At 71.5% G+C, this 56,724-nt stretch carries 51 protein-coding genes and 1 tRNA gene (1 of these 52 running past the window's edge); 23 read left to right on the top strand and 29 right to left on the bottom strand.

Features of this window, described 5'->3' with window-relative positions:
• Positions 1–186: 186 nt before the first annotated feature.
• The 3 genes from ACH4E8_RS11305 to ACH4E8_RS11315 form a co-directional block, all read right to left on the bottom strand.
• Complete coding sequence (locus tag ACH4E8_RS11305; protein WP_398446694.1) at positions 187–1,041, bottom strand: DUF4429 domain-containing protein; 855 nt, start codon at positions 1,039–1,041, stop codon at positions 187–189.
• Between the two features lie 75 nt (positions 1,042–1,116).
• Positions 1,117–2,262, bottom strand: a complete 1,146-nt coding sequence (locus ACH4E8_RS11310; protein ID WP_398447287.1) for an alpha/beta hydrolase — start codon at positions 2,260–2,262, stop codon at positions 1,117–1,119.
• A gap of 436 nt (positions 2,263–2,698) precedes the next feature.
• The gene (locus ACH4E8_RS11315) at positions 2,699–3,358 is read right to left on the bottom strand and encodes a TetR family transcriptional regulator (RefSeq protein ID WP_398446696.1); all 660 of its coding nucleotides are present in this window, start codon (positions 3,356–3,358) and stop codon (positions 2,699–2,701) included.
• 215 nt (positions 3,359–3,573) lie between these two features.
• Here ACH4E8_RS11315 and ACH4E8_RS11320 point away from each other — a divergent pair, with 215 nt between their 5' ends.
• Positions 3,574–5,187 (top strand): MFS transporter, encoded by a 1,614-nt coding sequence (locus tag ACH4E8_RS11320; protein ID WP_398446697.1) that lies wholly within the window; start codon positions 3,574–3,576, stop codon positions 5,185–5,187.
• Positions 5,188–5,293: 106 nt separating this feature from the next.
• On the opposite strand, the gene aceE is transcribed toward ACH4E8_RS11320, so the two are convergent.
• On the bottom strand, positions 5,294–8,041 hold the full coding sequence (gene aceE, locus ACH4E8_RS11325) for a pyruvate dehydrogenase (acetyl-transferring), homodimeric type (RefSeq protein WP_398446698.1): 2,748 nt from the start codon (positions 8,039–8,041) through the stop codon (positions 5,294–5,296).
• 647 nt (positions 8,042–8,688) lie between these two features.
• Here aceE and ACH4E8_RS11330 point away from each other — a divergent pair.
• The 6 genes from ACH4E8_RS11330 (at position 8,689) to ACH4E8_RS11355 (ending at position 13,380) form a co-directional block, all read left to right on the top strand.
• The gene (locus tag ACH4E8_RS11330) at positions 8,689–9,111 is read left to right on the top strand and encodes a DUF3052 domain-containing protein (protein ID WP_398446699.1); all 423 of its coding nucleotides are present in this window, start codon (positions 8,689–8,691) and stop codon (positions 9,109–9,111) included.
• 229 nt (positions 9,112–9,340) lie between these two features.
• The gene (locus tag ACH4E8_RS11335; RefSeq protein ID WP_398446700.1) at positions 9,341–9,805 is read left to right on the top strand and encodes a peroxiredoxin; all 465 of its coding nucleotides are present in this window, start codon (positions 9,341–9,343) and stop codon (positions 9,803–9,805) included.
• 139 nt (positions 9,806–9,944) lie between these two features.
• Entirely contained in the window at positions 9,945–10,520 is a 576-nt protein-coding gene (locus tag ACH4E8_RS11340) for a TerD family protein (protein ID WP_398446701.1), read from the top strand.
• A gap of 146 nt (positions 10,521–10,666) precedes the next feature.
• Positions 10,667–11,242: a TerD family protein gene (locus tag ACH4E8_RS11345; RefSeq protein WP_398446702.1), complete on the top strand. Its 576-nt coding sequence runs from the start codon at positions 10,667–10,669 to the stop codon at positions 11,240–11,242.
• Between the two features lie 105 nt (positions 11,243–11,347).
• The gene (locus ACH4E8_RS11350) at positions 11,348–12,481 is read left to right on the top strand and encodes a DUF475 domain-containing protein (protein ID WP_398446703.1); all 1,134 of its coding nucleotides are present in this window, start codon (positions 11,348–11,350) and stop codon (positions 12,479–12,481) included.
• 161 nt (positions 12,482–12,642) lie between these two features.
• Positions 12,643–13,380 carry a Tellurium resistance gene (locus ACH4E8_RS11355; protein ID WP_398446704.1) on the top strand — a complete coding sequence of 246 codons (738 nt, stop codon included), beginning with the start codon at positions 12,643–12,645 and terminating at the stop codon, positions 13,378–13,380.
• Positions 13,381–13,424: 44 nt separating this feature from the next.
• On the opposite strand, the gene ACH4E8_RS11360 is transcribed toward ACH4E8_RS11355, so the two are convergent.
• Positions 13,425–14,225 carry a TerD family protein gene (locus ACH4E8_RS11360; RefSeq protein WP_398446706.1) on the bottom strand — a complete coding sequence of 267 codons (801 nt, stop codon included), beginning with the start codon at positions 14,223–14,225 and terminating at the stop codon, positions 13,425–13,427.
• A 200-nt stretch (positions 14,226–14,425) separates the two neighbouring features.
• On the opposite strand from ACH4E8_RS11360, the gene ACH4E8_RS11365 reads away from it, so the two are divergent.
• From ACH4E8_RS11365 to ACH4E8_RS11375, 3 genes are all read left to right on the top strand, one after another.
• Positions 14,426–15,601 carry an HpcH/HpaI aldolase/citrate lyase family protein gene (locus ACH4E8_RS11365; RefSeq protein ID WP_398446708.1) on the top strand — a complete coding sequence of 392 codons (1,176 nt, stop codon included), beginning with the start codon at positions 14,426–14,428 and terminating at the stop codon, positions 15,599–15,601.
• A gap of 149 nt (positions 15,602–15,750) precedes the next feature.
• On the top strand, positions 15,751–18,231 hold the full coding sequence (locus tag ACH4E8_RS11370) for a phosphoribosyltransferase (protein WP_398447288.1): 2,481 nt from the start codon (positions 15,751–15,753) through the stop codon (positions 18,229–18,231).
• Positions 18,228–19,052 carry an HAD family hydrolase gene (locus ACH4E8_RS11375; RefSeq protein ID WP_398446709.1) on the top strand — a complete coding sequence of 275 codons (825 nt, stop codon included), beginning with the start codon at positions 18,228–18,230 and terminating at the stop codon, positions 19,050–19,052. The genes ACH4E8_RS11370 and ACH4E8_RS11375 overlap by 4 nt, the downstream gene beginning before the upstream one ends.
• Before the next feature lie 10 nt (positions 19,053–19,062).
• On the opposite strand, the gene ACH4E8_RS11380 is transcribed toward ACH4E8_RS11375, so the two are convergent.
• The 3 genes from ACH4E8_RS11380 to ACH4E8_RS11390 form a co-directional block, all read right to left on the bottom strand.
• The gene (locus ACH4E8_RS11380) at positions 19,063–19,632 is read right to left on the bottom strand and encodes a TetR/AcrR family transcriptional regulator (protein WP_398446711.1); all 570 of its coding nucleotides are present in this window, start codon (positions 19,630–19,632) and stop codon (positions 19,063–19,065) included.
• An 81-nt stretch (positions 19,633–19,713) separates the two neighbouring features.
• Positions 19,714–20,976, bottom strand: a complete 1,263-nt coding sequence (locus ACH4E8_RS11385) for an MFS transporter (RefSeq protein WP_398446713.1) — start codon at positions 20,974–20,976, stop codon at positions 19,714–19,716.
• A 182-nt stretch (positions 20,977–21,158) separates the two neighbouring features.
• Entirely contained in the window at positions 21,159–21,806 is a 648-nt protein-coding gene (locus ACH4E8_RS11390) for a DedA family protein (protein ID WP_398447289.1), read from the bottom strand.
• 118 nt (positions 21,807–21,924) lie between these two features.
• On the opposite strand from ACH4E8_RS11390, the gene ACH4E8_RS11395 reads away from it, so the two are divergent.
• Together ACH4E8_RS11395 and ACH4E8_RS11400 are read left to right on the top strand one after the other, a co-directional pair.
• Positions 21,925–23,271 carry a sensor histidine kinase gene (locus tag ACH4E8_RS11395; protein ID WP_398446715.1) on the top strand — a complete coding sequence of 449 codons (1,347 nt, stop codon included), beginning with the start codon at positions 21,925–21,927 and terminating at the stop codon, positions 23,269–23,271.
• Complete coding sequence (locus ACH4E8_RS11400; RefSeq protein WP_398446717.1) at positions 23,262–23,909, top strand: response regulator; 648 nt, start codon at positions 23,262–23,264, stop codon at positions 23,907–23,909. The genes ACH4E8_RS11395 and ACH4E8_RS11400 overlap by 10 nt, the downstream gene beginning before the upstream one ends.
• Before the next feature lie 27 nt (positions 23,910–23,936).
• Here ACH4E8_RS11400 and ACH4E8_RS11405 read toward each other — a convergent pair whose 3' ends face one another.
• The 4 genes from ACH4E8_RS11405 to ACH4E8_RS11420 form a co-directional block, all read right to left on the bottom strand.
• Complete coding sequence (locus tag ACH4E8_RS11405) at positions 23,937–24,161, bottom strand: zinc ribbon domain-containing protein (protein WP_398446719.1); 225 nt, start codon at positions 24,159–24,161, stop codon at positions 23,937–23,939.
• A 10-nt stretch (positions 24,162–24,171) separates the two neighbouring features.
• Complete coding sequence (locus ACH4E8_RS11410; protein WP_398446721.1) at positions 24,172–24,789, bottom strand: DUF4383 domain-containing protein; 618 nt, start codon at positions 24,787–24,789, stop codon at positions 24,172–24,174.
• 124 nt (positions 24,790–24,913) lie between these two features.
• Positions 24,914–26,284: a hypothetical protein gene (locus ACH4E8_RS11415; RefSeq protein ID WP_398446722.1), complete on the bottom strand. Its 1,371-nt coding sequence runs from the start codon at positions 26,282–26,284 to the stop codon at positions 24,914–24,916.
• Between the two features lie 111 nt (positions 26,285–26,395).
• Positions 26,396–27,196, bottom strand: coding sequence for a DUF4097 family beta strand repeat-containing protein (locus ACH4E8_RS11420; protein ID WP_398446724.1), 801 nt, complete (start codon positions 27,194–27,196; stop codon positions 26,396–26,398).
• Between the two features lie 216 nt (positions 27,197–27,412).
• Between ACH4E8_RS11420 and ACH4E8_RS11425 the strand changes: the two genes are divergently transcribed.
• Positions 27,413–27,487: transfer RNA gene (locus ACH4E8_RS11425), tRNA-Val, on the top strand.
• A gap of 69 nt (positions 27,488–27,556) precedes the next feature.
• Here the strand turns inward: ACH4E8_RS11425 and ACH4E8_RS11430 are convergent.
• The 4 genes from ACH4E8_RS11430 to ACH4E8_RS11445 all read right to left on the bottom strand — a co-directional run bounded on the left by ACH4E8_RS11430 (position 27,557) and on the right by ACH4E8_RS11445 (position 30,912).
• Complete coding sequence (locus ACH4E8_RS11430) at positions 27,557–28,687, bottom strand: hypothetical protein (RefSeq protein WP_398446726.1); 1,131 nt, start codon at positions 28,685–28,687, stop codon at positions 27,557–27,559.
• On the bottom strand, positions 28,684–29,283 hold the full coding sequence (locus tag ACH4E8_RS11435; protein ID WP_398446728.1) for a hypothetical protein: 600 nt from the start codon (positions 29,281–29,283) through the stop codon (positions 28,684–28,686). The genes ACH4E8_RS11430 and ACH4E8_RS11435 overlap by 4 nt, the downstream gene beginning before the upstream one ends.
• Before the next feature lie 82 nt (positions 29,284–29,365).
• Positions 29,366–30,580 carry a putative T7SS-secreted protein gene (locus ACH4E8_RS11440; RefSeq protein WP_398446730.1) on the bottom strand — a complete coding sequence of 405 codons (1,215 nt, stop codon included), beginning with the start codon at positions 30,578–30,580 and terminating at the stop codon, positions 29,366–29,368.
• Positions 30,581–30,591: 11 nt separating this feature from the next.
• On the bottom strand, positions 30,592–30,912 hold the full coding sequence (locus ACH4E8_RS11445; protein WP_398446732.1) for a hypothetical protein: 321 nt from the start codon (positions 30,910–30,912) through the stop codon (positions 30,592–30,594).
• A 917-nt stretch (positions 30,913–31,829) separates the two neighbouring features.
• Between ACH4E8_RS11445 and ACH4E8_RS11450 the strand changes: the two genes are divergently transcribed.
• Together ACH4E8_RS11450 and ACH4E8_RS11455 are read left to right on the top strand one after the other, a co-directional pair.
• Positions 31,830–32,285 carry a protein-tyrosine phosphatase family protein gene (locus ACH4E8_RS11450; RefSeq protein ID WP_398446734.1) on the top strand — a complete coding sequence of 152 codons (456 nt, stop codon included), beginning with the start codon at positions 31,830–31,832 and terminating at the stop codon, positions 32,283–32,285.
• 63 nt (positions 32,286–32,348) lie between these two features.
• Entirely contained in the window at positions 32,349–32,588 is a 240-nt protein-coding gene (locus ACH4E8_RS11455) for a DUF2277 domain-containing protein (RefSeq protein WP_398446736.1), read from the top strand.
• A gap of 109 nt (positions 32,589–32,697) precedes the next feature.
• Here the strand turns inward: ACH4E8_RS11455 and ACH4E8_RS11460 are convergent, their stop codons facing one another.
• From ACH4E8_RS11460 to ACH4E8_RS11475, 4 genes are all read right to left on the bottom strand, one after another.
• Complete coding sequence (locus ACH4E8_RS11460) at positions 32,698–33,354, bottom strand: DedA family protein (protein ID WP_398446738.1); 657 nt, start codon at positions 33,352–33,354, stop codon at positions 32,698–32,700.
• A 440-nt stretch (positions 33,355–33,794) separates the two neighbouring features.
• Positions 33,795–34,271, bottom strand: a complete 477-nt coding sequence (locus ACH4E8_RS11465; protein WP_398447291.1) for a DoxX family protein — start codon at positions 34,269–34,271, stop codon at positions 33,795–33,797.
• A gap of 320 nt (positions 34,272–34,591) precedes the next feature.
• Positions 34,592–36,307, bottom strand: a complete 1,716-nt coding sequence (locus ACH4E8_RS11470; protein ID WP_398446740.1) for an alkaline phosphatase D family protein — start codon at positions 36,305–36,307, stop codon at positions 34,592–34,594.
• Between the two features lie 145 nt (positions 36,308–36,452).
• Positions 36,453–37,157: an HNH endonuclease family protein gene (locus ACH4E8_RS11475; protein WP_398446742.1), complete on the bottom strand. Its 705-nt coding sequence runs from the start codon at positions 37,155–37,157 to the stop codon at positions 36,453–36,455.
• Positions 37,158–37,437: 280 nt separating this feature from the next.
• Between ACH4E8_RS11475 and ACH4E8_RS11480 the strand changes: the two genes are divergently transcribed.
• Entirely contained in the window at positions 37,438–38,172 is a 735-nt protein-coding gene (locus ACH4E8_RS11480; protein ID WP_398446744.1) for an ABC transporter permease, read from the top strand.
• Positions 38,173–38,612: 440 nt separating this feature from the next.
• Positions 38,613–39,197 carry a TMEM165/GDT1 family protein gene (locus ACH4E8_RS11485; protein WP_398446746.1) on the top strand — a complete coding sequence of 195 codons (585 nt, stop codon included), beginning with the start codon at positions 38,613–38,615 and terminating at the stop codon, positions 39,195–39,197.
• Between the two features lie 134 nt (positions 39,198–39,331).
• On the opposite strand, the gene ACH4E8_RS11490 is transcribed toward ACH4E8_RS11485, so the two are convergent.
• Complete coding sequence (locus ACH4E8_RS11490; RefSeq protein WP_398446748.1) at positions 39,332–39,991, bottom strand: HAD-IA family hydrolase; 660 nt, start codon at positions 39,989–39,991, stop codon at positions 39,332–39,334.
• A gap of 267 nt (positions 39,992–40,258) precedes the next feature.
• Here ACH4E8_RS11490 and ACH4E8_RS11495 point away from each other — a divergent pair, with 267 nt between their 5' ends.
• The gene (locus tag ACH4E8_RS11495; protein WP_398446750.1) at positions 40,259–42,409 is read left to right on the top strand and encodes a DHA2 family efflux MFS transporter permease subunit; all 2,151 of its coding nucleotides are present in this window, start codon (positions 40,259–40,261) and stop codon (positions 42,407–42,409) included.
• A gap of 89 nt (positions 42,410–42,498) precedes the next feature.
• Here the strand turns inward: ACH4E8_RS11495 and ACH4E8_RS11500 are convergent, their stop codons facing one another.
• Positions 42,499–42,855, bottom strand: a complete 357-nt coding sequence (locus ACH4E8_RS11500; protein ID WP_398446751.1) for an antibiotic biosynthesis monooxygenase family protein — start codon at positions 42,853–42,855, stop codon at positions 42,499–42,501.
• 154 nt (positions 42,856–43,009) lie between these two features.
• On the opposite strand from ACH4E8_RS11500, the gene ACH4E8_RS11505 reads away from it, so the two are divergent.
• The gene (locus ACH4E8_RS11505) at positions 43,010–43,414 is read left to right on the top strand and encodes a DUF3291 domain-containing protein (protein ID WP_398446753.1); all 405 of its coding nucleotides are present in this window, start codon (positions 43,010–43,012) and stop codon (positions 43,412–43,414) included.
• 34 nt (positions 43,415–43,448) lie between these two features.
• On the opposite strand, the gene ACH4E8_RS11510 is transcribed toward ACH4E8_RS11505, so the two are convergent.
• Positions 43,449–44,156 carry an O-methyltransferase gene (locus ACH4E8_RS11510; protein WP_398446755.1) on the bottom strand — a complete coding sequence of 236 codons (708 nt, stop codon included), beginning with the start codon at positions 44,154–44,156 and terminating at the stop codon, positions 43,449–43,451.
• A gap of 299 nt (positions 44,157–44,455) precedes the next feature.
• Between ACH4E8_RS11510 and ACH4E8_RS11515 the strand changes: the two genes are divergently transcribed.
• Entirely contained in the window at positions 44,456–46,639 is a 2,184-nt protein-coding gene (locus ACH4E8_RS11515) for a bifunctional glycosyltransferase 87/phosphatase PAP2 family protein (protein ID WP_398446757.1), read from the top strand.
• A gap of 377 nt (positions 46,640–47,016) precedes the next feature.
• Positions 47,017–47,868, top strand: coding sequence for an IS5 family transposase (locus ACH4E8_RS11520; protein ID WP_398447293.1), 852 nt, complete (start codon positions 47,017–47,019; stop codon positions 47,866–47,868).
• 194 nt (positions 47,869–48,062) lie between these two features.
• Here the strand turns inward: ACH4E8_RS11520 and ACH4E8_RS11525 are convergent, their stop codons facing one another.
• Positions 48,063–49,307 carry a cytochrome P450 gene (locus ACH4E8_RS11525; RefSeq protein ID WP_398446759.1) on the bottom strand — a complete coding sequence of 415 codons (1,245 nt, stop codon included), beginning with the start codon at positions 49,305–49,307 and terminating at the stop codon, positions 48,063–48,065.
• 238 nt (positions 49,308–49,545) lie between these two features.
• Here ACH4E8_RS11525 and ACH4E8_RS11530 point away from each other — a divergent pair, with 238 nt between their 5' ends.
• The gene (locus ACH4E8_RS11530; protein WP_398446762.1) at positions 49,546–50,715 is read left to right on the top strand and encodes a steroid 3-ketoacyl-CoA thiolase; all 1,170 of its coding nucleotides are present in this window, start codon (positions 49,546–49,548) and stop codon (positions 50,713–50,715) included.
• 150 nt (positions 50,716–50,865) lie between these two features.
• The gene (locus ACH4E8_RS11535; protein WP_398446764.1) at positions 50,866–51,840 is read left to right on the top strand and encodes a hypothetical protein; all 975 of its coding nucleotides are present in this window, start codon (positions 50,866–50,868) and stop codon (positions 51,838–51,840) included.
• 83 nt (positions 51,841–51,923) lie between these two features.
• On the opposite strand, the gene ACH4E8_RS11540 is transcribed toward ACH4E8_RS11535, so the two are convergent.
• The 5 genes in view from ACH4E8_RS11540 to ACH4E8_RS11560 are tightly spaced (each overlapping or abutting the next) and all read right to left on the bottom strand, a layout consistent with a single transcriptional unit that may run on beyond the window.
• Positions 51,924–52,778, bottom strand: coding sequence for an ECF transporter S component (locus ACH4E8_RS11540; RefSeq protein ID WP_398446765.1), 855 nt, complete (start codon positions 52,776–52,778; stop codon positions 51,924–51,926).
• Positions 52,775–54,370, bottom strand: a complete 1,596-nt coding sequence (locus ACH4E8_RS11545; protein WP_398446767.1) for an ABC transporter ATP-binding protein — start codon at positions 54,368–54,370, stop codon at positions 52,775–52,777. Before ACH4E8_RS11545 ends, ACH4E8_RS11540 begins: the two co-directional genes overlap by 4 nt.
• Positions 54,367–55,572, bottom strand: coding sequence for a CbiQ family ECF transporter T component (locus ACH4E8_RS11550; RefSeq protein ID WP_398446769.1), 1,206 nt, complete (start codon positions 55,570–55,572; stop codon positions 54,367–54,369). Before ACH4E8_RS11550 ends, ACH4E8_RS11545 begins: the two co-directional genes overlap by 4 nt.
• Entirely contained in the window at positions 55,572–56,261 is a 690-nt protein-coding gene (locus ACH4E8_RS11555; RefSeq protein ID WP_398446771.1) for an SCO2322 family protein, read from the bottom strand. The genes ACH4E8_RS11550 and ACH4E8_RS11555 overlap by 1 nt, the downstream gene beginning before the upstream one ends.
• Positions 56,258–56,724, bottom strand: partial view of a prenyltransferase/squalene oxidase repeat-containing protein gene (locus ACH4E8_RS11560; RefSeq protein ID WP_398446773.1) — the end only. Its footprint extends 784 nt past the window's final position; the window shows 467 of its 1,251 coding nt (coding positions 785–1,251); its start codon lies off the right edge, out of view; it ends in the stop codon at positions 56,258–56,260. Before ACH4E8_RS11560 ends, ACH4E8_RS11555 begins: the two co-directional genes overlap by 4 nt.

Raw genomic sequence — 56,724 nt, forward strand, 5'->3', positions numbered from 1 at the left:
CGACTCCGGCTCGCACGGATGCCGACGTATCACGTACGAGCTGAAACCCGGCTGCCGACGTGTTGCGCACGCACCGAGCACGCTTCGCCCCCGCCCGGATGCCGCCCCGTCGCCCACGGCCCGCCCCGTCACCTACCGCCTGCACCGTCGCCCACCGCCCGCACCGCGAAGACGGTGCCGGCGCGCTCACAGCTCCGCCAGCAGCTCCGTCTTCTTGGACGTGAACTCCTCGTCCGTCACCAGCCCCGCGTCCCGCAGCTCCCCCAGGTGGCGTATGCGCTCCGCGATGTCGGCGGGATCGCGCCGGCCGGCGGCCGGGGCGACCGGGACGGGTCCGGACCGCCGCACCGACTCCAGGACCGCGGCCGCGAACGGCAGGGACTCGTGCACCGTGCCGTTGCGGAAGCCGAAGACCACCGCGGCCGGATCCTTGTCCACCCGGTCCGGCGGGCTCGGCACCGCGGCCCGGCGCAGCAGCCGCAGATAGCCCTCCGGGCCTTCCGGGGTGCGCCACTCGACGCCGGTCAGCTCGGTGACCGGGAAGCTCTGGTCGCCCGCCTTCCACTTCGCGGAGGACGCGCCCGTCGACGACCAGCGGAAGTCGACCCGCTGTCCGTCGAAGGACGCCTTTCCGTCGTACGCCTTGAAGGAGAGCGGGGAGTCGGGGGCCGCGACCACGTAGCGCGCCGCCGGCAGGTCCGCGTCGGCGGCCAGCACGGCGCGCAGTCGATCGCGGTAGTGCAGGGCGGCGGCCTCCTGATCTGCGGGGAGCACCAGCCGGTACGGATCGCTCTCTTCCTTCAGCTGCCCCGCCGCGGCGTCCATCAGCGGATCAGCGCCCGACCTCGGTGCCGCGCGCAGCACGTACGTCCCCCGCTTGCCCGGGGAGAGCGCCACCGACGCCAATGCATCGTGAGGGATGCGGCGTTCGCGGAGCGTCTGGAGCAGCTTCGGTGTGCGGTGTCCCCGTTGGTAGCGGATGAGCACGGAGTCGGACTCGAACTCCCATGTGGCGTGAATTCCGGCCAGTACATCACCCATACGCATCATCGTAGGCGTCGGGCGCGCTCCCGTCGCCCCTTGAAGCAGAGCGATGCTCACAAAGTTCTACGCGCGTCAGGACACCGCTTCGCCGGAAATATCACGTCGGCACGTGGCGTCGGAGCTCGCGCAGCTCACGCCGTCGTATGAACCGACCGCCAGGTTGGCGAAGTTGGTCACGCTTTCGGTACCTGGCTCGAAGTAGCCGGTGTGGCCGATAGCTCCCGCAGTAGACACTACGCGGGCGCCGAACTCCGGCGACACCGGGTCCGTGCCGTGCCCGAAGCCGCCCACTTCCAGGTGGGGCACGTCCTCGATCCAGTCGTCGCGGTCCCGGGCCGCCCACACCCGGGCCCGGGCGCCCAGCTCGGCGACGTTCCCGGCGCGCATGCCGGGGCTGCCGGCGACGGCGATGTCGGTGACCCTGGGCGCCAGCCGGTGCGCGGCCACCCCGCACACCACCGAGCCGTAGCTGTGGCAGACCAAGCTGATCCGCGACCCTCCGGGCAGCGCGTCGGTGAGCGCCACCAGCCGGTCGGAGCCGCCCTCGGCGAGCCGCCCCATCGCCGACTCCACGCCGACGCCGACGGGCGCGGTGTAGTCGGCCCACGCGATGACCGCGGTACGGATGCCGGGTGCCGCGGCCCGCCCCGCTGCGTACAGGGACTCCGCCATCCCCGCCGGGGCGGTGTACTTGCGCTGCGTCCGCTCGAACGTCAGCAGGTTGGTGTCCACGCCCGGGACGACGACGGAGACCCGCTGCGCCCGGTCGAGGTCGCCGAGCACCTCGGCGACCCGGCCGGCGCCCGAGGGGTCGAAGGCGAGGACCTGGCGGCCGGGGTCCATCAGGGCCTGGAGCCGGTGCTGGCGACGGGTCGCGTCACGTCGACCGTCGGCGCTGAGCACCCCGTGCGCGAGGCGTTCGCGCTCCCGCTCCCGCGCCAACTCGCGCTCCAACGCGATCCGGTTCGCGCGGTAGCGCAGCGTGACGGGAACGCCGTTCAGGTTCCCCACGACCAGCGGAAAGCGCTCGGCGAGCCGGTCGCGGTCCCGGGCGGCGAGGGCGGAGAAGAAGGCCGCGAGCCGCTGCGGCGGGGCGTCGGTCCTCGGCAGCGGCCGTCCGCCGGCGGACGCGGCCCGCCAGGCGGCGGCCTCGGCGTCGTACGGACCGAGCGGCGCCGCGCCGCGCCGCACGGCGGTCCAGCCGGTCGTCGACAGCATCACGAACACGACCGCGAGCGCGAGCAGGGCGCGCCCCGCGGCCCACGTGGGAGAGAGGGAAGAAAACACCGCGCCTTAGCGTAGGCCCTGCGCGAAGGCCCCCGGGACCAGCCGGTGACACCCGGCTGCGCGCGGTGTCCCCGGCGAACGCGGTTCCGCCGTGCGGCGGGCCGTGCCGTGGCGCCTACGGGCCGTCTGGGGCTTGTCGCGTAGTTCCGCCCCCTGGGCCCTGCGGGCATGGGGACCCCCGGCGCCCCTGATGTGCCACCCCCGGCGCTCGTCTGCGGGCTGGAGGCGGAGGTTTTAGGGGCGCTCGGGTCTCCCGTGCTCTCTGGGCTTAGGGGGGGGCGGAACTGCGCGAACAGCCGCAGACGCCACGACACGGCCCGCCGCACGGCGAAACCGCGACGGACCCGTAGGGGCGTCGTCGGCGGGGTCAGGGCTCCCGCGTGGGCGTGCGCCACGGGCCCATCAGTGCCGGGCCCAATTGGTCCATACAGCGCGCGGTCAGGTCGCGGATCGCCTCCGGGCTGTGGTCCTCGCCCTCGCTCCACCACCGCCCGGCCACTCGCATCGCCCCGCTGAACGCGGCGACCGCGACCCGGGCCCGCGGGTCCTCGTCGACGTCGATCCCCTCGCGCTCGGCGATGATGGAGGCGATCTTCTCCTCCGTCGCCATGGAGCGCCGGATGTGCACGGCGAGCAGCGCCGGAGTGGACTCGATCAGCAGGTACGAGCGCATGTGCAGCCCGATCGGGGCGATCTGCTCGACCGTGTCCGCGATGCCGTCCCACGCCGCGAGCACCGCCCGGCGCATCGCGGTGAACGGAGCCTCCTGCGGCGGCCGCGCCCGCAGGGCGTCCACGAAGCTGCGCTCGACGACCTCCTGGATGGCGAACGCGGCCTCTTCCTTGCTGGCGTAGTACCGGAAGAACGTACGCTGCGAGACGTCCACCACTGCGGCGATCTCGTCGACCGTGGTCTCGTCGAAGCCCTGCGTGGTGAACAGCTCCAGCGCCGCGCGCGCCAGCGCGTACCGCGTCTGCTGCTTCTTGCGCTCGCGCAGTCCGGCGACCTCCGCCGGCTCGACCGTCACGTCATGGCCTCACTTGGTTGGTCGGTGGTCATCGGGCCGCGGGCCCGATGACCGGAAAGGGCTTCGGCAGGAGGTCGAAGAAGCGCCGGGAGCACCGCGGACGGCTGGCTGCGTCCCGGGCTTCGGACCAGGTCAGCCTACCTGTGACCTAGAAGACAGTTACCGACTAATAAATCGCTTTGTCAACTGTCAGTGACTGACATTAGTCTGCTTCCATGACTAGTCAGATCACCGTCGATAAGGCGCCGCGGGAACCCCGGGACGCCGCACCGGCCCCGGGCAGCGGGCTCCGCGGCCACCCCTGGTTGACCCTCTTCGCCGTTGCGATCGGCGTGATGATGGTCGCGCTGGACGGCACCATCGTCGCGATCGCCAACCCGGCGATCGCGAAGGACCTCAGTGCCACCTTCTCCGACGTCCAGTGGATCACCAACGGATACTTCCTCGCCCTCGCGGTCACGCTGATCACCGCGGGCAAGCTCGGTGACCGCTTCGGACACCGGCAGACCTTCCTCATCGGCATCGTCGGCTTCGCGGCCGCGTCCGCCGCGATCGGCTTCTCCAGCAGCATCGCGATGGTGGTCACCTTCCGAGTGCTCCAGGGCCTCTTCGGCGCGCTGCTGATGCCGGCCGCGCTCGGCCTGCTGCGCGCCACCTTCCCCGCCGAGAAGCTGAACATGGCCATCGGCATCTGGGGCATGGTGATCGGTGCGTCCACCGCGGGCGGCCCCATCGTCGGCGGTCTGCTCGTGGAGCACGTGAGCTGGCAGTCGGTCTTCTTCATCAACGTGCCGGTCGGCGTCCTCGCCGTCGCCCTCGGCCTGGTCATCCTCAAGGACCACCGCGCGGAGAACGCCCCGCGCTCCTTCGACGTCTTCGGCATCCTGTTGCTGTCCGTGGCGATGTTCTGCCTGGTCTGGGCGCTCATCAAGGCCCCCGAGGAAGGCTGGGGCTGGGGCGGTGCCAAGACCTGGGGCTTCATAGCCGCGGCCGTCGTCTGCTTCGTGGCCTTCGCCCTCTGGGAGAAGAAGGTCGCCGAGCCGCTGATCCCGATGAAGCTGTTCAAGTCCGTGCCGCTGTCGGCCGGCGTGGTCCTGATGGTGCTGATGGCGATCGCCTTCATGGGCGGCCTGTTCTTCGTCACCTTCTACCTGCAGAACGTGCACGGGCTGAGCCCGGTCGACGCCGGTCTCCACCTGCTGCCGCTCACCGGCATGATGATCGTCGCCTCCCCGCTCGCCGGCGCCGTGATCACCAAGGTCGGCCCGCGCATCCCGCTCGCCGGCGGCATGGTCTTCACCGCGCTCGCCATGTTCGGCATGTCGACCCTGGACAAGGGCACCAGCAGCGCGGTGATGTCCATCTGGTTCGCCCTCCTGGGCCTCGGCCTCGCGCCGGTCATGGTGGGCGCCACCGAAGTCATCGTCGGCAACGCCCCGCTCGAACTGTCCGGCGTCGCCGGCGGCCTCCAGCAGGCCGCCATGCAGATCGGCGGCGCGCTCGGCACGGCCGTCCTCGGCGCCGTCATGGCCTCCAAGGTCGACAACGACCTCGAAGGGAACTGGGCCGACGCCCAGCTCCCGCCGCTGGACCCGGAGCAGATGGACAAGGCTGCGGAGGCCGTCCAGGTCGGTGTGCCCCCGGTGCAGCCCGGGACGCCCCCGGAGGTCGCCGGCAAGATCGCCGACGTCGCCCACGACACCTTCCTCTCCGGCATGGGCCTCGCGAGCCTGGTCGCCGCAGGGGTGGCCGTCGTCGCCGTCTTCATCGCCCTGCTGACCAAGCGCGGCGAGAACGCGGAGGCGGGTGCCGGCACGGCCCACATCTAGCGCCCCGTACGAAGCCCGTACGCGTACGAAGAGCCCCACTGACCTTCCCGGTCGATGGGGCTCTTCGCATGCGTGCTGTTACGGGGTCATGCGTGCAGGTACGGGGTTACGCGTCCCCGCCCGCCGGACCCGGGTCCGCCGCCGCCACGTCCAGCAGCCGGTACCGGTCCACGGCCTGCTTCAGCGCCGAGCGGTCCACCTTCCCCTCCCGCGCCAGCTCCGTCAGCACCGCCAGCACGATCGACTGCGCGTCGATGTGGAAGAAGCGCCGCGCCGCGCCGCGGGTGTCCGCGAAGCCGAAGCCGTCCGCACCCAGCGAGGAGTACGTCCCCGGCACCCAGCGCGAGATCTGGTCCGGCACCGAGCGCATCCAGTCCGACACCGCCACGAACGGCCCCTCGGCGCCGCTCAGCTTGCGGGTCACGTACGGCACGCCCTGCTCCTCCTCGGGGTGCAGCAGATTGTGCTCCTCCACCGCCACGGCCTCGCGTCGCAGCTCGTTCCAGGAGGTCGCGGACCAGACGTCGGCCCGCACGTTCCACTCGTCAGCGAGGATCCGCTGCGCCTCGACCGCCCACGGCACGGCCACGCCCGACGCCATGATCTGCGCCGGGATCTGCCCCCGCTCGCCCGCCCGGTAGCGGTGGATCCCCTTGAGGATGCCCTCCACGTCCACGTCGGCCGGCTCCGCCGGGTGCTGGATGGGCTCGTTGTAGACCGTCAGGTAGTAGAAGACGTCCTCGCCGTGCGGATGCTCCGCGTCACCGCCGTACATCCTGCGCAGCCCGTCCTCGACGATGTGCGCGATCTCGAAGCCGAAGGCCGGGTCGTACGCCACGCAGCCCGGGTTGGTGGAGGCCAGCAGCTGGGAGTGGCCGTCCGCGTGCTGGAGGCCCTCGCCGGTCAGCGTCGTGCGGCCGGCGGTCGCCCCCAGCACGAAGCCGCGCGAGAGCTGGTCGGCCATCTGCCAGAACTGGTCCCCCGTGCGCTGGAAGCCGAACATCGAATAGAACACGTACACCGGGATCAGCGGTTCGCCGTGGGTGGCGTACGCCGACCCCGCGGCGATCAGCGAGGCCGTGCAGCCCGCCTCCGAGATGCCGTCGTGCAGCATCTGCCCGGTCGGCGACTCCTTGTACGCGAGCAGCAGCTCCCGGTCCACCGACTCGTACTGCTGGCCCAGCGGGTTGTAGATCTTGGCGCTGGGGAAGAAGGAGTCCATCCCGAAGGTGCGGTACTCGTCCGGTGCGATCAGCACGAAGCGCTTGCCGATCTCCTTGTCCCGCATCAGGTCCTTCAGCAGCCGGACGAAGGCCATCGTGGTGGCGATCGACTGCTGGCCCGAGCCCTTCTTCACCGCCGCGTAGGTCTGCTCGCCCGGCAGCTCCAGCGGCTTCGACCGCACCACGCGGGACGGTACGTAACCGTCCAGCGCCCGGCGGCGGTCGTGCATGTACTGGATCTCCTCCGAGTTCCGGCCCGGGTGGTAGTACGGCGGCAGCCCGCTCTCCAACTGGGAGTCCGCGATCGGGATGTGCAGCCGGTCCCGGAACCGCTTGAGGTCGTCGACGGTGAGCTTCTTCATCTGGTGGGTCGCGTTGCGGCCCTCGAAGTTGGGGCCGAGGGTCCAGCCCTTCACCGTCTGCGCCAGCACCACCGTCGGCTGGCCCTTGTGCTCCTTGGCCGCCTCGAACGCCGCGTACACCTTGCGGTGGTCGTGGCCGCCGCGCCCCAGGTGCAGGATCTGCTCGTCGGTCATGTTCGCGACCATCGCGCGCAGCCGCTGGTCGCCGCCGAAGAAGTGTTCGCGGATGTACGCGCCGGTCTCGGTGGCGTACGTCTGGAACTGGCCGTCCGGCGTGGTGTTCAACTTGTTCACCAGCAGGCCGTCCCGGTCCTGCGCCAGCAGCGGGTCCCAGGAGCGGTCCCAGATCAGCTTGATCACGTTCCAGCCGGCGCCGCGGAACTGCGACTCCAACTCCTGGATGATCTTGCCGTTGCCGCGCACCGGGCCGTCCAGGCGCTGGAGGTTGCAGTTCACCACGAAGGTGAGGTTGTCCAGGCCCTCGCGGGCGGCGATGGAGAGCTGGCCCAGCGACTCCGGCTCGTCCATCTCGCCGTCGCCGAGGAAGGCCCACACGTGGGAGTTCGAGGTGTCGGCGATCCCGCGGGCGTGCAGATAGCGGTTCATCCGCGCCTGGTAGATCGCGCTGATGGGGCCGAGCCCCATCGACACCGTCGGGAACTCCCAGAAGTCCGGCATCAACCGCGGGTGCGGATAGCTCGACAGCCCGTTCGGCGCCTTCGACTTCTCCTGGCGGAACGCGTCGAGCTGGGCCTCGCTCAGCCGGTCCAGCAGGAACGCCCGGGCGTAGATGCCCGGCGACGCATGGCCCTGGAAGAAGATCTGGTCGCCGCCGTCACCGCCGTCCTTGCCCCGGAAGAAGTGGTTGAAGCCCACGTCGTAGAGGGAGGCGGAGGACGCGAAGGTGGCGATGTGGCCGCCCACGCCGATGCCCGGGCGCTGGGCCCGCGAGACCATCACCGCGGCGTTCCAACGCGTCGCGTTGAGGACCCTGCGCTCGACCTCCTCGTTTCCCGGGAAGAACGGCTCGTCCTTGGTGGCGATGGTGTTGACGTAGTCCGTGCTGCGCATCTCCGGCACGGCCACCCGCTTCTCGCGGGCCCGCTCGATGAGGCGGAGCATCAGATAGCGGGCCCGTTCCCGGCCCCGCTCGTCGACGGCGGCGTCGAGTGAGTCCAGCCACTCCTTGGTCTCCTCGGGATCGAAGTCCGGGACCTGGCTGGGAAGGCCGCCAATGATGATCGGGTTGCGATCTGATCCGGAAGCCACGCTGTTCCTTCGCTGCTCGGAGGGGTTCGAAATCCGGGGCCGGAGTGCTGGGCTCTGGTACGGAGCCTTCGTACGGGAACTCCCGTACGGAGCGTTGCGAGTGCTGCGAGTGCTGCGAGGTGTCGTGCTGCGTCGTACTGCGTCGTACTGCGTCGTGCGGTGCTGCGAGGGGCGCCGTACCGCCTCCCATCGTCCACCGCAGGCCGGGAAACGTCATCTCTACCGAGGGGTAACCCGTGATCCGGCCCACACGTCGCGACGCGGCCCCCGCGCTCGACACCGGGGCAGGACCACCCAAATCGCAACCATACGCCCGGGGCGGTACGGGGTTCCGTTCGGGTGCTCCGGGCGGGACTCGGTATCGAGCGGAGGTGAATGAGTCGTAAATTAGGGGTATGCGACCGACAGCGGCGGCGCGGCGCCCCGGTGGGGCCCGTCCGTCGGGAGGTGGTCGTGGGCTCCGACGAGCCGTGCGGCCCAAGCCGCACGTGTCAGGAGTTGCGCCGAGACGGACGCAAACGTCACCGTTTCGGCGGTCTGGACGGCCGGGTACTTGCGCGATCCGTCCCGCCCGTGTGGACTACGGCCAAAGCCGCGCGTACGCGCGCGTGGCGCAGCATCTACCGAACATGATCAGGAGGCAAGCCGTGAGCGCGACCGCGGACCACGCGGAGGAGCGGACCAACCCGGCAGCGAGGCTGGGGTTCGAGCCCGGACAGGTGGTCCAGGAGATCGGCTTCGACGACGACGCCGACCAGGATCTCCGTGAAGGCATCGAGTCCGTCATCGGCCAGGATCTGGTGGACGAGGAATACGACGACGTCGCCGACGTGGTCGTCCTCTGGTTCCGGGACGAGGACGGCGACCTGACGGACGCCCTGGTGGACGCCATCGGCCTCCTCGACGAGGGCGGCATGATCTGGCTGCTGACTCCGAAGACCGGCCGGGACGGCTACGTGGAGCCGAGCGACATCAGCGAGGCCGCCCAGACCGCCGGGCTCTCGCAGACCAAGAGCATCAGCGTGGCCAAGGATTGGTCGGGCACCAAGCTCGCCGCCCCCAAGCGCTGACCTTCCGTCCGCCGGCTGGGTGACCGGCGTACGCATCAGACGCAGGCCGTACCGAGCTGCCGCACGTCGGCCGCCGGCGTCGGGCCCCCGAGGAGGGGCCCAGGGCCCCACGGACCCCCTCCGCCTCCGGGCGGAGGGGGTCCGCGCGTAGGGTGGGGGGCGACCTTGGGTGCACCCGGTGGGGTGGACCCGGCACCCCAACAGGACCGGCGGAAGGAACCCACGCGCCATGGCGATCGAGGTCGGCACCAAGGCCCCGGATTTCGAGCTCAAGGACAACCACGGCCGAACCGTGCGTCTCGCGGACTACCGCGGTGAGAAGAACGTGGTGCTGCTCTTCTACCCGTTCGCCTTCACCGGCGTGTGCACGGGCGAGCTGTGCGCCCTGCGCGACGAGCTGCCCACGTTCGTCAACGACTCCACCCAGCTCCTCGCCGTCTCCAACGACTCCATCCACACCCTGCGCGTCTTCGCCGAGCAGGAGGGCCTGGAGTACCCGCTGCTGTCGGACTTCTGGCCGCACGGCGAGGTCTCCCGGGCCTACGGGGTCTTCGACGAGGACAAGGGCTGCGCCCTGCGCGGCACCTTCGTCATCGACAAGGAGGGCGTGGTGCGCTGGAGCGTCCTCAACGCCCTCCCGGACGCCCGGGACCTCGACGAGTACGTCACGGCTCTCGGCGCGCTCGACGCCTGATCGGGTCCGGGCGGGACGGATCGAAGGCGTAGCGGGCGAAAGCCTGTTTCCCGGCGGAACCGCTCACTAGGATCCACTTGTTGATCCGACACGAAACGCACCACGGGGGCGCTGCCCCTGAAGACCTATGGAGGGACTCGTGGGAGTCAGCCTCAGCAAGGGCGGCAACGTCTCGCTGACCAAGGCCGCACCCGGACTGACCGCCGTCACGGTGGGCCTCGGTTGGGACGTCCGCACCACCACCGGTACGGACTTCGACCTGGACGCCAGCGCCCTGCTGACCAACACCGAGGGCAAGGTCGCCGGCGACGGGAACTTCGTCTTCTTCAACAACCTCAAGAGCCCCGACGGTTCCGTCGAGCACACTGGTGACAACCTCACCGGTGAGGGCGAGGGCGACGACGAGCAGATCAAGGTGAACCTCGCGGGTGTGCCCGCCGACGTCGACAAGATCGTCTTCCCGGTCTCCATCTACGACGCGGAGAGCCGCAGCCAGTCCTTCGGCCAGGTGCGCAACGCCTTCATCCGCGTCGTCAACCAGGCCGACAACAACGAACTGGCCCGCTACGACCTGACCGAGGACGCCTCGACGGAGACCGCGATGGTCTTCGGCGAGCTGTACCGCCACGGCGCCGAGTGGAAGTTCCGCGCGATCGGCCAGGGGTACGCCTCCGGTCTGCGCGGCATCGCCCAGGACTTCGGCGTCAACGTCTGAGCAGTCAGTCAGCACCCGTCCGGCGCCGCACTGCTGCACCTCGCAGTGCGGCGCCGGACGTTCCTGTGACGGATGTTCCGTTTGCAGGTCGGGCGTGCCGGACAGGCACGCTGCGAATCCAACGTCTTTACGGGGAGGACCAGATCATGGGCGTCACACTCGCCAAGGGGGGCAACGTCTCCCTCTCCAAGGCGGCACCGAACCTCACCCAGGTGCTCATCGGCCTCGGCTGGGACGCGCGCTCCACCACCGGAGCCGACTTCGACCTGGACGCCAGCGCGCTGCTGTGCGGCGGCGGCCGGGTCCTGGGGGACGAGTACTTCGTCTTCTACAACAACCTCAAGAGCCCCGAGGGCTCGGTCGAGCACACCGGTGACAACCTCACCGGCGAGGGCGACGGCGACGACGAGTCACTGCTGGTCGACCTCACCAAGGTGCCGACCAACGTCGACAAGGTCATCTTCCCGGTCTCCATCCACGACGCGGACAACCGCGGCCAGACGTTCGGCCAGGTCAGCAATGCGTTCATCCGGGTGGTCAACCAGGCCGACGGCCAGGAACTCGCTCGCTACGACCTCAGTGAGGACGCCTCCACCGAGACCGCGATGATCTTCGGCGAGCTCTACCGCTACGGGGCGGAGTGGAAGTTCCGTGCAGTGGGCCAGGGGTACGCATCGGGCCTGCGCGGCATCGCTCTAGACTTCGGGGTCAACGTTTCGTAAAGCCGCGCCCAGGGCGGGGAAACCCGCCCCGGCTGTGCGGGGAGAACCCTCCCACGGACTGCCCGGGGGGCTTCGGGGGACCCCCACCTACACGATTGGGTAGCAGTGGTTCTGAAAACCTTCGGCTGGTCGTTCGCGGTCACCGCGCTCGGCCTGGTCGCAGCCGTGTTCTACGGCGGGTGGACCGCGTTCTGGATCGTGGCGATCCTCTCCATCATGGAGATCTCGCTGTCGTTCGACAACGCGGTCGTCAACGCCGGAATCCTGAAGAAGATGAACGCCTTCTGGCAGAAGATCTTCCTCACCATCGGCATCCTCATCGCCGTCTTCGGCATGCGGCTCGTCTTCCCCGTCATCATCGTCGCCGTCAGCGCCAGTCTCGGGCCCATCGAGGCCGTGGAGTTGGCGCTGAACGACAAGGACAAGTACGAGCAGCTCGTCACCGACGCGCACGCCTCCATCGCCGCCTTCGGCGGCATGTTCCTGCTGATGATCTTCCTCGACTTCATCTTCGAGGAGCGGGAGATCAAGTGGCTCGGCTGGATCGAGCGCCCGCTGTCCAAGCTGGGCAAGGTCGACATGCTGTCGGTCTGCATCGCCCTGATCGTCCTGATGATCAGTGCGCTCTTCCTGGCCCCCGAGGCGCACACCCACAGCGGCGCGGCGGACAAGACCGAGACGGTCCTGCTCTCCGGCGTCGCCGGTCTGATCACCTACCTGGTCGTCGGCGGTCTCTCCGGGTACTTCGAGAACAAGCTCGAAGAGGAGGAGGAGCGCGAGCACGAGGAGGAGGAAGCCGCCCGCAAGAGCGGCAAGCGGGTCACCGCCCTCCAAGTCGGCGGCAAGGCCGCCTTCTTCCTCTTCCTCTACCTGGAAGTCCTGGACGCGTCCTTCTCGTTCGACGGCGTCATCAGCGCCTTCGCCATCACCAACGAGATCGTGCTGATGGCCCTCGGCCTCGGCATCGGCGCCATGTACGTCCGTTCGCTCACCATCTACCTGGTCCGCCAGGGCACCCTGGACGACTACGCGTACCTGGAGCACGGCGCCCACTACGCCATCGGTGCGCTCGCCACGATCCTGCTGGTCACGATCCGCTTCGAGATCCACGAGATCATCACCGGCCTGGTCGGCGTGGTCCTGATCGGTTGGGCCTTCTGGTCCTCCGTCAAGCGCAACCGGGCACTCGCCGCGGAAGCGGGCGAAAAGGCCCGGCCACACTCCGAAGCCGGGGTGTGACGACCGCGTTATTGCGGAACGCTCTCTGCGGGGCGGCTTCGAGGCACGGGCCTCGGCGCCGCCCCGCGCGGCGCCCGCGGGGCGGGGGGAGCGGCACGGCGCGGGGAGAAGGGTCCGTCTGCACGACGCGACCGCCGACACACCACCGGGGGTGGGAACGCATGGCCTTCTGGGACGGACTGCTGCGCGGCAGGGCCTCTCAGTTCGACCTCGGCACCGCCGCGGCGAACGTGATCCCGTTGACGAAGCGACGGCCCACGGTGTCGCTGACCAAGCAGGGCGCCGCCACCGGCCACCTGCGGGTCAACCTGTCCTGGCGGATGCGGACCTCGGACATCGAGGGCCGCCCCGAGCTGGGCGGCAGACTGCTGCGGCACCCCTTGAAGTTCTTCCAGCCCGAAGTCGTCCAGGCCCACACCCAGGGCATGGTCAACGTCGACCTGGACCTCGGGTGCCTGTACGAGTTGGACGACGGCAGCAAGGGCGTGGTCCAGCCCCTCGGCGGCTTCCTCGGCTCGACCAACGAAGCGCCGTACGTCAGGTGCAGCGGCGACGACCGCTTCGGCTCCGGCTCGGGCGAGACCATCTACGTCAACCTCGACCACCACGCGGAGATCAAGCGGTTGCTCTTCTTCGTCTACATCTACGACCAGACGCCGGCCTTCGACCGCACCCACGCGGTGGTCACGCTCCATCCGAGCAGCGGCCCGCGGGTCACGGTCGAGCTCGACGAACGCGCCCCGCAGGCCCGCTCCTGCGCGGTGTTCTCCATGGAGAACATCAAGGGGGAGATGATCGTCCGCCGTGAAGTGAAGTTCGTCTACGGCTTCCAGGCAGAGCTCGACCGGCTTTACGGATGGGGCTTGCAGTGGGGTCGCGGATACAAGACGAAGCTGTAGGACGCCCGTCGGCACCCGGCGTCGTCACGCCCGGTGCGGACGGGTCAGCGCCGGGCGAACTGCGGGCCCATGGGCGGCAGCCGGAAGTCCGGGTCGGGGACGAAGGCGGCGGCCGGCTGCGGATGGCCGTACGCGGGCCGGGCGGCCGGCGGCTGCGCCGGCTGCGGGGGCACGACGGGCGGCTGCGCCGGCGGCGGAGGGACGGCCGGGGCCGCCACCGGTGCTGCGGCGGACGGTGTCGCAGTCACCGCCGAAGCCGGGCTCCCGGACCCGTCGGGCTCCACGGCCGACGTGCCCTCGTCCACCGAGATCCCGAAGTCCGTGGCCAGCCCCACCAGGCCCGTCGGATAGCCCTGCCCGACCGCCCGGAACTTCCACGCGTCCCCGCGCCGGTACAGCTCGCCGCAGATGACCGCCGTCTCCATGCCCGTCTCCGGCAGCACGTCGAAGACCGCGATCGCCTCGCCGTCCGCCCGGGCGGCGTCGTACAGCGCGATCCGCAGGTCCCGCACGTGCTCGAAGGTGCCGCCGTCCGAGGACGCCGCCAGCACGACCTGGTCCACGGAGGCGTCCAGTGCGCTGAGGTCCGCCTCGACGGTGTCCGCCAGGTGCTCCCCGACCTGCTGCTTCGGCAGCCGGCGCACCAGCCCCGAGGGGTGCCGCGGCTGGTTGTAGAAGACGAAGTCCGCGTCGGAGCGGACCCGGGCGTCCGGCCCGAGCAGCAGCGCGGAGGCGTCCACGTCCGGGACCCCGTTCCCCGGCGTCCAGCGCAGCACGGCCCGTACGGCCGTGGCGTTCAGTGCGACGTTCGAGCCCTTCACCATCGCGTGCGTCATGACCGTCATCCTGCCTTCCCCGGGGCCGCCCGGACAACGCGGGGCGCGGGGGAGGGCGCGCGACCCCGGAGCGGATGCGGCCGGACGCGTGGAGGGTGCAACCATGTCACCCGGCGTTCACCGCCCGGGGGAACTCCCGGCACGCTTTCGTACGTACTATTACCGGCCACGTCAAACAGGCGGGCCACCCAGGAGCACGGGGGACATCGATGCGTCATTTCGGGCAGCTTTCACCTGCCGCCAGGGAGCGCCTGTTCCATCGGGAGCCCGCGGAGTTCAGCGCGGACTCCCCGGCCCGCGTGCTCGCTGCCGCCCTCGGGGCCACGCTCTACAGCCCGGCCACCAGGCCCCGGCTCGCCGACGACGTCCTCAAGCAGGTGACCAGCGGAGTCGTCTCCATGGTGCTCTGCCTGGAGGACTCCATCGACGACGCCGAAGTGCCGGCCGCCGAGGAGAACCTGATCCGGCACTTCGCCAATCTCGACGTCCGCGCCCAAAAGGGCGCGGAACTCCCCCTGCTCTTCATTCGCGTCCGGGTCCCCGGACAGATTCCCGATCTTGCCCGACGGCTTGGAAAATCGATTCGCCGGCTGTCTGGATTCGTACTACCGAAGTTCACCGAAGAACGCGGGATTCCCTTCCTCGAAGCCCTCACCGCCGCCGAGGCCGCCACCGGACAGCGCCTCTTCGCCATGCCCGTCCTGGAGTCCCCGGAGCTGCTGCACCTGGAGACCCGGCGGCAGACCCTCAGCGGCATCGCCACCACCGTGGACAAGTACCGCGACCGGGTCCTCGCGCTGCGCCTGGGCGTCACCGACTTCTGCTCCGCCTACGGGCTGCGCCGCGCGCCCGACATGACGGCGTACGACGTCCAGATCGTCGCCTCCGTCATCGCGGACGTCGTCAACGTCCTCGGCCGCGCCGACGGCACCGGCTACACCGTCACCGGACCCGTGTGGGAGTACTTCCGACTCCAGGAGCGGATGTTCAAGCCGCAGCTTCGGCGCAGCCCCTTCATGGCGGGGCGCGCCGACGAGCTGCGCACCGCGCTGATCGAGCACGACCTCGACGGACTGCTCCGCGAGATCGAGCTGGACCGGGCCAACGGGCTGACCGGCAAGACCTGCATCCACCCCTCGCACGTCGTGCCCGTGCACGCGCTGTCCGTGGTCAGCCACGAGGAGTTCAGCGACGCGCAGGACATCCTCCGCCCGGAGCGGGGCGGCGGCGGGGTGGTGCGTTCCGCGTACACGAACAAGATGAACGAGGTGAAGCCGCACCGCGCCTGGGCCGAGCGGACCCTGCTGCGGGCGACGGCCTTCGGCGTGGCCAGGGAGGACGTCGGCTTCGTGGAGCTGCTGACGGCGGGGCTCGTCGACAAGTGACGGAGCAGGCCCCGCACGCGTACGGAAGACCAGCGGTGACACAGAGCCCGGAGGCGGCAGAGGTGACAGGCGAGCACAACGAGCAGGCCGAGACGGTCGAGCTGGCCGGTACGGTCGAGCAGGCGGTTGAGACGGCCGAAGCGACGGCGATACGGGACGAGCCGGGCTCGGCCGACGTCTGGTCGGGGCGATGGGTCTCCGAACGCCTCGGTGTGACGCTCGCCGGGGCCGACGAGCTGCCCGCGCTCCTCGGCCTCGCGCTGCGCCGCAACCCCAAGCGCGCCCATCTGCTGGTCTCCAACGTGCTCGGCAAGCACGTCCCGCAGTCGCCCGCCGTCGTGTACGGCGCCGGGTACGACCTCGGGGTCCGGGTCCGGGAGCTGCTGGGCGAGGCGGAGACGGCCCGCGCGGTCGTCCTCGGGTACGCCGAGACCGCGACCGGCCTCGGGCACTGCGTCGCCGACGGCGTCGCCCTGGCGCCGTACCTGCACTCCACCCGCAGGCCGGTGCCGGGCGTGCCGAGCGCGGGCGGCTTCGAGGAGTCCCACTCCCACCACACCTCGCACCTGCTGCTGCCCGCCGACCCCGGACTGCTGACCGGCACCGGGCCGCTGGTCCTCGTCGACGACGAGTTCTCCACCGGCAACACCGTCCTGAACACCATCCGGACCCTGCACGAGCGCTACCCGCGGCAGCGGTACGTCATCGTCGCCCTGGTCGACATGCGCACCCCGGCGGACCGGGAGCGGCTGACGGCCTTCGCCGCCGAGCTGGGCGCCCGGGTCGACCTGGTCGCGCTCGCCTCGGGCACCGTCGGCCTGCCCGACGACGTCCTGGCGAAGGGCGTGGCCCTGGTCGCGCAGGAGGAGGCCCGCCGGCCGGTGACCGACGCGCCCGCCACGGGCGCCGTGCCGCGTCAGGCCCCGCTGGACTGGCCCGCCGACGTGCCCGACGGCGGACGCCACGGCTTCGGCCCCGACCACCGGCAGCGGCTGGAGACGGCGCTGCCCGCCCTGGCCGCCGCGCTCGCCGCCGAGCTGCCCTCCGATGCGCGGCGCGTCCTCGTCCTCGGCTGCGAAGAGCTGATGTACGCGCCGCTGCGGCTCGCCACCGCGCTGGAGGCGCAGCTCGCCGACGACGTCCTGGTGCGGTACTCGACGACGACCCGGTCACCCGTGCTCGCCGTCGACGACCCGGGGTACGCGATCCGCACCCGGCTCGCCTTCCCCGCCCACGACGACCCCGCCGACGGCCCGGGCGAGCGCTACGCGTACAACGTCGCGGGCGCCGGCTTCGACGCGGTCGTCGCCGTCGTCGACTCCACCGCCGACACCCCCGCCCTGCACGCCCCCGACGGGCTGCTCCGGCAGCTTGCCGCGCACGCCCCGCACGTCCTGCTGGCGGTCGTCCCCAGCCGCGTGCCCCCGTCCGCGCGCCCGCCCCAGTCACCGCCTTCGTCCCTGCAAGCACCACCGGAAACGGCCCCCATGCTGCCCGAGCCCCTCCGCGGCCCCGCGTTCTCCTCGTACGCCCCCGACGAGGTGGGCTGGCTGCTCCAGGACCTGTCGGACGTGGCGCTGGAGGCGCCCACGGAGGAGCGCGAGGAGGCGGTGCAGAGCGGCGGCGCGCACTACGCGGAGTCGCTGCCGGTGGAGTACCAGCCGAGTGCCGAGTACCAACGGCTCTTCGAGCGCGCCCTGGACGACTCGGCCGCCCGGATCGCCCGCGCGGTCGGCACGGTCACCGAACTCGTGCTCGCCGAGCGCTCGCCGCGCCCCGTGCTGGTCTCGCTGGCCCGCGCCGGCACCCCGGTCGGCGTCCTGATGCGCCGCTGGGCCCAGCGCCGGCACGGCCTCGAACTGCCGCACTACGCGGTCTCCATCGTCCGGGGCCGCGGCATCGACGCCAACGCGCTGCGCTGGCTGCGCGAGCACCACGACCCGGCGGACGTCGTCTTCGTCGACGGCTGGACGGGCAAGGGCGCCATCACCCGCGAACTGGCCGCCGCGATCCGTGAGTTCGAGGGCTTCGTGCCGGAGATCGCGGTGCTCGCCGACCCGGGCGGCTGCGTCGGCACGTACGGCACCCGCGAGGACTTCCTCATCCCCTCCGCCTGCCTCAACTCCACCGTCTCCGGGCTGATATCGCGCACCGTCCTGCGGGCCGACCTGGTCGGACCCGGCGACTACCACGGCGCGAAGTTCTACCGGGACCTGGCGGACGCCGACGTCTCGAACCGCTTTCTCGACTCGATCACCGCCCGCTTCGACGAGGTCGCCGCGGCCGTCGACGCGGAGGCCAAGGAACTGCTGGCGGCCGACCGCACCCCCACCTGGGCGGGTTGGGCGGCCGTGGAGCGGATCTGCGAGGAGTACGGCATCCACGACGTGAACCTCGTCAAGCCCGGCGTCGGCGAGACCACCCGGGTGATGCTGCGGCGCGTGCCCTGGCGGGTGCTGGCCCGCCGCGGCGCCGGCAGCGACCTGGACCACGTGCGACTCCTCGCCGAGCAGCGCGGCGTCCCCGTGGAGGAGGTCGACGACCTGCCGTACAGCTGCGTCGGCCTGATCCATCCGCGCTACACCAAGGGCGCGACCGGTGCCGACGGCACGGCGGTGAGCGCGCGATGAGCCGTGTCGTGGACCACGGGCGCCCGGTGCGCCTGGTCGCCAGCGACCTGGACCGCACGCTGATCTACTCGGCCGGCGCACTCCAGTTGAACGTTCCGGACGCGGACGCTCCGCGGCTGCTGTGCGTGGAGGTGTACCAGGGCCAGCCGCTGTCGTACGTCACCGAGACCGCGGCGGGGCTGCTGGTGCGGCTCGCCGCCGAGACGGCCTTCGTGCCGACGACCACGCGCACCCGGGAGCAGTACGGGCGCATCCACCTGCCGGGGCCGCCCCCGGCGTACGCGATCTGTGCGAACGGCGGCCACATCCTGGTCGACGGGGTGTCCGACCCGGACTGGCGGCGCAGGGTGGCCGCCCGGCTGACGGACGAGTGCGCGTCCCTGGACGAGGTGCGCGGCCACCTCCGGTCGGTCGCCGACCCGGCGTGGCTGCTGAAGGAGCGCGTCGCCGAGGACCTGTTCGCCTATCTCGTCGTCGACCGCGCGCAGTTGCCGGCGGAGTGGATCGAGGAGCTGTCGGCCTGGGCGGAGCACCGCGGCTGGTCGGTCTCCCTCCAGGGCCGCAAGGTGTACGCCGTGCCGCGTCCGCTCACCAAGAGCGCGGCCGTCCGAGAGGTGGCGCACCGCACCGGCGCCGACGAGGTGCTCGCGGCCGGGGACTCGCTCCTCGACGCGGACCTGCTGCTGGCCGCGGACCGCGGTTGGCGGCCGGGGCACGGCGAGTTGGCGGACACGGGGTGGGTCGGGCCGCGGGTGACGGTGGTGCCGGAGCGCGGCGTGGCGGCGGGGGAGGAGATCCTGCGGCGGTTCCTCGCGCCGTGAGCGGGGGCCGTCAGAGCAGGACGGCGCGCAGCATCGCCGCGTAGTCGGCGGCGGTCGGCGGCCGGTCGGTCAGCAGGGCCTGCATCAGCAGGCCGTCGTACGCACCGGCCAACAGCCGCAGCCGCACCGGGTCGTCGGTGTAGCGGCGGCCGAACTCCTCGATCGCCCCGAGCCAGTCGTCGGTGGCGCTGCGCAACTCGGGGCGCCGGGCGGCCAGCAGGAACAGCTCGTACTCCGCGAGCAGGTGCGCGGGGCGGGCCACGGCCGCGCACATCACGTCGGCGAGGCCGCCCAGCGCGGCGGCGGTGCCGTCGGTCCGTGCGGCCAGCGCCCGGACCCGCTCCGCGTCCTCGTGCATGCAGCGGGTGAGCGCCGCGGTGAGCAGCTCGTCGATGCTGCTGAAGTAGTACGCGGCGGCGGTGGCGGGCTGCCCCGCCTCCCGCGCCACTGCGCGGTGGCTGACCCCGGCGACGCCGTCCCGGGCCACCACGCGGACGGTCGCCTCGATGAGTTCCTGCTTGCGGCGCTCGCCCTTGGCGCGGCGGCCGTCGGTCGTGGGGTCGGTGGTGGGGTCGGTCACTTCGCTCCCGGGTCGGATCGCCGTCCGCTGCGGATTGCCGCGGATCGCCGTTCAGGGACCCTATCGGTGGTGGTCACGGCGCTACGCGTCGCAGGGCACGGGCCGGTCGGCGCCCTCGTCGGCGGGTTCGACGGCCGGTCGTGCGGCGAGCGCACGGGCCAGCGGACCGCGCGCACCCACGGCGAGCAGCAGGGCGACGGCGCCCGCGACGACCGCGACCGAGAAGCCGCCGACCGGCCCGTGCCGGTCCACCAGCGCGCCGGAGACGGCGGCGCCGAGCGCGACGCCCACGTTGAGCCCGGTGAGCGCCCAGGTCATGCCTTCGGTGAGCCGGGCGGGCGGCACCGTGCGCTCCACCAGGTTCATCACCACGATCATCGTCGGGGCGAAGAAGAGGCCGGCGAAGAAGACGGCGACGGCCAGCGTCGCGATGCCGTCGACGAAGAGCAGCGGCAGCGTGGTCAGGGCGGTGCCGGCGGCCCCGAACGCGAGCAGGTGGGGCAGCGGCACGCTGAGGCGCAGGGCGCCGAAGACCAGTCCGGCCAGCGCCGACCCGATGGCGTACACGGCCAGCACGACGCCCGCGCCGGCCGCGCTGCCCCGCTCCTCGGCGAACGCGACGCCCACGACGTCGACGGTGCCGACGATGGCGCCGCCCGCGACCAGGACCAGGGCCAACAGCCGTACGGACCCGATCCGGATCGCCGAGCCGCCGCCCGCCCCCGCGGGCGCACCGCTCGTTCCGGGGCGCAGGACGGGCGGCTCGGTGGACTTCTGGGGGACGAACAGCAGCACGCCGATCGTCAGCAGGGCGACCGCGACCAGCGGCCCCGCCTCCGGGAAGAGCGCGGTGGACAGCCCCACGGAGAGCGCCGGTCCCACGACGAAGGTGAGTTCGTCGACGACCGACTCCAGCGAGAAGGCGGTGTGCAGCCGGGGCGAGTCGCGATACGCGTGCGTCCAGCGCGCCCGGACCATCGCGGCCATGTTCGGCAGCGTGCCGGCGAGCACGGCGCACGCGAACAGCGTCCAGACCGGTGCGTCGTACCGGGCGCAGAGCAACAGCGCCCCGAGTCCGACGACGCTCAGCCCGGTGGCGGGCAGCAGCACCCGGCCCTGCCCGGCGCGGTCGGCGAGTCGGGCCACCTGCGGTCCGAAGAGGGCGGTGGAGAGCGTGAAGACCGCGGAGACGGCGCCGGCGAGCCCGTACTCGCCGCGCATCTGGGACAGCATCGTGATGATCCCGATCGCGGTCATCGAGACCGGCATGCGGGCGACGAAGCCCGCGGCCGAGAACGCGCGGGAACCCGGCGCCCGGAACAGCTCGCGGTAGGGGTTGGCCACGGGGCCACCTCCGGTCGATCGACGACAAGAAACTCGAACGATCGTAAGATATTGAACGAGCGTTAGAGTTTCAAGTCCCAAAAGAGCCCCGCCCTGCGTTGAGCAGCAGGAACGGGGCTCGGAAGAGGAACGGCGCCTTACGTCGGAAGAGGAACCGGAAGAGGAACGGCGCCTTGGAGGCGCTAGGCCCGACGCTTGCCGGGGCCCGCCTTGAACATGCGGACGACGAAGAAGGCGACGACCGCCAGCCCCGCCACCACCAGGACCACCTTCGAGTACGTGGAGACGTACCCCGTCACGGACTCCCAGTTCTCCCCCAGCACGTACCCGGCCAGCACGAAGACCGTGTTCCAGATCGCGCTCCCCGCCGTCGTCAGCGCCAGGAACAGCGGCTGGGACATCCGCTCCACACCGGCCGGCACGGATATCAGCGAACGGAAGATCGGCAGCATCCGCCCGAAGAAGACCGCCTTCGGGCCGTGCTTGATGAACCACGCCTCCGTCTTCTCGATGTCGGAGATCTTCAACAGCGGCAGCTTCGACGCGATGGCGATCGTCCGGTCCCGCCCCAGCGCCGCGCCCACGCCGTACAGCGCCCACGCACCGACGACCGATCCGATCGTGGTCCAGATCAGCGCGGCGATCAGGTTCATCTGCCCCGTGCTCGCCGCGAACCCGGCGAGCGGGAGGATCAGCTCGCTGGGAATCGGCGGAAAGAGGTTCTCCAGGGCGATGGCGATGCCCGCGCCCGGCGCGCCGAGCGTGTCCATCAGGCTGTTGATCCAGCCCGGGGCACTGCTCTCGATCGGCTCGGCGGCGTTCACGATCATGGGGTCCATTTCTCCACGGTAAGGAAGGGGAGCTGAAGGGAGACTGAAGGCCCCTACACACTGACCTGCGGTTTACCCCAGTGTGCCAGGCCCCGCAAAACGGCTAGCGTGATCAATCATGGAGGATGCGAACAGGCGGGACGTACACGGGCCGTTGCAGACCACCACGAACGAGCCGCCGCAGCCCGTCGATGCCGGCGTGGCCGGTGAGGCCGCCGGGGCCGGCCGGGCGTCGGGGCCCTTCGAGGACGGGAGGCCGCGGCTCCTCGGCGGCGCCCCGTGGAAGGCGGTCGCGGCGTCCGGCGCGCGGTACGCGACCGGGCTGGCCGTCGGGGCGCTGACCGCCCTGGCCGAAGTGCTCGTCGCAGTGCTCGCCGGCGTCCTGCTGCTCAGCGTCCTCGCCTGGCCGCGGGCCCGCCGCGCCCTGCACCGCCCGCTGTCCGCGCTCGCCGTCCGCGCCACCAGGGCCGAGCTGCGCAGGCTCGCCCGGTGGCTGCGCACCCCGACCCCGCAGGAGTACGCACCCGAGCAGGCCGTCCGCTACGCCCTGGCCCGCATCCCCCTCGGCCTCCTCGGCGGGGTGACGCTGTCCTGCGCGGCCGTCGCGCTCTTTTGGATCCTCGTCCCGCTCGCCGGCTGGATCGTCGCCCCCATCGACTACCCCCTGGAGGCCGTCACCACCGGCGTCCTCGGTCTGTTCCTGCTCTTCCTCGCAGCCCAGGGCGTGTACGGCACGGTCCGCCTGGAGAGCGAACTCGCCCGCCACCTCCTCGGCCCGGATCCGAACGCCGCCCTGGAGCTGCGCATCGCCCAGCTCGCCACCAGCCGCGCCGACGTCGTCGCCGCCGTCGACGACGAGCGCCGCCGCATCGAGCGCGATCTCCACGACGGGGTGCAGCAGCACCTCGTCGCCCTCGGAATGCTGCTGGGCCGGGCCCGCCGCAGCCGCGACCGCGAACGCGCCGACCAACTCTTCCGCCAGGCCCACGAGGAGAGCCGCCGGGCCCTGGTCGAGCTGCGCGAGGTCGCCTGGCGCGTCTATCCGACGGCGTTGGACGAGGCGGGGCTCCGGGTGGCCCTGGAGACCGTGGCCGAGCGCACCCCGCTCCCCGTCGACCTCACCTTCGACCCCGACCCCGACCCGATCCGGGTGTCCGGGGCACCGTCCGACCGCCCGGCGCGCCCCTCCGCGCGCCAGGTCGAGACCGCCGCGTACTTCGTCGTCTCCGAAGCCGTCACCAACGTCGTGAAGCACTCCGGCGCCACCCGCATCGCCGTCGACGTGCGCCAGGACGGCGCGCTGCTGCGGCTGAGCGTCACCGACGACGGCACGGGCGGCGCCGACCCCGCCGGCGGCGGACTCACCGGGCTCGCGAGCCGGGTCGCCGCCCTCGACGGCCGGTTCCGGGTGCACAGCCCGGCCGGCGGACCCACCACGATCACTGCGGAGCTGCCGTGCGCGTAATCCTGGCCGAGGACTCGACCCTGCTGCGGGAGGGACTGGTACGCCTGCTCACCGAGGAGGGCCACGACGTGCTCGCGGCCGTCGGCGACGGGGAACGGCTGCTCGTCGAGGTCGCGCGGGAGCAGCCCGACGTCGTGGTGGCCGACGTCCGGATGCCCCCGACCCACACCGACGAAGGGCTGCGCGCGGCCCTGGACATCCGCGCGCGGTGGCCGGAGGTCGGGGTGCTGGTGCTGTCCCAGTACGTGGAGAAGCGTTACGCCGCCGAGTTGCTGAGCGGCGAGCCCGGGGGCGTCGGGTACCTGCTGAAGGACCGGGTCGTGGAGGTCGACGAGTTCCTCGACGCGCTGGAGCGGGTGGCCCGGGGCCGTACCGCCTTCGACCCCGAGGTCGTGCGCCGGTTGCTCGCCCGCAGCTCCGACGCGAAGGACCCGCTGTCCCGCCTCACGGCACGGGAGCGGGACGTCCTCGCGGAGATGGCCCAGGGACACGCCAACGGTGCGATCGCGGCCCGGCTGTACGTGTCGCAGAGCGCGGTCGAGAAGCACATCAACGCGATCTTCGACAAGCTGGAGCTGACGCGTACGGGTGGGTACTCGCGGCGGGTGGTCGCCGTGCTGCGGCACCTGGGGGTGTGATGCCCCGGGTGCCGCGGGGCGCACGGCTCAGCCGCAGCAGCCGCCTCCGCAGCAGCCCCCGCCGCCTCCGCCGCGCACCGGCGGCTCGCCGGTCGGGCCGCCCGCCGTGCCGCCCACGGAGACGGCGGAGAGCAGCCTGACGGTGTCGTCGTGGCCGGAGGGGCAGGTCGCGGGGTCCCCGGACCGGGCCATGGGACGGTCCACTTCGAAGGTGTCGTCGCAGCTGTGGCAGCGGAACTCGTAGCGAGGCATGGCCTTAAGGCTACGGGCTCTGCTTCGGTTCGGAACCCCCCGTGGTGCCGGCGGTGCCCGGGGTGGCCGGTGGGGTGGGGGTGGCGCGCGGCGTCTGCTCGGCCTGCGCCTCCTGGGGATGGCGGGCCCGCCAGTACGGGTTGTCGTGCGGCAGCGTCGAACTGACCCGCCCGTACATGCCGAAGAACATCAGCAGCAGGCCGACGAGGAAGCTGAACAGCACGTTCTGGATCTTGAACGCGAACGGGTTGAAGCTGGAGTCCAGCAGCGCGAGGTTCACGAAGCCGCTGGCGATGAACAGGATGCCGAGCACCATGTTCAGCGTCGAGGCGAAGTTGCCGCCCTTGACCATGCCGAAGAGCAGCAGCGCGCCGACGCAGATGGACAGGACGCTGAGCGTGCCGTTGGTGTTGAGCCCGACGACGGTGGCGCCCTCGGTGCTGAAGAAGCCGATCTTGTCGACCAGGCCCAGGACGCCGAAGACGACCAGGAAGGCGCCCATGAGGCCGGCTCCGATGCGGTACAGCAGGCTGAGGCGGTGGTCCACGGGCAGGTGCTCGTCGAGAACCACGCGCGAACGGTTCCGCTTGTCGGAAGGGGTCCGGTGGGGCAGAACGTGTGCGGCCATGTGCGGCCTCCTCGGGTACTCGTACCTCCCAGCATCCGCCCGGGGCGCCGCGGCTTCAAATCGCGAGCGTGAAGCGGGGGCGGTCGCGGTGCGCCGGTCGCGGTCGCGGGACTGGTCGAGGCGCTCAGCTCGCGCCGGCGCCCCGCTCCTCCCTTATCTGCTCGACGACGCGGGCGGCGGTGCGGCGCACGGCGTCGGTCTCGGTGAGGAAGTGCCAGTAGTCCGGGTGGCGCCCCTCAAGACCGGCCACGGCCCGCTCCAGCCGCGCCACCGCGTCGTCCAGGGGCCGGGCGTGCCGGGGATCGGGGGTATTGCGTCCGGCCATCGCGAAGCGCTGCGCGTCCCGTACGGCGAAACGGGTGCGGTCGATCTCCGCCTGCGGATCCTTCGACACGGCATTGAGCTGCTGGAGCCGGTCACCGGCGGCGGACACGGCCTCGTCAGTGGTGTTCAGCAGGGCGCGCACGGTGCCGAGGAGGGCGGTCGCATCCGCCCAGCGCTGCTCGTCACGGGCGGTCGCGGCCTCCCGCAAACGCTCCTCCGCCAGCCGTACGTGCGCCACGGCCTGCTCGGGCACCGGCTGGAGGTCCTGCCAGCAGGCGGCCGAGAACCGTCGGCGCAGCTCGCTGAGGACCGGTTCGACCGAGCCCGCGCGGTTCGTCAGGGCCTGGGCGCGGGTGCGCAACGAGACCAGGCGCTTGTCGATGTCGGCCGCGAGCTGCGGCAGCCGCTCGGCCTCCGCCCGTACGGCCTCGGCGTCCCGCAGCACCCGATCGGCGCGGTGCAGCGTCTCGGCGACACCGTGCCGCCCGGCGCCCTGGTTGAGCTTGGTGAGCTCGGGCCCGAGCTGGGCGAGCCGGGCGGCGAGGTCGTCCGCGCGCATCCCGGAGCCGCGCACCGCGTCGAGAGCATTGCTCGCGGCAAGGAGCGCTGCTCTCGCCCGCTCGACCGCGGGCGCCAGCCGGGCGAGCTGTGTCTCCGCCCGGTCGAGCAGCGGCCCCAGCCCCTCCCCGAACCGGTCGAGCTCCCCCTTCACCCGCACCAACTCGTCCTTGGCGGCGGCCAGCTCGCGCCGGGCCCGGGTGGCGACCGACGCCTCCAGGTCGTCCCGGTCCAGGTCGTGGCTGTCCACGGCGGTGATGTACTGCGCACTCGCCTCGTCGATCCGCTGCCCCAGCGCCGCGAACCCGTCCACGGCCCGCTGCACCTGCGGCGAGCTGTCCACGGCCGTGATCGTCTCGATGGAGATCCGCAGGTCCCGCTGGGCGCTGTCCAGCTCGTAGAAGGCGGCAGCGGCAGCGTCCTTCGCGGCCTGTGCATCGGCCCGCAGCCCCTCGGAACGACCCCCGAACCAGCGCCTCGTCCCACCGCCCGCGAAGGCGTACACCCCCACGGCGGCACACGCCAACGGCACCGGCAACAGCACCAACCCGAAGACATCACGCACGGCACCGGCTGTGGTCGTTCCCTGCCGTCGCGCGTGTGTCCCCGTCACAACCCTCTCCCGTGCCGTGCCGCCGTACCCGGTTCATTCTCCCACCTGGTACTGACGAACACACGGCCCGAAAAGTTCGTGACCCGCCCCGCGCCGCCCTCGCGCCGGCCGCTAGCCGGCGAGCCGTATCGTCACGTTCCCGTTGTCGTTCGCCGCCTTCACCACTCGCGGGCTGTCGCCGTCCGTGGGCACGTCCACCCGGCGCTTGCCGTTCGTCGACTTCGCCGTCACGGCGTACGGCGCACCGTCGCGGGCCAGCTCCAAGACGATGTCCCCGTTGTCGCTGACGGCCTCTACCTGCTGGGCCTTCGCACCCTCCTTGAACCCGATCCGCACCTTCCCGTTGTCCGTCTCAGCCCGCACTTTCGCCGCGGTGATCCCCTCGGCGACGATGCTCCCGTTGTCCGATTCGAGGCGGAGGTCGCCCGTGGTGTCCCGGACGGTCACGTCAGCGTTGTCCGTCGATATCTTCAGGTCCGTCCGGAAGCCACTGGCCGTCACCGCGCCGTTGTCGTGCTCCACGGTCACCGCGACGTCCCGCGGCACCTGCACCGTGTGCCGCGCGGCGCAGTGCCCGAGCCCGTCACAGTCCACCCGCAGCGTCAGCCGGTCCTTCTCCATCCGCCACGACGCATCGGGCCCGGACCCGAACAGCGCCCACCCGTCCACCTGCCGGCTCACCCGCACGTCGGTCACGTCGGCGGACACGATCTCCACGTCCGAGTCCCCCACATCCACGGTGAGCACCTTCCCCACCACCCCGAACTCCGCCCGCTCCACCGGAGCCCCCGCCACATCCGCACTCCCGCCGCACCCCGCGACCCCGAGCAGCAGTGCGCTCCCCAGCACTACGGCGGCGACGACGCGAGCGGGGCGTCGGGCGAAGACGGTTCGTGCCGAGTGGTCGTTCATGCTGATCATTCCCCCGTTGAACGCGGTGAGTGGCTGCTTTCACGCTAGGCCCGCAACCCGCTCCGATCGATCCTGCTCGCCACCGTCCCGAGGTGGGGATATCCCCCCATCCCCTCCCTGAGACGCCCCTGTACGGACCCCTGCATGGACCCCGCAGGGAAGGGAACGGGTTTGCGGGGCGGGCTGGTCCGCCATGTAGGCTGGTGCCTCATCCACGGGTGCGTAGCTCAGGGGTAGAGCGCTGCTCTTACAAAGCAGATGTCGGCGGTTCGAAACCGTCCGCGCCCACCAGCACGAAGGCCCCGGACCGATCATGGTCCGGGGCCTTCGTCAGTGTGCTCCGTAAGTCGGGGCGTCGAGTCACCGGCGGGGCCCGGGGGCCGTGGCCGGTTGGTGTCGGCAGGTGAGGGTGACGGTGACGTGGAGGGCGGTGCTGCCGGGGGAGTGGCGCAAGGCGAGGCGGGCGGGCTCCGGGGCGGTGCGGTCGGCGTACCAGCGGCCGGGATTGGACGGTAGGCCGGGGGACCAGGTCCAGCCCTCGGCGGTCAGGCGGTCCTCTAGATGGGCCGTCAGACTGTCGGCCTCCGCTGCCTCAACTGGGGCGAGGGTCCACAGGTGTTCGGGAGTGCACGGGGCCTCGTTGCCGGACACCCGGCAGGTGGGACAGAAAGCCAGGCGCATGCGGTCCAACTCCGGGCTCATCCCGACCCGGGGCTGCTCGGTCTTGATGAGATCCCAGACGCGGGAGGAGACCGCAACGAGGCCGTGGCGTGCCTCGTCGCCCGGTTCCGATGCTGCTGATGCGGCTGTCCGCTGCTCGCGTGCAGTGCGCAGTTCATCGTCCGTCGCCCACTCGACCGTCTTGAGTATCTCGCCGAACATCCGCGAATACGCGTCCCAGTCGTCCACGCTGACCGTGCTCAGCTCCAGCATCTGAACGCTGAGGTCGTCGGGGAGCGGGATGTGCGCCTGGACGAACCGGCGGGGCACCTCATGGGGCAGGGAGTCCGGTGAGATCTCGGGCGGTATCGCCGTGGAGGTCAGCCCGGTGCGCAGGGCGACGGGGCCATAAGCCATCTCCACGACGCGTACATCGTCCTGGGGTGCGTGGCGCGACAGTTGGCCCGCGATGGCGTCGGCGGTCGCGCGCAGGCCGCCCGCGTCGCGCTCCACCCGCTGGGCCACGAGCGTCGCCATCGAGGGGCGGCCGTCGAAGTCGACGAAGCACACTCCGGCGTACTGCGCGCCGGCGTCGATCAGGTCCGCGGTTTGGGCGAGGAAGACCATGGCCGCGTCGAACTGCTCCTCATTGCTGCGTTCGGCGAAGAGGGCGGCGGCCAGCTCCGCGATCTCCCCGCCGAGTTCATCTGGGTCGGCCGCCTGTACGGGAAGGTGGTGGAAAAAATCGGGCACCTCCCATCCGACGTGCAGCGGGCTGTCGGCGAAGAAGACTTGGTCGGCCGTGGCCTCGAAGGTTGGTCCGTCGATCACGACCCGGTCCCTTCGGCGGGAGGGGTGGAGAGGACGTCAGGGATCTTCGCGGTATGGGGAAGGGTATGTGGAAAGAGTTCCAGAAAATCTTTAGGGCTTCGGTAGAGTTTATTCGTCTCTGGTGTGTGCCATGAGCCATCGATGAAGCCGAATTGAATCCGATGCTTCTTTCGGTGCGGCCTACGTGTCCATGCAATGCTCGTCAGAGGTGTACGGAAGGTGACTTCTGCATGCCTCTCGTTGGGGGAAAGTGCGATCACTAGTAGTTCCTGGTCCGTTACCACGATGCGATTATTGAACATGCAGCGAGCGCGCCCCTGGAGGCCCGTCAGCATCTTCCCTGCCATGCTGCCCCAGTCGCCGAAATGGGGGTGCTCGTGTCGAGAATCAGAGAGATATCGAGCGCGGGTCTCGGCGCCTTGGGGCAGTTCGGCGCTGCTCAGCCAGCGCGGCTCCCCGGATGAGAGATAAACGATCACAGCCCAAGCGTCTCCGAGCCAGAAAAGCGGATTGACGCGATCGACAAGAATTCGCGGCCGGTCAGAAAAGGACAACTGGAATGCGTGATCGACTTCGCTGGCTCCGGAGTCTGTCATGAAAAAGCCTTGCATCTGCTGTCCTGGACAAACTCTTGCCAGGGTCTCCTGGAGTGGGTCCGGCTTGCTTCCCATGAATCCGTCACCCGCCAACTAGCTTTTGAATAAACAGTCCGCTCTTGACCACGGTCTGTGATCCGATTTGGAACCTTCGCAGTTCCTCGCTCTTCTCGGCGAGTGTCACGCCGAACTTCTTGGCGATCGGGGCAGCCACTTTGTCGATCTGCTTCTGCACGACACCTGCTCGTGTTCCGTCCTTCACCGCATGGCCGCCCGCCTTGAGGCTTTTGCCCGCCTGCTGCAAATTCTCACGCATCAACGTCTTGTTGCCTCTGGTGGCGAATCGGGCCCCGGCCATCACCAGGTTTCCTCCCACGGATCCGGCACTTTTGACCGCCCCGACGCCGGGCAGCAAGCCGAACGCGTCGCCGGCCAGGTCGAGCCATGTGGAGCCGTTGCCTCGGCGCATGCCGGCGTAGTGTCCGACCATGGCGCCCGCTGAGCAGAGGACCGCGCCCGTGCCCAGGACTGCTCCGGCCACCTGGCCGACCACGGGGATTGCCTGGACGGCGACTGCGGCGAGTGCGAGGCCGCTGGAGATCTTCGAGAGCGTGTCCGCGTGCTTCACGAGCCAGTCGGTGAAGTCGTGCATCGCGTTCTTGAGGCCGTCGGTGATTCGGTCCCACAGGCCGATGGACTCGGGGGCGAGGTCGGTGGCCTTGCGGACCGCGTGGGCGGCGCGGGCGGCGGCCTCTTTCCATTTCTGGTGCAGTTCCTCGCCCTGGCGGATCAGGGCTTCGAGCCTCTCCTTGGCTGCTGCCGCCTCGGAGTTGGCGGACCTCGCCCGGTCGATCTGCTTTCCGTCGACTTCAGGGTCGCCGGTGGGCATTGAGGCATTCGCCGAGGCGGAGGATGCGACGCCGGCGAGGTGTTCCCAGTCGCGGCGGGCCGTCACCGCACGCGATTCAAGGGGGGTGGCCTGTTGCTGGAGGGAGTCCAGGGTGTCGTGCCAGGAGAGCAGGGCGCGGCCCGCGGCACTCATGGAATCGTTGCCCTGCTGGAGGTACTTGGGCAGTTGGCCGAGCTTCTTGCGGAAGGCGTCGGCGCCCTCGCCCTGCCAGAAGCCGTGGTCCTTGCCGACGTTGGTGACGAGTTCGTGCAGCTCGTCGAATTCGCGGCCGACGGCTCGTAGATCAGTGGCGAGCTTGTTGATGGCGACGACCTCGCCACGCGCAGGGTTGAAGCCGAGACCCGGCCAAGAGGCGTCGTCCTCGATGAATACGCCGCGCCAAGACATGAAAGTTACCCCTAGGTGCTGGTTTTGACGGAGTTGACGCTGCGGACGCGATCGCGCACGTCGACATCGGTGCCCGCGTACACCTGCATCGCGTTGTCGAAGTTGCCGCTGATGGCGTTCGCGGCCTCCATGAGGCGTTCGAGGCCGTCGTCCCAGCGGTCCTGGAAGTCGTCACAGGCGTCGTCCAGATCCCTGGTGCCCAATGTGTTGCGGCCGGCCTTTTCCAGGCGCTTGCGCAGAGATTTTATGCGGCGCTCGAAATCGGTGAGCTTGCGTGAGATGTGCTGGGCTTTTTGTAGATTCACGCCCAGACGGTCCGAGTCTGCCGACATGGTCTACGCCTCCCCCCGGGGTCGTTGACAGGTCAGGCAATCCTAGCGTTCCTGACGGACCGTCCCATGATGAGGAATCAGTTCCTCTCCAGAGTCTTCACAAGGAACGCCGGAGGGGCGTTAGGTGGCCGTTGCGTTCGCAAGGTTGTGGATGGCGCGCAGAGTTGGGGGCGTGGAAAATTGCGGAAAGTGCGGCATTGGTGAGGTCCGCCGAGGTTTCCGGCGCCCGAAGGGCGGGATGCAATTTTCAGCCAATCGCCGGCGGGGTATATGCGCCAGTCGTCTTGACTCTGTGAAGTCGGAAACACGGCTGGGAGGTGACGGGCCGGCCGACGCGGTGCCAAAGCGGTCTGCTGGCCACTTCAGGGGTGCCCGAGATCAGATCGGCGACGGGACGTTTAGCGTGCTGCCGCTACACCACGGCCGGAGACCGGCCGCCGGGAGTCGAACCCGGCCTTCTCGAACCCGAATCGAAGTACCCGTCGACTGTGCACCGGGCGCCCCTGAAGCGTGTGCCTCCCGAGATCGGGTCGGCATGCGGCGTGTTGGTCACTTGAGAGGTGAAGTAGCCGCATCCGGCGCACCGGGAGGTCACGATGTCGCCAGGTTAGACGTTCGCCCCGGGGAGCTGTCCAACGAATTGCTGCGTCGGACCGACGGGCGTCAGCTGCGGCAGCCTGCCGTCCCGGTGAGGCTGCACATGAGGATCTCGTCGGCACGGCACAGTTCGCGGCCCTCGCGGCGGTCGACCCGACCAGGGCGAAGAGACGTCGGCGCCGTGGCGGGGTGCGACGACGTGGGTCGCCGTGCGTGATCGGGCGGCGAACGGCGTGATGGGGGCCCTTGGCGATAGCGTCGCCGAGCGGGGGATGCCGAGGGGCGTCGGAGAAGCCGGCGCGGAATCCAAGGGGGGCGACGTGCACAGAGGTGTGGGTGGGACGTGGGAGGCGGAGGCGCCGGGGGTGTTGCGGTTGCCGTCGGGGCGGCTGGTCAGGGGACGCGGGCTGCGCCACGGACCGGTCGAAGGGCCGGAGCCGGGGCTGGGGGTGTACCTGCTGGGGGAGGAACCGCCCGTCGTGCCCTGGGAGAGCCGATGGGTGCCGTGGCCCGACTTCCGGCTGCCCCGCGATCGGGCCGGGGCGCGCGAGACGCTGCGCATCGCGTGGGAGCGGGCCGAGCGGGATCGGGTCGAGGTCGCCTGCCACGGGGGGCGGGGGCGGACCGGGACCGCGCTCGCCTGCATGGCCGTGCTCGACGGCGTGGAGCCGGGGGAGGCCGTCGCGTACGTGCGTCGGCACTACGACCGGCGCGCGGTCGAGACGCCGTGGCAGAAGCGGTACGTACGACGGTTCGGCAGCGAACTCGCCGGCTGAGGAGTTTGCGCAGGTCAGTGGCGTCGGCTGCCGGCTGTCAGTGGGCGGGGGCACACTGGGAGCATGTGTCGCAGCATCAAGACCCTCCGCCCGCCCATGCTCCCCGAAGAGGCCACCGAGGAGGACATCCGAGCCGCCGCGCTCCAGTACGTGCGGAAGGTGTCCGGCTTCCGGGCGCCCGCCGCGCACAACAGGGAGGTGTTCGAGCGGGCCGTGGACGAGATAGCCGCGGCCACCGCCCGACTCCTGGACGAGCTGGAAGTGAAGGGCGTGGCGAAGGCCGCCGTGAACTCGGGGGCGTGATCCTTAGGAGCCCTGAGCCCTGAGCCCTGAGCCCTGAGCCCTGAGCCCTGAGCCCTGAGCCCTGAGCCCTGAGCCCTGAGCCCTGAGCCGCCGGTCGTGCGTGCTCCGCTCAGGCCGTTTCGGTCGCCGGTTGGGGGGTCGGTTGGGGTGCCGGGCGGCGTCGCATGACGTACGCCGCCACCGCGCCCGCCGCGAAGAGCGCCCCCACGGACACCGCCGCTCCGACCCAGCTCGCGCCCAGCCACTGGCCGCCGAAGTAGCCGAGCCCGACGCTGTAGCCGGCCCAGGCCACGCCCGCCAGCGCCGACCAGGGGAGGAATTCGCGGACGCGGCGCTGTGCGGCGCCCGCGCCCAGGGAGACGACGGACCGGCCTGCCGGCGCGAAGCGGGCGATCACCACGAGGGCGCCGCCGCCGCGGGCCAAGGTCGCGCCCAGTCGGGCCTGGGCCTTGGTGAGCCGGCGGGAGCGGGCGATGGCGCGGTCGAAGCGGTCGCCGCCGCGCCGGGCCAGTCGGTACGCCACGAGGTCGCCCAGCACGGACGCCGTGGCCGCGCAGAGGATCAGGATCAGCAGGGACGGCACCTCGCCGGGCACCCGTCCGGCAACCGAGGTGGCCGTCGTCGTACCGGCTGCGGCTGCGGTGGCCGCGGTGATCACCAGGACTCCGCTCGGCAGCACCGGCAGGAAGACGTCCAGCAGCACGGAGAGCGCCACGATCGCATAGATCCAAGGGCTGCTGGCTAGCCAACCCAGACTCTCCAGCACCTTGAACTCTCCCCGTTGCCCCGTGTGACGAACAATGCCGCTGTGGTGGAAATGGTCAGGGTCCGACGGCCTCGGCGGACGCTTGATCCCTGTCGGACCTCAACGGACCCGATGGACCTCGGCGGACTCCTGCGGACGTGCGGTGGTCGCGGCACTGACAGCTGTACAGCGTACGCGTGACATATGCCGTGAGATCACCTGGGGGCCACCGATGTTGCGATGATCACCTCATGTCCGGTACGCGGTGCGTCGCCTCGCTTGCCTCCGCGGACGCCGGAAACCCCCTGCTCCCCTCCCACCCCCATGGTCACGCCGACGTTACCGGGGGTCCGGGGGCACGGGGAACGCCCGGACCCTCCAAAGAGGTTCCGGGCGCTCGGTGGTGTCTCGACAGGTACTAGGTGTGTGGGGCACCTATTGAGTGTCGACGATCGAAGCGGTCACGCGGTGGCCGTCGCCCGCTCCCTGCTCTTGCCGGCGGTGCGGTCCTCGCTGCTGCGGGTGGTGACGGTGGTGCCGGCGCTGCGGGTGAAGACCTTGTCGAGCGCGAAGGCGCCGGGCCCGGTGAAGATCAGCAGCAGGAAGGCCCAGCAGAACATCGCGGACGCCTCGCCGCTGTTCTCCAGGGGGAACAGGCCCTCGGGCTGGTGGACCTTGAAGTACGCGTACGCCATCGAGCCGGACGAGACGAACGCGGCGCTGCGCGTCCCGATGCCCAGCAGCACCAGGCTGCCGCCGACGAGCTGGATGACGGCCGCGTACCAGCCGGGCCAGGTGCCGGCCTCGACCGTCGCGTTGTCCGCGACGCCGAACAGGCCGAAGAGGGAGGCGGCGCCGTGACAGGCGAAGAGCAGTCCGACGACGATCCGGAAGGCGCTGATCGCGTACGGCTGGTACCGGTTCAGCGAGGAGGTCAACGAAGAGTTGGCCATGGGGGGACTCCTGCGAGTGGGGGGACTTCTGTCGTGGCTGAGCTGTTCGTGCTGTGAGTGCTGTTCGTGCTTGCCCAAGCAGTTCGTGGTGCTCGTGGGGTCTGCACTGCTCGTGCGGTCCGTACTGCTCGTGCAGTTCGTGCTGGCCTTGTTGGCCGTGCACTTGGTGCTGCTAGTGCTCCTCTAGCTGTTTCCAAGCTAGATTCGAGCCAGCAGTGCTTGCAAGTTCAACAATTGATGTTGCTCTGATTCTCATACGACTTTCATCTGCGGTGCGCTGACCGAGGGAGGCCGGGGCGGGTGGCTCAGCCGAGGGGTGCCGGGCGCGGACCCGCCGTCAGTTCCCGTTCGTCCGCCGTCACCAGGCGCGCTCCCGCCGCCCCTCCGGTACGCGCCTGGTCCAGTCGCAACCGCGCCTCGCGGCCCCGCAGCGTCAGCGTCATCAGGTGGTTGCCGAACCAGGGCCCGCCCGTGCGCTCCCAGTGCACCGGGGGCCGCCCCGTCCGCCCGTGCCGCGCCAGCAGATGGCCGAGCCGGCGCCCCGTACTGCTCCAGCCGAAGCGGAAGCCCCAACGGATCGAGCGCGGAATGGAGTTGTGCACGGGGGAGCAGGTGAGTTGGAAGACCCGGGAGTCCGGTTCGCCGGCGCCCCGCCAGTCGGGCTCGGCGACGTACGCGTGGTGCACGTCGCCGGAGAGCACGCACACCGTGGCCGGCGCGCCCCCGCCCGTGCCGACGGACGCGATCAACTCGGTCAGCTCCGCGAAGGACTTCGGGAAGGCCGACCAGTGCTCCAGGTCGGCCCGTCTGCGCACCACTTCGCCGAACCGGGCCCAGCGCGGGCCGCGCACGCCCCGCGCCAGCGCCGCGTTCCAGCTCTCCGCGTCGTGGACGAGGGGCGGCAGCAGCCAGGGCAGGGAAGTGCCGATGAGCAGGTGGTCGTACGCGCCGGGCTGGTGCCCACCGGTCGCGCCGGCCGCGGCCTGTTCCCGCAGCCAGCGCGCCTCCTCCGGGTCCAGCATCGCGCGGTGCTCCTCGGTCAGGACGCGCGCCGCCCGGGTGTCCACCATCAGCAGCCGCGTCCGGCCGAAGTCGCGGCGGTAGCTCCAGCGGGCGGCGGTCGGGTCGGCGTCGGCGCGCTCCGCGAACTCCCGCAGCAGCGCCGTGCCCCGGTCGGAGTCGTGCGCGGTCCGCACCGCCGCGAAGAGTTCGTCGGCCGCCAACTCCGCCGGCGAGAGGTTGCCGAGGTGTTGGTAGACCCAGTACGACATCAGCCCGCTGCGGATCCGCTCCGGCCACCACGGCTTCGTCCGCATCTCGGCCTGCCAGGACGCGCTGGTGTTCCAGTCGTCGATGACGTCGTGGTCGTCGAAGAGCATCAGGCTGGGGACGGTGGACAGCAGCCAGCGCACCTCGGGGGCGAGCCAGGATTCGTCGTACAGACGGGTGTACTCCTCGAAGTCCGCCACCTCGGGGCCCGGGGGCACGGTCAGGTCGCGGCGCTCCGCCAGCCACGCCCGCGTCGCCGCCGACGTCTCGTCCGCGTACACCTGGTCGCCGAGGAGGAGCAGGACGTCCGGGCGGGCGGTCGACGGGTCGGCGGCGAGCTTCTCCGCGAGGGTGGCGAGGGCGTCCGGGCCGATCGGGTCGTGCTCCTCCTCGGGCGCGGCGGCCCAGCGGCAGGAGCCGAAGGAGACCGTCACGGCGTCCGCGCCGACCGCGGGCGCCGTGACGGTGGAGGCGGGGTGGCGCGAGTCCGGCAGCGGCCAGACGCGCGCGCCGTCCAGCAGCACCTCGTACGACGTGGTCGTACCGGGCGTGAGGCCGGTCAGCGTCACCAGTGCGTAGTGGTGGCCCTCGATGCGGAACGTGGGGGCCGAGCCGCCCGCCCCGTCGGCGCACCGCACCTCGGCCGTGCAGGCGCGGTCGGTCTCCAGCCAGACGGTGGCGGTGGTGCCCGTCTCCCAGTCGACGTGCCGCAGCAGCGGCCCCAGGCGCAGCCCAGCGCGAGTCGCGGTCATCGTCCCGTCCTCCTCCGTCGCCCCCGTACGGTACGGAAGCCGGACGGCGGAGCGGTCGGTTCCGGGGCCGATCGGCGGCGCGCCCACCGCCGATCGGCCGGTACCCCGATCGCCGTCAGTGGCTGTCGGCGGTCGTCGGCAGCAGTCAGCAGCCGTTCAGCACGGAGGTGAGGGCGTTCTTCTCCGCGCTGTCCACGGTGAGCTGGTAGTGGTGCTTGACCTGCACCCACATCCGGGCGTACGTGCAGCGGTACGCGCTGCGCGGCGGCAGCCATTCCGCCGGGTCGAGGTCGGACTTCGCCTGGTTGACGTTGTCCGTGACCGCGATGAGCTGCGGACGGGTGAGGTCGTTGGCGAAGGACTGGCGCTTCGCGGTGGTCCAGGAGTTGGCGCCCGAACGCCAGGCTTCGGCGAGCGCGACGACGTGGTCGATGTCGACGTCGGACGCGGCTGACCAGGTGGCCCCGTCGTACTCCGAGTACCAGGTGCCGGAGACGGCGGCGCAGGACGAGTCCTGGACGACGTTGCGGCCGTCGCGCTTGAGGACGACTTCGCGGGTGTTGCAGGCGCCGGACTGGGTGCTCCAGTGCGGGAAGAGCTCCCGGCTGTAGCCGGCCGACGAGCCTTCGGCGCGCTCGGTGAGCTGGCCGAGGTAGGTGCGGGCGGTGGCGGCGCTGATGGGAGTGGGCGGGGCGGCCTGGGCGGCGGGCGCGGTGGCCAGCAGGCCCGTGACGGCGAGGGCGGAGGCGGCGGCGAGGACCGTGACGCGGCGCCCGGTGCCGCCGCGGCCGGCGGGCGCGGCGGGGCGTATGGAGTGACGGGTGGCATGACGCGCGTAGAAGGCGGACATGTGTGGAGCTCCTTCGCTGGAGGAGTACGGGGGAGGGCTGGCCGTCGGGCACGGCCATGCTGGGCGCGCCACGTGGTGCGGAGGTGAGCGCTACGTAACAGCCTGGCGACATGAACACGTCATTTCAAGGGGGAACGGTGTGCGCCGGCTCCCAAGGGGCGGGGAAGGGCGGCGCGCTGACGGTCCGCCAGGGGCGGTTGTCGGCCGGTGCGTCGATCGGCAGCGGCGCTGCGCGGTCCGTACGGGCGGGCGCGGGCGGTGCGGTCGTTAGGGTTGGCGGGTGCTGCTGACCGTCAACGTCACCTTCGGTGCGGTGCTCGCCGTCCTGCTCGTCGTGGCCGCCGCGGTCGCGGCCGTCGCGCACCTGGGCCGCTCCCGGGAGATCGTCGTCGCCGGGGTGCGGGCCGCGGCCCAACTCGCCGCGGTGTCGCTGGTCATCGGCTGGGTGGTGCGCTCGCTGCCGCTGCTCTTCGCGTTCGTGTTGTTGATGTACGCCGTCGCGGTGCGCACCGCGGGGCGGCGCGTCACGCCCAACGGCACCTGGTGGTGGACGGCCGTGCCGATCGGCGCCGGCGTCTTCCCCGTCCTCGCCGCGCTGCTGCTGACCGGGCTCGTCCCGCTGAAGGGCATCGCCCTGGTGCCGGTCGCCGGGATCCTCATCGGCGGCGCGCTGACCGCGACCGTGCTCGCCGGGCGGCGCGCGCTGGACGAGCTCAAGCAGCGGCACGGCGAGGTCGAGGCGGGTCTCGCGCTGGGGTTGCTGGAGCGGGACGCCCGGTTGGAGGTGGCCCGGACGCCGGCGGCGGACGCTTTGCTGCCGGGGCTGGACCAGACCCGGACCGTGGGCCTGGTCACCCTGCCCGGCGCCTTCGTCGGCATGCTGCTGGGCGGGGCGTCGCCGGTGCTCGCGGGGGCGGTGCAGCTCTTCGTCCTGGTGGCGCTGATGGCGGTGCAGGCCGTGGCGGTCGCGGTGGTGCTGGAGCTGGTGGCGCGGGGGCGGCTGCACCGGGCGTGACTTCGGCCGTATCGCGTCGTACGGACGTTTCGTGCGTGCGGGCGGGCGGGCGGCTGTGGCGCCGGCGGTACCGCGCGTACGGGACGGCGGCCGCACCGGGCGTGATTTCATCCGGTACCGCGCGTATCGGATGGTGGCTGCACCGGGCGTGACGTCGGCCGCACCGGCCGTACGGACGTTTCCTGCGGGCGGGCGGCTGTGTACCCTGGTCGGAGCAGAAGGGGAGTAGCTCTTCGCCGGACCGTCGACATACTGCTGGGCCTCGTGCCCGGCCGGCGCCCGGAGGCGGACCTTCAGGTCGGCCAGCGAGACCTTCGGCCGCAGTGTTCCATTGACGCTGCCGTGCCGAAGCGACCCCTCTTCACGGGAACGCCGGTCCGCGAGGGCCGGGAACCGCGGTCTCTCGGTACGGACAGCCCGACCGATTGAGGAAACCACCCGTGATCAGCTTCACCATCATGGCGATCACCTTCGGCGTCGTCTTCCTGGCCGAACTCCCCGACAAGACCGCGCTGGCCGGACTGATGCTCGGGACGCGCTACCGCGCCAGTTACGTCTTCGCCGGCGTCGCCGCCGCATTCGCCGTCCACGTGGCGCTCGCGATCGCCGCGGGCAGCGTGCTGACCCTGCTGCCGCACCGGCTGGTGCAGGGCGTGGTGGGCGCGCTGTTCCTGGCGGGGGCACTGATGCTGCTGTTGAAGAAGTCCGACGACGGCGAGGAGCACATCAAGCCGCCGGAGGACCAGTCCTTCTGGAAGGTCTCCGGCGCGGGCTTCATGCTGATCCTGGTCGCCGAGTTCGGCGACCTCACGCAGATCATGACGGCGAACCTGGCCGCGCGGTACGACGACCCCGTCTCGGTCGGCCTCGGGGCGGTCCTCGCGCTGTGGGCGGTCGCGGGCCTCGGCATCCTGGGCGGTCGGACCCTGATGAAGTACGTGCCCCTGAAGCTGATCACCAAGATCGCGGCGGGGCTGATGCTGGTGCTCGCCGGGTTCAGCTTCTACGAGGCGGTGACGGGCTGACGTCCGTCGGCACGCCTGCGTCCGGGCCCGGACGCAGGCCATGTGCACGGATGCCCGCGGGCCCGGTCGAGCAGTGACCGGGCCCGCGGGCATCCGTGGAGGTGCGGCCGGCCCGGGCGCCGGCGCGCGGGCGCTCAGGCGGTGCGCGTCAGCAGGATCCGGCCCTGGTGGTCCGCGGTGACCGCCAGCTGCGTGAGGTCGTCGACGTGCAGGTCGGGCGCGCAGGCCGCGGCGCGCGGGCCTATCCCCACGACGCGCGAGCCCGCTGCGCGCGCCGCGGCGATCCCCGCCTCCGAGTCCTCGAAGGCCACGCACTCCGCGGGAGCGAAGCCCAGCTCCGCCGCGCCCTTGAGGAAGCCCTCCGGGTCGGGCTTGCTGGCGCCGACCGACTCCGCGGTGATGCGCACGGCGGGCAGCGGCAGCCCGGCCGCGCCCATCCGCGCCTCGGCGAGCGCCGCGTCCGCCGACGTCACCAGGGCGTGCGGCAGCTCCGCGAGCGCGGCGAGGAAGGCGGGCGCGCCGGGCACCGGGACCACGCCGTCGAGGTCGGCGGTCTCCTGCGCGAGCATGTCCGCGTTGTCGGCGAGGTTCTCCGCCGTGGAGCGGTGCGGCAGCAGCTCCGCCATGGACGCGTGCCCCTGACGGCCGTGCACGACCTTCAGGGTCTCTTCCGGGTCGAGGCCCTGGGCGACGGCCCACCTCCGCCAGACGCGTTCCACGACCGCGTCCGAATTCACGAGGGTGCCGTCCATGTCGAGGAGGAGGGCGCGGGCGGTGAGGGTGCTGGCCTGCATGGCGTACTCCCGGCGCAGATGAGGGTGGCTGAGCAACTGGGGCGTGTCCGGACGTCCCCCCGGGGCCGTGTCCAGGCGCGGCCCCGACGCACAAGAGCGGCTCCGCCCACCGGTCAGGGAGACGGGCGGAGCCGCTTTTGTTCAATGAGCATACAAAGCGGACTCGGGAAGCGCCAGCCTGCTTCCTCCACGTCTCCGCAGGCCGTACCGGGACAAACACCCCAGGATGGAAGCGTTCCGGACGTAGCCGGATGCGAGGAGACCGGTATGGCCCAGGGAGAAGAGTCGGGAGACGGCCAGGGGCAGGGGGCCCGGGCGGCAGGGGGCCCGGCGGGGGGAGCGCCCCGGGGCGGAACGCCGGGCGCGGCCCCGGCGTCGGTCGCGGTCGAGCCCGGTGCGGGCCAGGACCGGCGGGCCGTCCTCGCGGCCATCGGCGCGCTGCTGCTCGGCATGCTCCTCGCGGCGCTCGACCAGACCATCGTCTCCACCGCACTGCCCACCATCGTCAGCGAGCTGGGCGGTCTCGAACACCTCTCCTGGGTGGTGACGGCGTACCTCCTCGCCTCCACCGCCGCGACCCCGCTGTGGGGCAAGCTCGGCGACCAGTACGGCCGCAAGAAGCTCTTCCAGACCGCCATCGTGATCTTCCTGATCGGCTCCGCGCTCTGCGGCATCGCCCAGGACATGGCGCAGCTCATCGGCTTCCGCGCGCTCCAGGGCCTCGGCGGCGGCGGGCTGATGGTCCTGTCGATGGCGATCGTGGGCGACATCGTCTCCCCGCGCGAGCGCGGCCGGTACCAGGGGCTCTTCGGCGGTGTCTTCGGCGCGAGCAGCGTGCTCGGGCCGCTGCTCGGCGGCTTCTTCACCGAGCACCTGAGCTGGCGCTGGGTCTTCTACATCAACCTGCCGATCGGCGTCGTCGCGCTCGTGGTGATCGCCGCGGTCCTGCACATCCCGGCGCGCCCCACCCGGCACACCATCGACTACCTGGGCACCTTCCTCATCGCCTCGGTCGCCACCTGTCTGGTCCTGGTCGCCTCCCTCGGCGGCACGACCTGGCCGTGGGGCTCGCCGCAGATCATCGGCCTCGCCGTGCTCGGCGGCGTCCTGCTGGTCTTCTTCGTCCTCGTCGAACGCAGGGCGGCCGAGCCCGTGCTGCCGCCGCACCTCTTCCGGCTCCGCACCTTCACCCTCGTCTCCCTGATCAGCTTCATCATCGGGTTCGCGATGTTCGGCGCGATGACCTTCCTGCCGACCTTCCTCCAGGTCGTACGGGGGATCTCACCGACCCTTTCGGGCGTGTACATGCTGCCGATGGTGCTCGGGCTGCTGATCGCCTCCACCGCGTCCGGGCAGCTCGTCAGCCGCACCGGCCGCTGGAAGGTCTTCCCGATCCTGGGCACCGGGATCACGGCGATCGGGCTGGTGCTGCTCCACCGCCTCACCGAGAACAGCTCCACCTGGCAGATGAGCGCCAGCTTCTTCGTCTTCGGTTTCGGCCTGGGCCTGGTGATGCAGGTGCTGGTCCTGGTCGTGCAGAACTCGGTGCGGTACGAGGACCTCGGCGTGGCCACCTCGGGCGCCACGTTCTTCCGCTCCATCGGGGCGTCCTTCGGCGTCGCCGTCTTCGGCACGATCTTCGCCAACGGGCTCAAGGACCGACTGGCCACCGCGCTCGCCGGGCGGCCCGTGCCCCCGGGCGCCAACGCCGGCGAACTCGCGGCCGACCCGCAGGCCATCGCCAAGCTGCCACCGGCGCTGCGCGGCTCGGTGGTGCACGCCTTCGCCTCCGCCATCACCGACGTCTTCCTGTACGCCGTGCCGGTCGTGCTGCTCGCCTTCGCCGTGTCCTGGTTCCTCAAGGAGGACCGCCTGCGCGGCTCGGTGACCGCGCCCGACCCCAGTCAGACCCTGGCGTCCAACCCGGTGGAACGCTCCTCCCGCGAGGAGGCGGCGCGGGCGCTGTCGGTGCTCGGCTCCCGAGAGGGGCGGCGCCAGATCTACGAGAAGATCACCACGCGCGCCGGGTACGACCTGCTGCCCGCGTCGAGCTGGTTGCTGCTGCGGATCCGTCGACACGGCACGGTGGAGCCGTCCCTGCTCGCCGACACCACGCCCGTACCGCTCCGGGTGATCACGGACGCGGCGCGCCAGGTGGAGGAACGCGGCCTGGCCAGCCGGGAAGGGCTCCAACTCGTGCTCACGGAAAGCGGTCTGGAGACGGCGGTACGCCTGGCGAAGGCGCGCGAGGAGTCGCTGGCCGAGCTGCTGGGCGACTGGTGGGGCCCGGAGCGCCCGACGGACCTGGTGCAGTTGGTGGAGGAGCTGAACGCGGAGCTCTGCGGCTCGGACCAGGAACGCCCGAACGGCCACGGTCGGCCGCGGGGGGACCATGCGCCTCCCGGCGGGGACGGCTGAGGTCGGGGCGGGCGTCCCGCGGTTCGACGGGTACGGCCCCGGTCATCGGCCACTCGGGCCGGAGGTGACCGGGGCCCTGCCCGTGGTCGTCAGCTCGCGTTCGACGCGTCCGACGCCTTGGGGCCCGTGGACTGGACGACCTCGAAGGACCAGAGCGTGGAGCCGGTCGCCGCGGGCTTCGGCTTCTCGCCGGACGCGGAGTCGGCTTCGGCGGGCTTGTGGGCGCCGCGCATCGAGCCGGCCATCCACGCCTCGAAGTCCGCCTCGCTGCGCCAGCGGGTGTAGACGAGGTACTGGTCCGTGCCCTCCAACGGACGCAGCAGCTCGAACCACTCGAAGCCGTCGGAGCTCTCCACCGAACCGGCGCGGGCCGCGAACCGCTGCTCCAGGATCTCGCGCTGCTCCGCGGGGACGGTCAGGACGTTGATCTTCACCACACTGGCCACGAGGACATCCTTCGCATAGAGGGAACTCGACCGTACCGCGCGCCTCCGCGGGGCTTCGGGGTGGGCCGTCGATGGCCTCGTATTAGGTAGCGGATAGTGCCACTCGCCATTATCGTGGAAAGGGACGAACCGCCGATCCCATCCGGAGGACACCGTGCCCACCATTCCCTGGACGACGCCGCAGCCCGCGGCGCCCGGCAGTACCGCCGTCGTCATGGCGTCCCGGTTCGAGGTCGCCTCGCTCGCCGACGTGCCCGGCTTCTTCCTGAGGTCGCTCGCCGTCTGGAAGCAGGTCCGCAGCGCGCCCGGTGCGCTCGGGGCGTCGCTGCGGGCGCGTCCGCTGAAGCGGGAGTTCTGCACGCTCTCCGCCTGGGAGAGCGAGGACGCCCTGCACGCCTTCGCCCGCGCCGAGCCCCACCGGGGCGTCATGCGCAAGCTCGGGCCCGCGATGAAGGACTCCGCCTTCACCTATTGGGAGGTGAAGGCGGAGGAACTGCCGCTCGCCTGGGGCGACGCGGACCGTCGGATCGCCGCGCAGCGCGGCGCCGGCGCGGCCTAGGGTGCGCGCACAGGGGCGCGACCGGTGGGGGGCGTCAGTCGAGCACGCGTGCCAGGAGGAAGCCGTCGTAGCCCTTCGTGCCCACCGTCTGGACCGTGGTCGCGTCCAGACGAGGCTCGCGCGCGATCGCGTCGAACATCTCACGGGTGCCCCGCACCGCCGGGTCCTCGCTCGGCTCGGTGATCTTCCCGCCGCGCACCACGTTGTCGACGACGATCAGGCTCCCCGGGCGCGACAGCCGCAGCGCCCACTCCACGTACCGCGCGTTGTTCACCTTGTCCGCGTCGATGAAGAACAGGTCGAACGGGCCCGCACCCGGCTCCGCCGCCAGCTTGGGCAGGGTCTCCAGCGCCGGTCCGGTGCGCACCTCGGCGATCGCGTCGAGGCCCGCGCGGGCCAGGCTCGCCCGCGCCACCTCCGCGTGCCGCTCGCTGTACTCCAGCGAGATCAGCCGGCCGCCCGCCGGCAGCGCCCTGGCCAGCCAGATCGTGCTGTAGCCGCCCAGGGTGCCGATCTCCAGGACGCGGCGGGCGCCGAGGGAGGCGGCGAGCAGATGCAGGAACTTGCCCTGGTTCGGCGCCACCGCGATCGCGGGCAGCCCCGCCGCGTCGCTCGCCGCGAGCGCGCCCGTGAGCCCTTCGTCGGCCGGAACCAGCCGTTCGTTCACATAGTCGTCGACGGCGTTCCAGAGGTCCTGCGGGTCCTGGGGGCCGTGCGAGTCCTGGCGGTATTCCTCGGTCATTCGCCCAACCTATGCCGACCGGGCCCCTTTCGTCCGCCGTCGCGGCGTGATCGCGGACGGTGACGCACGGGTGCCCGAGCGCGCGTTCTTGTATGTTCCCGAGGTGCGCCCTTCGCACGTATCTGGCCGGACATCCGAACAAAACCGGGCGACAGTCAGGCAAAGAGGGGGTTGCCCGAGTCTCTTTCATCGGGCAATGCGAGGCTTCTCAAGGGCTTCACCAGGTTTTCACCGGTCGGTGACGGCTCGGGCGACCGAATCAACAGACACAACGGGATGTAGGGGAGGCGCGGCGCGACGTGGCGAACGCGGAGCACAGCGTGCGCGGGAGTGATGCGGCGAGGGGGCCCGCCACGAAGACGAGCGCGGCGAGGGCCGCGCTCTGGTTCGTGGCCGCCGTCCTCGCGATACGGCAACTGGTGGCCGTACTGCGCCAGCCGCCCGGCGAGCGGTTGATCGACCTGGAGACCTGGATCGGCCCCGAGGGCGTCCTGCACGTCAACGGCTCGCTCTACGACACCGACAGCTTCACCGGCACGCCCTTCGCCGGCCTGGTGCTCAAGCCGCTCACCCGCTCCGCCGAGCAGAGCCTCGGCGTCGTCTGGACCTTCGCCACGCTGTTGCTCGTCGTCGGCATCGGCCTGGTCGCGGCCCGGGCCGTGCCCAGCCCCGCCTCCCGCCTCACCCAACTGCTCGCCGCGCCCGTCGCCATCAGCCTGCTGATGCTGTCGCTGCCGGTGCGCAACAGCTTCTACCTGGGGCAGACCAGCATCATCCCGGTGCTGCTGGTCCTCGTCGGCGCCCTCGTCGTCCGCGGCGAACGCACCTCCGGCGTCCTGATCGGCATCGGCGCGGCCCTCCAGCCCACCGTGCTGCTCTTCGCCCCGCTGCTCTGGTTCACCGGACGCAGACGCGCGGCGGTCAGCTCCGCCGCCACCTTCGCCGTCTGTACGGCCCTGGCCTGGGCCGCGATGCCCGGCGACTCCCGCACGTACTGGATCGAGCACGCCGTGGGCGCCGGCCTCGGCAGCAGCCCGGACAGCCTCGCCAACCAGTCCCTGCACGGCGCACTGCTCCGCTTCGGCCTGGAAGGCCCGCTGGAGATCGCGCTCTATCTGGCCCTCGCCGCGCTCGTCGCCTGGTTCGGCCTGCGCCGCGCGATCCGCTACGCCCGCGACGGGCAACTGCTGCTCGCCGTCGCCGTCACCGGCTGCGTCGCCGTCGCCGTCTCGCCCACCACCTGGCAGCACCAACTGCTGTGGGTGGTCCTCGCGGTCGTCGGCCGGGTCGGCCGCAAGGTCGCCGACCGCCTGCTGTGGCCCGTCTTCGTCGTCCTGGCGATGACGCTGCCGGGCAAGATGCTGCTGCCGAACATGGCGTTCCTGGACGGGGTGCGGGACAACGCGGTCCTGATCGCCGCGGTCTGCGCCGCGTGCGTGGTGCCCTTCCTCTCCCGCACCGACCCGCACTTCCGCAAGCCGGTGCCGACCGAGTACGCCACCCCCGTCGCCTCCCGCTGGAGCTGGGTCCCGCTGCTGCCGCTGTGGCGGCGCGCGTTCAGCCGCCCGAACCTGCTGCTGGAGCTGCTGGCGATCCGCGTCGGCTACTCCATCTACTCCAAGATCCGACTCGCCGCGACCGCGTCGACCGCGGACGCCGAGGCGCACGGCCGGCAGATCTCCGCCATGGAGCAGGCGATCGGCATCGACGTCGAGCACGCGATAAACCAGGCCGCGGCGAAGTCGGAGTGGCTGACGGACTTCCTCGCCTTCTACTACACCTCGTTCCACTTCCCCGTGCCGCTGACGATCCTCGCCGTCCTCTACATCTGGCGGCCGACGGACTACCGCTGGGCGCGCGCCTCGCTCGCCTTCGCGACGCTGCTGGCCCTGATCGGCTTCTGGCTCTACCCGCTGGCCCCGCCGCGCCTGATGCCGGGCATGGGCTTCACGGACCTGGTGCACGGCCCGCAGGACCTCACGAACCCCGACTTCGGCGCCCTGACCGCGGTCACCAACCAGTACGCGGCGATGCCCTCGCTGCACTTCGGCTGGTCGCTGTGGTGCGGTGTCGTGGTGGTGGTGCTCGCGCCGAAGGTCTGGATGAAGGCGCTGGGCCTGATACACCCGCTGATCACGCTGTACGTGATCGTGGCCTCGGCCAACCACTGGATCCTGGACGCGGTGGGCGGCGCGGTCGTCGTCGGCGCCGGCTTCGCCCTGACGTACGTCCTGTCCGGCCGTCGACAGGTGCTGCCGCGCGCGACGGCGAAGCCGGGCGCGGGCGAAGGCGCCGGTACGGGTACGGTCCCCGCGGCGCGCAAGTCCGAGGACGCCCGGGGCCGGTCGGACAAGACCGTGGCGTTGGACAAGGCTGTGGCGTCGGGCAAGAGCGTGGCGTCGGACAAGGCCGACTCGCCGGACGTGCCGGACTCCTCGGCGGGGGGCGCGGCCGAGCCCGTCGCCCCCGCGGCGCCGAAGTAGCGCCGGGTCCCGAAGCCGGCAGCGCAACGGCCCCGGAGGGCCCGGACGGTACGCCGCCCGTGTCCCCCGGGGTGGATCGCCGCGTGACGCCAGGATCCTTCGGCCCGCCGCGTTCCGCCACTCGGGGCGCCACCCGCGCCCGACCTGGGCCGTGTCCGCGAAGTCCCGCGCGGTTCCCTGTGCGGGTGGACGCAGTCGCCGTGTCCCTGCGGGAGCGTTGGCCTCCACCGGTCGGTGGTGGGTTGTTCATGCAGTTCCGCCCCTACGCCCAGGGGCGTGGGGGGACCCCCAGCGCCCCTAAGAGGGCATCTGATCTGGATAGCGGGTAGTTCAGGATGATTTTGTGACTGATGGTGTTGGTGGTCGTTGCTGGGTGTGTGAGTGAGCGTCGTTCGTACCGCAGTGATGTGTCCGATGCCCGCTGGGCTTTGATCGAACCGGTCTTCGTCGTCTGGCGTGCCGGGCGAATGGGTCCTGGCACGGCGGCCCGGGTGCACGATCTGCGGGAGATCGTCAACGCCATCCTGTACGTCAACCGCACCGGTATCCCGTGGGAGTACCTGCCGCACGACTTCCCGCCGTACAAGACGGTGTACGACTACTACGCGAAGTGGGAGGCGGACGGGACGACCGAGCAGGTCCACGACCTGTTGCGGGACAAGGCCCGCAGGGCCGGCGGCCGCAGCGCGGAACCGACGGCCGCCGTCGTGGACGCGCAGAGCGTCAAGACCTCGGGAAACGTCGCCGAGAGCAGCCAGGGCATCGACGCCGGCAAGAAGATCAAAGGGCGCAAGCGGCACCTGGTCACGGACACCCTCGGCCTGGTGCTGGCCGTCCTCGTCACCGCCGCGTCAGTGCACGACACCACCGGAGGGAAGCTGCTGCTCGACGACCTGGCTGCGGCACACCCCACGGTGACCAAGGTCTGGGCCGACGGCGGCTACCAGAACAGCGTCCTCAATCACGGCGCCGGGCTGGGCATCGATGTGGAGGTGGTGCAGCGGCCCCGGGCGAAGGGCTTCGAGCCGCTGCCGAAGCGGTGGGTGATTGAGCGGACTTTTGGCTGGCTGATGCAGCACCGCCGCCTCGCGCGGGACTACGAAGCGCTGCCGCAGAGATCACGGACGATGATCCACTGGGCGATGGCTAACAAAATGAGCCGCGAGCTCACGGGAGAATCCACGCCAACCTGGCGAATCGAAACGGACATCCAGCCCACACCAGCCTGAACATTGATCAGATGCCCTCAAAAACCCCTGCCCCAGCCCGCAGGCGATGCCGGGGGCAGCGAAACAGGTGGCGCTGGGGTCCCCCCAGGCCCTCTGGGGCCGAGGGGGCGGAACTGCGCGACAAGCCCACCACCGGGCCGCAGAGACCAACGCTCCCGCAGGGAAACGGCGGCCACGTCCACCCGCACCGGGAACTACGCCGCGACCCTGAGTTCCTTGACGCCGTTGAGCCACGCCGAGCGCAGCCGGCGCGGTTCGCCGACGAGCCGCAGGTCGGGGAGGGCGTCCGCGATCGCGTTGAAGATCAGGTCGATCTCCATCACCGCCAGTGACTTGCCGAGGCAGAAGTGCGGGCCGCCGCCGCCGAAGCCGAGGTGGGGGTTGGGGTCGCGGCCGACGTCGAAGCTCCCCGGGTCGGTGAAGACCTCGGGGTCGTTGTTGGCGGACGCGTAGAACATCCCCACCCGGTCGCCCTTCTTGATCTGCTGGCCGCCGAGCACCAGGTCCTGGGTGGCGGTGCGCTGGAAGGAGACCACGGGCGTGGCCCAGCGCACGATCTCCTCCGCGGCGGTCGGCGGGCGCTCGCTCTTGTAGCGCTCCCACTGCTCGGGGTGGGTGAGCAGGGCGTGCATGCCGTGCGTGATGGCGTTGCGGGTGGTCTCGTTGCCGGCGACCGCCAGCAGGATCACGAAGAAGCCGAACTCGTCCGTCGACAGGTTCCCCGAGTCCTCCGCCGCGACGAGTTGGGTGACGATGTCCTTCGCCGGACACTCCTTGCGGGCGGCGGCGAGGTTCATCGCGTACGCCAGGAAGTCCATCGACGCCTCTATGCCCGCCTCCTTGGTGACGGAGTAGTCCGGGTCGTGGTAACCCGCCATCGTGTTGGACCAGTCGAAGATCCTGGACCGGTCCTCCTGGGGGACGCCGATCAGTTCGGTGATGGCCTGGAGCGGCAGCTCCACCGCGATGTCGGAGACGAAGTCGAACGAGCCCTCGTCCCGGGACCGCCGCGCCGCCTCGGCGACGATCTTCAGCGCCCGCTCGCGCAGCGCGTCCCGCAGGGAGTTCACGGCGCGCGGGGTGAAGCCCCGCTGCACGATCTGCCGCACCCGGGTGTGCTCGGGCGGATCCATGTTCAACATGATCAGCCGCTGTACGTCGATCTGGTCGCGCTGGATCGATTCGTCGAAGCGGATGATCGCGGTGTTGGCCCAGGACGAGAACAGCTCGGGTTGGGTCGAGACGTACTTGACGTCCGCGTGCCGGGTCACCGCCCAGTAGCCCTCGTCGTCGTAGCCGGACGCGCCCCGCCGCTGCGGGCACCAGGACACCGGTGCGGTCTCGCGCAGCCGGGCGAACTCGGGGAGCGGCACCCGGGATCGCAACAGGTCGGGGTCGGTGGGGTCGAAACCGTCGGTCAGATGGCGGGGGCAGGACATCGGCAGCTCCGGTTCTCTGATGACCCATCAGATTCGACCGAAAGCTAGTAACGAGTTCTACAAGTGGCAAGAGGCGTGGCCGGATCCGTTGTGGTGAAGGGGTGCGGCAAGGGCGTGCAAGACCCTTGCGTACTGACGGTGACTCTCATAAGACTGACGGTAGAACTAGAACGCGTACTAGTTCTACTGCGGAGCGTCGGGACCGGGACGCCCGCGCAGTTCGAGGAGAGGACGAGCCATGGCCGCCGAACCCGTCATCGTCGAAGCCGTACGCACCCCCATCGGCAAGCGCGGGGGCGCCCTCGCCAATCTGCACCCCGCGTACCTGCTGGGGGAGACCTACCGCGAACTCCTCGGCCGCACCGGCATCCAACCCGACTGCATAGAACAGGTCGTCGGCGGCGCGGTCACCCAGGCCGGCGAGCAGTCCATGAACCCCACGCGCACCGCGTGGCTCGCGATGGGACTGCCGTACGAGACGGCGGCGACGACGGTCAACTGCCAGTGCGGCTCGTCCCAGCAGGCGTCCCACATGGTCGCCAACATGATCTCCGCGGGCGTCATCGACGTCGGCGTGAGCTGCGGCGTGGAGGCGATGTCCCGGGTGCCGCTGGGGAGCGCGTCCAAGAACGGTCCGGGCAAACCGGTCCCCGACGAGTGGAACGTCGACCTCCCGAACCAGTTCGAGGCGGCCGAGCGGATAGCCCGGCACCGCGGGCTGAGCCGCGAACGCGTCGACTCGCTCGGGCTGCTGTCGCAGGAGCGCGCCGCGACCGCCTGGGCCGAAGAGCGCTTCAAACGTGAGACGTTCGCGGTGCAGGTTCCCACCACGGAGGACGAGCAGGCCGCGGGCCAGGGCATGTGGCGGCTCGTCGACCGCGACGAGGGGCTGCGCGACACCAGCATGGAGGCGCTGGGGCGCCTCAAGCCCGTGATGCCGACGGCGGTCCACACCGCGGGCAACTGCTCGCAGATCTCCGACGGGGCGGCGGCGATCATGTGGGCGTCGCGCCGGATGGCCCGCGCGCTGAAGCTCAAGCCGCGGGCCCGGATCCTCGCCCAGGCCCTCGTCGGCGCGGACCCCCGCTTCCACCTCGACGGCCCGATCGACGCGACGCGCGCGGTGCTCGGGAAGGCGGGGATGTCCCTCAAGGACGTCGACCTGGTGGAGGTCAACGAGGCGTTCGCGTCCGTGGTGCTGAGCTGGGCGCAGGTCTTCGGCCAGGACCTGGAGAAGGTGAACGTGAACGGGGGAGCGATCGCGCTGGGCCACCCGGTGGGCGCGACGGGGGCGCGCCTGATCACGACGGCGCTGCACGAGTTGGAGCGGCGGGGCGGGGAAGTGGCTCTGGTGGTGATGTGCGCGGGCGGTGCGCTGGCGACGGCGACGATCATCCAACGGGTGTGACCGCGCCTGCGGGACGGCGCGCGGCTCGGCGCCGCGCGCCGTCGGCGCACCGGGCATAGCCTGGGAGGGGGACTCGAACGGGCGGGTGCGTCCGCCTCTTTCCCGGAGGACCGTTGCGCGTGCGTCCGTGAGCACCGCGGAGGCGACGCCATGACGACCACGCAGAATCCCGACGGAAGCGTCACGACCGTCGACACGCAGAGGAACCAGGGGCAGACGAAGGTCACCGAAACGGTGACGCGGCCCGACGGGTCGATCGCGAGGCAGCACATGATCATCACGGACGACGCGACCGGGGCCGTCATCCGTGAACGGACCATGACGAACACCGTCACGACCGACGCCGACGGCCACCCGGTTCAAACCACGGACGAGAACAACGTGTTCAACGATCCGCAGACCGGGGAGACCACGACGTCGAGCACCACCGACACCGTGAACCAGGACACGGGTGCGACGTCGCACGTCGAGAACACCGAACGAACCGACAGCTCCGGCAACGCCCTTGAGGACGAGCGACGTGCGGAGGGGACGGACGCCGACGGCAACAAGTCCTTCAGTGAGTCCACGCTCGACCCGACGACGGGCGAGCGGACGCTGACCACCGAGACCACGGACGCGGCCGGCGATGGAACCTCGCACACTCAGGTCATCGACTCCGGCGGAAACGTCGTCCAGGAGAGCACGTCGGACATCAAGGGAAGCGGTTCCGGGAGCGGGAGCGGGAGCGGAGGTACGGACGGCGGGGATGGGGGAGACGGCGGGAACGGTGGGGACGGTGGGGACGGGGGAGACAGCGGGAACGGAGGAGACGGCGGGGACAGCGGGAACGGAGGAGACGGCGGGGACAGCGGGAACGGAGGAGACGGCGGGGACAGCGGGAACGGCGGGAACGGAGGAGACAGCGGGGACGGGGGAAGCGGCGGGGATGGCGGGGGTGATGGGAACGGTGGAGATGGCGGAGGGGATGGCGGCGGTGGAGATGGCGGCGGTGGAGGGGATGGCGGCGGTGGCGGCGGTGGTGGAGACGGGGGCGGGGGAGGGGACGGTGGCGGTGGCGGTGGAGACGGCGGCGGCGAGGGCTTCGGCGGAGGAGGGCCCGTAGAGCTTCCCCGCGAGATGTGATCCCCCGGGCCGCGTCGGAGCGCGTTGCCCGACGTGGTCCGGCCCGTTGCCCGTTGGGCCTGCCCTGACCGGCTTCGACCTGCCTACGCCGTACCGTCCGGTCGCGCGTCTGGCCCGCCCGGCTCGGCCGCCTCGAACCCCACCGCCGCGGTGAACGCCGCCTTGCGCGTCGCCCGCCGCAGCACCCGCAGCACTGCCGGGCCCACCGTCAGCGTCAGGATCACCGTGAGGATCGCGCGGCCCAGGTCCCAGCCGAGGGACGTCGCCGCGACGTAGGTGAAGAACCGCACCAGGTTGTCCAGGAGCGGATCGCCCGGATGGAAGGAGATGCTGGACGCCATGCCCGGGATGATCGTCCAGCCCTGGAGGTTCATCACCGTGCCGTACCCGAACGCCGCGACCGCGCCGTACGCCGCCAGCAGCGCCGCCTCCGCCCGCCCGCGGATGCGGTCCGGGCCGGGCAGGAGGCCCGCGCCCATCGCGAACCAGCCCATCGCCAGCATCTGGAACGGCATCCAGGGGCCCACCCCGCCCGTCAGCAGCGCGGACGCGAACATCGTCACCGAGCCGAGTACGAAGCCGAAGCCCGGCCCCAGCACCCGGCCGGCCAGCACCATCAGGAAGAACATCGGCTCCAGGCCGGCCGTGCCGGCGCCGAGCGGGCGCATCGCCGCGCCCACCGCGGCCAGCACCCCCAGCATGGCGACCGCCTTCGCGCCCATCCCGGTGTCGGCGATCGTCGCCACGACGACGCCCACCAGCAGCGGCAGCAGCAGGGCGAAGAGCCAGGGCGCGTCCTCGGCGTGCGCGACGACGCCGGAACGCTCGTCGGCGAGCAGCGGCCAGCCGAAGAAGGCCAGCCCGATCGCGCTGACCAGCCCGAGCGCCACGATCGAGCGCGGCCCCAGCCGAACCGGGCGGGCGCTCCCGCCGCTCACAGCGCCGCCTCCACCTGGGCCACCGTCAGCCACCGCAGCGGCGCCAGCACCTTGCTGACCTGCGGGGCGAACGCCGGGGACGCCACCACGACCTCCGGAGTCGGCCCGTCCGCGACGACCTCGCCCTCCGCGAGGATCACCACCCGGTGCGCGAGGTCCGCCGCGAGTTCCACGTCGTGCGTGGCGAGCACGATGGCGTGCCCGTCGGCGGCGAGCCCCTTGAGCACGCCGACCAGCCGGGCCTTCGCCGCGTAGTCGAGACCCCGCGTCGGCTCGTCGAGCAGGATCAGCGGGGGCCGCGCGGTCAGCACCACCGCCAGCGCGAGCGCCAGCCGCTGCCCCTCCGACAGGTCGCGCGGGTGCGTGTCGTCCCCTACGCCCGGCAGCAGTTCGGCGACCAGTTCCCGACAGCTACCGGGCTCCGCCCCCGCGTCCTGGTCGGCCGCCGCGCACTCCGCGGCCACCGTCTCCGCGTACAGCAGGTCCCGGGGGTCCTGCGGTACGAGTCCGACGCGGCGGACCAAGTCGCGGGGCCGCACCCGGTGCGGTGCGTCGCCGCCGACGGAGACCGAGCCGGCCGCGGGCTGCACCAGGCCGGTGAGCGCCGCCAGCAGCGTGGACTTCCCGGCGCCGTTGCGCCCCATCAGCGCCACCGTCTCCCCGGCGGCCACCGCCAGGTCCACCCGGCGCAGCGCCTCGGTGCGCCCGCGGAGCACCTGGAGCCCGGCGACCTCCGCCAGCGGTTCGCCGGGTGCGGGCGCGGGCAGCGACACCGGGGCCCCGAGCCGCTCCCGCAGCCCGGCCGCCCGGCGCCGAGCGTCGCGCACGGACAGCGGCAGCGGGTCCCAGCCGGCGAGCCGGCCCAGCGCCACCACCGGCGGACGGACCGGCGAGATCGCCATCACCTCGTCCGGCGCGCCCAGCACGGGCGGCCGGCCCGGCCCCGGCAGCAGGACGACCTGGTCCGCGTACTGCACCACCCGCTCCAACCGGTGCTCGGCCATCAGCACCGTCGTCCCCAGGTCGTGCACGAGCCGCTGCAACACCGCCAGCACCTCCTCCGCCGCACCCGGGTCCAGCGCCGACGTCGGCTCGTCGAGGACCAGCACCTTGGGGTGCGCGGCCAGCACCGAACCGATCGCCACCCGCTGCTGCTGACCGCCCGACAGCGTCGCGATCGGCCGGTCCCGCAGGTCCGCGAGGCCCAGCAGGTCCAGGGTCTCCTCCACGCGCCGGCGCATCACGTCCGGCGCGACGCCCAACGACTCCATGCCGTACGCCAACTCGTCCTCGACGGTGTCCGTGACGAAGTGCGCCAACGGGTCCTGGCCCACCGTGCCGACGACGTCGGCCAACTCCCGCGGCCGGTGCGTCCGGGTGTCCCGGCCGTCGACCGTGACCCGCCCGCCCAGCGTGCCGCCGGTGAAGTGCGGCACCAGACCGGAGACCGTACCCAGCAATGTCGACTTGCCGACCCCGGACGGGCCGACGAGCAGCACCAACTCGCCCTCCGGGACCGTCAGGTCCACCCCGTCGACGGTGGGCGCCGCTGCGCCGTCATAGGTGACGGACACGTTCTCGAACCGGATCACGACTGTTCCTTCGGGCTGCGGGGCGCGGGGGTAACCGGACGGCGGGGCACGGGGGCGACGAACGCCGGCAGCAGTCCGATCAGCACCGCCAGCGCCGGCCACACCGGCAGGGTCGGCGCGACCAGGGGCAGGACCCCGGGCTCCAGCGCCGCGGGGGAGACGTTCGCGGCCCACGCCAGGAGTCCGGCGACGGCCGTGCCCGCCCCGGCGACCAGCCAGGACCGCGCCCCGAACCGGTCGGGCCGGTAGCGGGTGCGCACGGTGCGCCGACCGCCCAGCCGCAGCCCGCCGACCGCGGCGGCCACCCCGGCGGCCAGCAGCGGCAGCCCGTACGCCCCGCCCTCCGCCGCGAGCAGGGCGTACGTACCGGCGCACACCCCGAGCAGCCCGCCGAGGGTGAGCGCGGTGGTGGTGTGCCGCACGGCCCGCGGCACCTCGGCGGTGCGCCCGTAGCCGCGGGCGTCCATCGACGCCGCCACCGCGATCGACCGCTCCAGCGCGCCTTCCAGCACCGGCAGCCCGATCTGCGCCATGGCCCGCAGCCCGCCCGTGCGCCGGCCCCGCAGCCGGCGCGCGGTGCGCAGCCGGGCCACGTCGGCGACCAGGTTCGGCGCGAAGGTCATGGCGACGACCACGGCCACGCCCGCCTCGTACAGCGCGCCCGGCAGCGACTTCAGCAGCCGGGCCGGGTTCGCGAGCGCGTTCGCCGCGCCCACGCAGATCAGCAGCGTCGCCAGCTTCGCGCCCTGGTAGAGCGCGAACACGAGTTGTTCGGCGTACACCCGCCCGCCGATCCGGATGCCCTTCGCCCACTCGGGCAGCGGCACCTCCGGCAGCGTCACCAGCAGGTGCGTCCCGGGGATCGGGGCGCCGAGGAGTACGGAGAACAGCACCCGGATCGCCAGCACCAGCAGGCCCAGCTTGAGGAAGGCGACGTACGCCCGGGCCCAGGGCGCATCGGTGCGGCGGGCCGCGACGACGTAGCCGGCGACGCCGACGATCAGCCCCAGGAGCCACGGGTTGGTGGTGCGGGACGCGGCGGCGGCCAGCCCGATCGCCCACAGCCACCAGGCGCCGGGGTGCACCGCGTTGGAACGGTTCGCCTCGGGCGCCCGCCAACGCGCCCACGCCGACGGGGCCGTGGGCGCGGCCTCGGGGCCGGCACCGGCGCGGTCCGTGGCGGGGAGGGGGCGGGCGGCCATCAGGGGCGTCGGCGGCGGATCTGCCAGAAGGTGGCGGCGCCCAGGACGAGGAAGACCGCGAGGCCGGCGACGGTGCCGAGCGACGGCCCGCCGTCGGAGTCGTCCTCAGCGTCCGCCTTCGCGGCCTGCTCGGCCTGCCCGGACTTCTTCGAGGTGTTCGAGACCTGCTCGCCGCAGCCCTTCGCGGGGTAGCCGGAGATCGCGCAGAGCAGCGCGTTCCCGTCGTAGCGCAGCGGCTTCGCCACCTGGGCCAGCGCCTCCGCGGTCGTCGCGCTCCCGTGGACCTTGGCGCAGACCGTGCGTTGGTCCGGCGGGGTCTCGCCGGTGGGCGCGTCCGTCGCCGTCCCGGGGTCGATGACCAGGGCGATGCGCTTCTTCCCGGCCTCCGCCGGCGTGCTGCCGCAGACCGCGTCGAAGTCGGGCGCGGGCCGCGGCTTGGACGCGTCGGCGGAGTCCGCGCTGACGGCGAAGCGGAAGCCCTGGACGGCGCCGTCGGCGGGGCTGGCGGTGGCCGGGCCCTCGGTGGCGTACGTCCACGTCGCACCGTCGGCCTGCCAGAAGGACCAGTAGCGGTAGCCGGCGGCCTGCGCCGGGGCCGCGCCGGCGAGCACGGTCACCAGCGCGGCGGTGACCAGCGCGAGGACGGCGACGAGCGGTCGCGCCCCGCCGGGGGCCCGGTCCCGGCTCACGACTGGGACTTGCGTCGGCCGCTGAACAGGATGCCCGCGCCCACGCTCGCCGCGAAGAACGCGCCGACGATCCACCACACGCCGGCCCCGCCGTCCTTCTCGTCCTTCTCCTTCTTCTCGTCCTGCTTCTTCGAGGCGTCGGAGTCGGCGCCCTGCGGCGCCGGGCCGGAGGCGTTCAGCCCGGCGACCAGGTCGGTGCCGCCGAAGTCCTTCGGGTCCGCGCCGGTGGCGTGCGCGGCGAGGACGAGCTGCGCGTACGCGGCGGGGCCCGACTCCTTGGCCCAGGCCGGCGCGTTCTGCTGGAGCCAGGTCAGGGAGTTCTTCGCCGGCTCGGCCAGGCCCTGGGCGGAGAGCGCGACGACCGCGTCCGCGGTGTTGCCGAAGTCCGGCTTCGGGGCGGTGTCCTCGGCGCCGGGCATCGGCGGGGCGAGCAGGTGCCCGGACTTCGCGAGGGCGCCCGCGA

Source organism: Streptomyces sp. NPDC017979, assembly GCF_044328175.1.
Classification (GTDB): domain Bacteria; phylum Actinomycetota; class Actinomycetes; order Streptomycetales; family Streptomycetaceae; genus Streptomyces.

What these genes read in the sequence shown, in the direction of transcription:
- ACH4E8_RS11535 (WP_398446764.1), top strand. Translation starts at nt 50,866, where the DNA reads ATGACGACCACGCAGAATCCCGACGGAAGCGTCACGACCGTCGACACG.
- ACH4E8_RS11420 (WP_398446724.1), bottom strand. Translation starts at nt 27,196, where the DNA reads ATGAACGACCACTCGGCACGAACCGTCTTCGCCCGACGCCCCGCTCGC.
- ACH4E8_RS11470 (WP_398446740.1), bottom strand. Translation starts at nt 36,307, where the DNA reads ATGACCGCGACTCGCGCTGGGCTGCGCCTGGGGCCGCTGCTGCGGCAC.
- ACH4E8_RS11405 (WP_398446719.1), bottom strand. Translation starts at nt 24,161, where the DNA reads ATGCCTCGCTACGAGTTCCGCTGCCACAGCTGCGACGACACCTTCGAA.
- ACH4E8_RS11445 (WP_398446732.1), bottom strand. Translation starts at nt 30,912, where the DNA reads ATGTCGGCAGACTCGGACCGTCTGGGCGTGAATCTACAAAAAGCCCAG.
- ACH4E8_RS11355 (WP_398446704.1), top strand. Translation starts at nt 12,643, where the DNA reads ATGGCCTTCTGGGACGGACTGCTGCGCGGCAGGGCCTCTCAGTTCGAC.
- ACH4E8_RS11320 (WP_398446697.1), top strand. Translation starts at nt 3,574, where the DNA reads ATGACTAGTCAGATCACCGTCGATAAGGCGCCGCGGGAACCCCGGGAC.
- ACH4E8_RS11410 (WP_398446721.1), bottom strand. Translation starts at nt 24,789, where the DNA reads ATGGCCGCACACGTTCTGCCCCACCGGACCCCTTCCGACAAGCGGAAC.
- ACH4E8_RS11490 (WP_398446748.1), bottom strand. Translation starts at nt 39,991, where the DNA reads ATGCAGGCCAGCACCCTCACCGCCCGCGCCCTCCTCCTCGACATGGAC.
- ACH4E8_RS11390 (WP_398447289.1), bottom strand. Translation starts at nt 21,806, where the DNA reads ATGATCGTGAACGCCGCCGAGCCGATCGAGAGCAGTGCCCCGGGCTGG.
- ACH4E8_RS11510 (WP_398446755.1), bottom strand. Translation starts at nt 44,156, where the DNA reads ATGACCGAGGAATACCGCCAGGACTCGCACGGCCCCCAGGACCCGCAG.
- ACH4E8_RS11375 (WP_398446709.1), top strand. Translation starts at nt 18,228, where the DNA reads ATGAGCCGTGTCGTGGACCACGGGCGCCCGGTGCGCCTGGTCGCCAGC.
- ACH4E8_RS11440 (WP_398446730.1), bottom strand. Translation starts at nt 30,580, where the DNA reads ATGTCTTGGCGCGGCGTATTCATCGAGGACGACGCCTCTTGGCCGGGT.
- ACH4E8_RS11365 (WP_398446708.1), top strand. Translation starts at nt 14,426, where the DNA reads ATGCGTCATTTCGGGCAGCTTTCACCTGCCGCCAGGGAGCGCCTGTTC.
- ACH4E8_RS11345 (WP_398446702.1), top strand. Translation starts at nt 10,667, where the DNA reads ATGGGCGTCACACTCGCCAAGGGGGGCAACGTCTCCCTCTCCAAGGCG.
- ACH4E8_RS11335 (WP_398446700.1), top strand. Translation starts at nt 9,341, where the DNA reads ATGGCGATCGAGGTCGGCACCAAGGCCCCGGATTTCGAGCTCAAGGAC.
- ACH4E8_RS11360 (WP_398446706.1), bottom strand. Translation starts at nt 14,225, where the DNA reads ATGACGGTCATGACGCACGCGATGGTGAAGGGCTCGAACGTCGCACTG.
- ACH4E8_RS11435 (WP_398446728.1), bottom strand. Translation starts at nt 29,283, where the DNA reads ATGACAGACTCCGGAGCCAGCGAAGTCGATCACGCATTCCAGTTGTCC.
- ACH4E8_RS11550 (WP_398446769.1), bottom strand. Translation starts at nt 55,572, where the DNA reads ATGGCCGCCCGCCCCCTCCCCGCCACGGACCGCGCCGGTGCCGGCCCC.
- ACH4E8_RS11530 (WP_398446762.1), top strand. Translation starts at nt 49,546, where the DNA reads ATGGCCGCCGAACCCGTCATCGTCGAAGCCGTACGCACCCCCATCGGC.
- ACH4E8_RS11310 (WP_398447287.1), bottom strand. Translation starts at nt 2,262, where the DNA reads ATGCTGTCGACGACCGGCTGGACCGCCGTGCGGCGCGGCGCGGCGCCG.
- ACH4E8_RS11525 (WP_398446759.1), bottom strand. Translation starts at nt 49,307, where the DNA reads ATGTCCTGCCCCCGCCATCTGACCGACGGTTTCGACCCCACCGACCCC.
- ACH4E8_RS11495 (WP_398446750.1), top strand. Translation starts at nt 40,259, where the DNA reads ATGGCCCAGGGAGAAGAGTCGGGAGACGGCCAGGGGCAGGGGGCCCGG.
- ACH4E8_RS11305 (WP_398446694.1), bottom strand. Translation starts at nt 1,041, where the DNA reads ATGGGTGATGTACTGGCCGGAATTCACGCCACATGGGAGTTCGAGTCC.
- ACH4E8_RS11395 (WP_398446715.1), top strand. Translation starts at nt 21,925, where the DNA reads ATGGAGGATGCGAACAGGCGGGACGTACACGGGCCGTTGCAGACCACC.
- ACH4E8_RS11455 (WP_398446736.1), top strand. Translation starts at nt 32,349, where the DNA reads ATGTGTCGCAGCATCAAGACCCTCCGCCCGCCCATGCTCCCCGAAGAG.
- ACH4E8_RS11475 (WP_398446742.1), bottom strand. Translation starts at nt 37,157, where the DNA reads ATGTCCGCCTTCTACGCGCGTCATGCCACCCGTCACTCCATACGCCCC.